Origin of the sequence: Arthrobacter sp. ISL-5, from assembly GCF_018613835.1 — a bacterium.
In the GTDB taxonomy this organism is placed as follows: domain Bacteria; phylum Actinomycetota; class Actinomycetes; order Actinomycetales; family Micrococcaceae; genus Arthrobacter.
Map to the genome: position 1 here is coordinate 112,040 of NZ_JAGGPM010000025.1, position 44,420 is coordinate 156,459.

The 44,420-nt window shown below is 66.8% G+C and carries 43 protein-coding genes and 2 pseudogenes (1 of these 45 cut by a window edge); 20 read left to right on the forward strand and 25 right to left on the reverse strand.

What is annotated here, in order from left to right; translation table 11 throughout:
* Window positions 1–225: the end of a helix-turn-helix domain-containing protein gene (locus J7I89_RS13850; RefSeq protein ID WP_214971278.1), read on the forward strand. The gene continues 996 nt to the left of window position 1, outside the view; the window shows 225 of its 1,221 coding nt (coding positions 997–1,221); its start codon lies off the left edge, out of view; the stop codon is at window positions 223–225.
* 28 nt (window positions 226–253) lie between these two features.
* On the opposite strand, the gene J7I89_RS13855 is transcribed toward J7I89_RS13850, so the two are convergent.
* The 3 genes from J7I89_RS13855 to J7I89_RS13865 all read right to left on the reverse strand — a co-directional run bounded on the left by J7I89_RS13855 (window position 254) and on the right by J7I89_RS13865 (window position 2,568).
* Window positions 254–1,606, reverse strand: coding sequence for an FAD-binding protein (locus tag J7I89_RS13855; protein WP_214971281.1), 1,353 nt, complete (start codon window positions 1,604–1,606; stop codon window positions 254–256).
* A 132-nt stretch (window positions 1,607–1,738) separates the two neighbouring features.
* Window positions 1,739–1,966 carry a hypothetical protein gene (locus tag J7I89_RS13860; RefSeq protein ID WP_214971284.1) on the reverse strand — a complete coding sequence of 76 codons (228 nt, stop codon included), beginning with the start codon at window positions 1,964–1,966 and terminating at the stop codon, window positions 1,739–1,741.
* 182 nt (window positions 1,967–2,148) lie between these two features.
* Window positions 2,149–2,568 carry a helix-turn-helix domain-containing protein gene (locus tag J7I89_RS13865; RefSeq protein ID WP_214971287.1) on the reverse strand — a complete coding sequence of 140 codons (420 nt, stop codon included), beginning with the start codon at window positions 2,566–2,568 and terminating at the stop codon, window positions 2,149–2,151.
* Between the two features lie 189 nt (window positions 2,569–2,757).
* Between J7I89_RS13865 and J7I89_RS13870 the strand changes: the two genes are divergently transcribed.
* Window positions 2,758–3,612, forward strand: a complete 855-nt coding sequence (locus J7I89_RS13870; RefSeq protein WP_214971290.1) for an alpha/beta fold hydrolase — start codon at window positions 2,758–2,760, stop codon at window positions 3,610–3,612.
* Window positions 3,613–3,728: 116 nt separating this feature from the next.
* Here J7I89_RS13870 and ptsP read toward each other — a convergent pair whose 3' ends face one another.
* A complete protein-coding gene (gene ptsP, locus J7I89_RS13875; protein WP_214971292.1) occupies window positions 3,729–5,414 on the reverse strand; it encodes a phosphoenolpyruvate--protein phosphotransferase in 1,686 nt (561 codons plus the stop codon).
* A 162-nt stretch (window positions 5,415–5,576) separates the two neighbouring features.
* On the opposite strand from ptsP, the gene J7I89_RS13880 reads away from it, so the two are divergent.
* The 6 genes from J7I89_RS13880 (at window position 5,577) to J7I89_RS13905 (ending at window position 11,614) form a co-directional block, all read left to right on the forward strand.
* Entirely contained in the window at window positions 5,577–6,305 is a 729-nt protein-coding gene (locus J7I89_RS13880; RefSeq protein ID WP_214971296.1) for a TetR/AcrR family transcriptional regulator, read from the forward strand.
* A gap of 57 nt (window positions 6,306–6,362) precedes the next feature.
* The gene (locus J7I89_RS13885) at window positions 6,363–8,360 is read left to right on the forward strand and encodes a PTS mannitol transporter subunit IICBA (protein WP_214971299.1); all 1,998 of its coding nucleotides are present in this window, start codon (window positions 6,363–6,365) and stop codon (window positions 8,358–8,360) included.
* Window positions 8,360–9,523 carry a mannitol-1-phosphate 5-dehydrogenase gene (locus tag J7I89_RS13890; RefSeq protein WP_214971303.1) on the forward strand — a complete coding sequence of 388 codons (1,164 nt, stop codon included), beginning with the start codon at window positions 8,360–8,362 and terminating at the stop codon, window positions 9,521–9,523. The genes J7I89_RS13885 and J7I89_RS13890 overlap by 1 nt, the downstream gene beginning before the upstream one ends.
* Before the next feature lie 84 nt (window positions 9,524–9,607).
* Complete coding sequence (locus J7I89_RS13895; protein ID WP_214971419.1) at window positions 9,608–10,036, forward strand: alpha/beta fold hydrolase; 429 nt, start codon at window positions 9,608–9,610, stop codon at window positions 10,034–10,036.
* Between the two features lie 13 nt (window positions 10,037–10,049).
* Entirely contained in the window at window positions 10,050–10,673 is a 624-nt protein-coding gene (locus J7I89_RS13900; protein WP_251045313.1) for an alpha/beta hydrolase, read from the forward strand.
* 35 nt (window positions 10,674–10,708) lie between these two features.
* Window positions 10,709–11,614 carry an LssY C-terminal domain-containing protein gene (locus tag J7I89_RS13905; RefSeq protein WP_308159914.1) on the forward strand — a complete coding sequence of 302 codons (906 nt, stop codon included), beginning with the start codon at window positions 10,709–10,711 and terminating at the stop codon, window positions 11,612–11,614.
* Between the two features lie 23 nt (window positions 11,615–11,637).
* Here the strand turns inward: J7I89_RS13905 and J7I89_RS13910 are convergent, their stop codons facing one another.
* From J7I89_RS13910 to J7I89_RS13940, 7 genes are all read right to left on the reverse strand, one after another.
* Entirely contained in the window at window positions 11,638–11,880 is a 243-nt protein-coding gene (locus J7I89_RS13910) for a CDGSH iron-sulfur domain-containing protein (RefSeq protein WP_214971309.1), read from the reverse strand.
* Window positions 11,877–12,923, reverse strand: a complete 1,047-nt coding sequence (locus tag J7I89_RS13915; protein ID WP_214971311.1) for a glycosyltransferase family 2 protein — start codon at window positions 12,921–12,923, stop codon at window positions 11,877–11,879. Before J7I89_RS13915 ends, J7I89_RS13910 begins: the two co-directional genes overlap by 4 nt.
* Window positions 12,920–13,978, reverse strand: a complete 1,059-nt coding sequence (locus J7I89_RS13920; protein WP_214971314.1) for an iron-containing redox enzyme family protein — start codon at window positions 13,976–13,978, stop codon at window positions 12,920–12,922. The genes J7I89_RS13915 and J7I89_RS13920 overlap by 4 nt, the downstream gene beginning before the upstream one ends.
* Window positions 13,979–14,049: 71 nt before the next feature.
* Window positions 14,050–14,508 carry a DUF4383 domain-containing protein gene (locus tag J7I89_RS13925; RefSeq protein ID WP_214971317.1) on the reverse strand — a complete coding sequence of 153 codons (459 nt, stop codon included), beginning with the start codon at window positions 14,506–14,508 and terminating at the stop codon, window positions 14,050–14,052.
* A gap of 75 nt (window positions 14,509–14,583) precedes the next feature.
* The gene (locus tag J7I89_RS13930) at window positions 14,584–14,919 is read right to left on the reverse strand and encodes a LuxR family transcriptional regulator (protein ID WP_214971320.1); all 336 of its coding nucleotides are present in this window, start codon (window positions 14,917–14,919) and stop codon (window positions 14,584–14,586) included.
* A gap of 262 nt (window positions 14,920–15,181) precedes the next feature.
* Complete coding sequence (locus J7I89_RS13935) at window positions 15,182–16,225, reverse strand: NAD(P)-dependent alcohol dehydrogenase (RefSeq protein ID WP_214971323.1); 1,044 nt, start codon at window positions 16,223–16,225, stop codon at window positions 15,182–15,184.
* 85 nt (window positions 16,226–16,310) lie between these two features.
* Entirely contained in the window at window positions 16,311–16,448 is a 138-nt protein-coding gene (locus J7I89_RS13940) for a hypothetical protein (protein WP_214971327.1), read from the reverse strand.
* 253 nt (window positions 16,449–16,701) lie between these two features.
* On the opposite strand from J7I89_RS13940, the gene J7I89_RS13945 reads away from it, so the two are divergent.
* Together J7I89_RS13945 and J7I89_RS13950 are read left to right on the forward strand one after the other, a co-directional pair.
* Window positions 16,702–17,637 (forward strand): helix-turn-helix transcriptional regulator, encoded by a 936-nt coding sequence (locus J7I89_RS13945; RefSeq protein WP_214971329.1) that lies wholly within the window; start codon window positions 16,702–16,704, stop codon window positions 17,635–17,637.
* 41 nt (window positions 17,638–17,678) lie between these two features.
* Window positions 17,679–18,083, forward strand: coding sequence for a cupin domain-containing protein (locus tag J7I89_RS13950; RefSeq protein ID WP_214971330.1), 405 nt, complete (start codon window positions 17,679–17,681; stop codon window positions 18,081–18,083).
* 124 nt (window positions 18,084–18,207) lie between these two features.
* On the opposite strand, the gene J7I89_RS13955 is transcribed toward J7I89_RS13950, so the two are convergent.
* The 4 genes from J7I89_RS13955 to J7I89_RS13970 all read right to left on the reverse strand — a co-directional run bounded on the left by J7I89_RS13955 (window position 18,208) and on the right by J7I89_RS13970 (window position 23,452).
* On the reverse strand, window positions 18,208–19,647 hold the full coding sequence (locus tag J7I89_RS13955; RefSeq protein ID WP_214971332.1) for a sugar porter family MFS transporter: 1,440 nt from the start codon (window positions 19,645–19,647) through the stop codon (window positions 18,208–18,210).
* A 312-nt stretch (window positions 19,648–19,959) separates the two neighbouring features.
* Window positions 19,960–21,612, reverse strand: coding sequence for an MDR family MFS transporter (locus J7I89_RS13960; RefSeq protein WP_214971335.1), 1,653 nt, complete (start codon window positions 21,610–21,612; stop codon window positions 19,960–19,962).
* A gap of 207 nt (window positions 21,613–21,819) precedes the next feature.
* On the reverse strand, window positions 21,820–22,341 hold the full coding sequence (gene rraA, locus J7I89_RS13965; protein ID WP_214971337.1) for a ribonuclease E activity regulator RraA: 522 nt from the start codon (window positions 22,339–22,341) through the stop codon (window positions 21,820–21,822).
* A 46-nt stretch (window positions 22,342–22,387) separates the two neighbouring features.
* A complete protein-coding gene (locus tag J7I89_RS13970; protein WP_214971339.1) occupies window positions 22,388–23,452 on the reverse strand; it encodes a thermonuclease family protein in 1,065 nt (354 codons plus the stop codon).
* A gap of 163 nt (window positions 23,453–23,615) precedes the next feature.
* On the opposite strand from J7I89_RS13970, the gene J7I89_RS13975 reads away from it, so the two are divergent.
* From J7I89_RS13975 to J7I89_RS14000, 6 genes are all read left to right on the forward strand, one after another.
* Window positions 23,616–24,917 carry an MFS transporter gene (locus J7I89_RS13975; protein WP_214971342.1) on the forward strand — a complete coding sequence of 434 codons (1,302 nt, stop codon included), beginning with the start codon at window positions 23,616–23,618 and terminating at the stop codon, window positions 24,915–24,917.
* A 155-nt stretch (window positions 24,918–25,072) separates the two neighbouring features.
* A complete protein-coding gene (locus J7I89_RS13980) occupies window positions 25,073–25,672 on the forward strand; it encodes a TetR/AcrR family transcriptional regulator (protein ID WP_214971423.1) in 600 nt (199 codons plus the stop codon).
* A 288-nt stretch (window positions 25,673–25,960) separates the two neighbouring features.
* Window positions 25,961–27,166 carry an NADP-dependent malic enzyme gene (locus J7I89_RS13985; RefSeq protein ID WP_214971345.1) on the forward strand — a complete coding sequence of 402 codons (1,206 nt, stop codon included), beginning with the start codon at window positions 25,961–25,963 and terminating at the stop codon, window positions 27,164–27,166.
* Between the two features lie 197 nt (window positions 27,167–27,363).
* The gene (locus J7I89_RS13990; protein WP_214971347.1) at window positions 27,364–27,867 is read left to right on the forward strand and encodes a DUF456 domain-containing protein; all 504 of its coding nucleotides are present in this window, start codon (window positions 27,364–27,366) and stop codon (window positions 27,865–27,867) included.
* Between the two features lie 26 nt (window positions 27,868–27,893).
* A complete protein-coding gene (locus J7I89_RS13995; RefSeq protein WP_214971349.1) occupies window positions 27,894–28,856 on the forward strand; it encodes a lipopolysaccharide assembly protein LapB in 963 nt (320 codons plus the stop codon).
* Window positions 28,857–28,944: 88 nt separating this feature from the next.
* A complete protein-coding gene (locus tag J7I89_RS14000) occupies window positions 28,945–29,304 on the forward strand; it encodes a nuclear transport factor 2 family protein (protein WP_214971352.1) in 360 nt (119 codons plus the stop codon).
* Between the two features lie 11 nt (window positions 29,305–29,315).
* On the opposite strand, the pseudogene J7I89_RS14005 reads toward J7I89_RS14000, so the two are convergent.
* Window positions 29,316–29,582, reverse strand: a pseudogene (locus J7I89_RS14005) (LysE family translocator); the annotation flags it as partial.
* A 14-nt stretch (window positions 29,583–29,596) separates the two neighbouring features.
* On the opposite strand from J7I89_RS14005, the gene J7I89_RS14010 reads away from it, so the two are divergent.
* Window positions 29,597–29,914 carry an Lrp/AsnC family transcriptional regulator gene (locus tag J7I89_RS14010; RefSeq protein WP_308159915.1) on the forward strand — a complete coding sequence of 106 codons (318 nt, stop codon included), beginning with the start codon at window positions 29,597–29,599 and terminating at the stop codon, window positions 29,912–29,914.
* A 131-nt stretch (window positions 29,915–30,045) separates the two neighbouring features.
* Here the strand turns inward: J7I89_RS14010 and J7I89_RS14015 are convergent, their stop codons facing one another.
* A complete protein-coding gene (locus J7I89_RS14015) occupies window positions 30,046–32,763 on the reverse strand; it encodes an FG-GAP-like repeat-containing protein (protein ID WP_214971355.1) in 2,718 nt (905 codons plus the stop codon).
* A gap of 187 nt (window positions 32,764–32,950) precedes the next feature.
* Window positions 32,951–33,409, reverse strand: a complete 459-nt coding sequence (locus J7I89_RS14020; RefSeq protein WP_214971424.1) for an Lrp/AsnC family transcriptional regulator — start codon at window positions 33,407–33,409, stop codon at window positions 32,951–32,953.
* A 388-nt stretch (window positions 33,410–33,797) separates the two neighbouring features.
* Here J7I89_RS14020 and gluQRS point away from each other — a divergent pair, with 388 nt between their 5' ends.
* The 3 genes from gluQRS to J7I89_RS14035 are packed head-to-tail and all read left to right on the forward strand — an operon-like array spanning window position 33,798 to window position 36,370.
* Window positions 33,798–34,679 carry a tRNA glutamyl-Q(34) synthetase GluQRS gene (gene gluQRS / locus J7I89_RS14025; RefSeq protein WP_214971358.1) on the forward strand — a complete coding sequence of 294 codons (882 nt, stop codon included), beginning with the start codon at window positions 33,798–33,800 and terminating at the stop codon, window positions 34,677–34,679.
* Between the two features lie 26 nt (window positions 34,680–34,705).
* Window positions 34,706–35,350 carry a phosphohydrolase gene (locus J7I89_RS14030; protein ID WP_214971361.1) on the forward strand — a complete coding sequence of 215 codons (645 nt, stop codon included), beginning with the start codon at window positions 34,706–34,708 and terminating at the stop codon, window positions 35,348–35,350.
* Between the two features lie 3 nt (window positions 35,351–35,353).
* Complete coding sequence (locus J7I89_RS14035) at window positions 35,354–36,370, forward strand: NADP-dependent oxidoreductase (RefSeq protein ID WP_214971364.1); 1,017 nt, start codon at window positions 35,354–35,356, stop codon at window positions 36,368–36,370.
* Here J7I89_RS14035 and J7I89_RS14040 read toward each other — a convergent pair.
* The 7 genes and pseudogenes from J7I89_RS14040 to J7I89_RS14070 all read right to left on the reverse strand — a co-directional run.
* A complete protein-coding gene (locus tag J7I89_RS14040; protein ID WP_214971368.1) occupies window positions 36,345–37,607 on the reverse strand; it encodes a low temperature requirement protein A in 1,263 nt (420 codons plus the stop codon). The two genes, J7I89_RS14035 and J7I89_RS14040, sit on opposite strands and share 26 nt — an antisense overlap.
* 54 nt (window positions 37,608–37,661) lie before the next feature.
* Window positions 37,662–38,297, reverse strand: a complete 636-nt coding sequence (locus tag J7I89_RS14045) for a hypothetical protein (RefSeq protein ID WP_214971371.1) — start codon at window positions 38,295–38,297, stop codon at window positions 37,662–37,664.
* A gap of 100 nt (window positions 38,298–38,397) precedes the next feature.
* Window positions 38,398–39,714: an ATP-binding protein gene (locus tag J7I89_RS14050; RefSeq protein ID WP_214971374.1), complete on the reverse strand. Its 1,317-nt coding sequence runs from the start codon at window positions 39,712–39,714 to the stop codon at window positions 38,398–38,400.
* 123 nt (window positions 39,715–39,837) lie between these two features.
* A complete protein-coding gene (locus J7I89_RS14055; protein WP_214971378.1) occupies window positions 39,838–40,329 on the reverse strand; it encodes a universal stress protein in 492 nt (163 codons plus the stop codon).
* Between the two features lie 40 nt (window positions 40,330–40,369).
* Window positions 40,370–41,740 (reverse strand): rhodanese-like domain-containing protein, encoded by a 1,371-nt coding sequence (locus J7I89_RS14060; protein WP_214971381.1) that lies wholly within the window; start codon window positions 41,738–41,740, stop codon window positions 40,370–40,372.
* Window positions 41,741–41,982: 242 nt separating this feature from the next.
* The gene (locus J7I89_RS14065) at window positions 41,983–43,359 is read right to left on the reverse strand and encodes an FAD-binding oxidoreductase (protein ID WP_214971385.1); all 1,377 of its coding nucleotides are present in this window, start codon (window positions 43,357–43,359) and stop codon (window positions 41,983–41,985) included.
* Between the two features lie 471 nt (window positions 43,360–43,830).
* Window positions 43,831–44,420: pseudogene (locus tag J7I89_RS14070) on the reverse strand (amino acid permease); the annotation flags it as partial.

Sequence of the window (44,420 nt, forward strand, 5' to 3'; positions counted from 1 at the left end):
CATGACCGGAACGGGGAACTGCTGCCGGTGCTGGAGCTGCTCTACGACAACGACGGCTCGGTCCAGGACGTCGCCGAAAAACTACACCTGCACCGCAGCAGCATCTACAACCGGTTGGGCCGGATCCGGCAACTGCTGGGCGTGGACCCGCTGAAGGGCATGGTCCGGCTGGAGCTGCACGGCGCGCTCAAAGCGCGGCGCTGGGCCGGGCGCCCGCGAATCTAGCCGGACACCCTGCTTTAGCCGGAAACCTTTAGCCGAAGACTTTGCGTTCCAGGAACTCGTTCCGGAACTTGCCCTCCGGGTCCATTCCCTCCGCCAGCTTGCGGAAGTCGGCAAAGCGCGGATAGAGCGGCGCCAGGGCCGCGGCGTCGGCCGTGAACAGCTTGGCCCAGTGCGGGCGCGCGCCCAGCGGGGCGAGTCCCTCTTCAATGAGCGGCAGCACCCTCTCCACCGCCTCCTGGTCCGGCTTCCAGGTGAAGTGCAGCCCCACGGAGGCCTGGCCGTACGCCGGGCTGAGCCAGAGGCGGTCATGGGCCACCGTCCTGATTTCGGCCACCTGCAGCAGCGGAGTCACCGCCTCCGACAGCCCGCGCATGATGCCGATGGCCGCCACGGCGTGTTCCCGCGGCACGAAATATTCGCTCTGCAACTCTTCGCCGCTGCTGGGGGTGAATGCCATGCGGAAGTGCGCCAGCCGCTCCGCCCAGGTGCCGGCGACGCCGAGCTGTTCGGTGCAGTTTTCCGCGGAAACGCCCGGCAGGGGGTGGCGCGCCGACGGAGCGGCGGTGCCGCCGAAGAACGTGCGGGACGCCGGGTCCGGGCCGCCTGCCCCGCCCGGGCTGTCAAAGAAGCCCGTTCGGACGGCGGCATGGGCGCCCGTGGAGGTTCCGCCGTCGGGAATCCTGCTTTTGAGCCAGGCCTGCGCAACGGTGCCGCCGCTCCAGTCAGTGAACAGACTGACGCTGTACGCGCTGGAGGTGACGGCGTCGAAGTTCGCCAGGACCGTGCCCCACGGCAGCTGTTCGAAGACGTCCTGGCGCACCTCAAAGTGCGGTTCGATGTCCAGGGTCACCCGCGTGACGATGCCCAGGGCGCCCAGGCCCACCACGGCGCCGTCGAATCCCGGGGAACTCCCGCGGCTCAGGGTGCGCACGGTGCCGTCCGCGCAGACGAGCTCCAGGGCCGCCACCGATGTGGCCAGGTTCCCGTTGGTGTCGCCCGATCCGTGGGTTGCGGTGGCGATGGCGCCGGCTACGGAAATGTGCGGCAGGGAAGCGAGGTTGGCGAGTGCGAACCCGTGCCGGCCCAGTTCCGCGGCGAGCGTTCCGTAGCGGGTTCCGCCGGAGACTGAGACGGTGAGGGCGGCGGCGTCGATGCTAATGTCCGGCTCCAGGTCCTCCAGGGAGATCAGGATGCCGGACGAGTCGGCGATGGAGTTGAACGAGTGCCGCGACCCTACGGCCCGCACCTTCGGCGCAGCGGACACCAGTGCCCGGACTACATCGACGGTGCGCGGGCGGTGGATGGCTGTGGCGCCGTAACGGTAGTTTCCGGCCCAGTTGAGTTCGCCAGTGCCGCCCAGTTGTGTCGTTGCAGTGCGCATGATCCCCCTTCATGCCGGAGGCGTTCCGGCAAAATATTACCGCTAACAATAGTTCCGGGGACCGCCGGATCCTGTCAATGCCGACGCTTCCGCCTTGGCAGCGCCGGCCGGGCCGGCGCTATGCCGCCCTGGTCAGGCGGCGTTCCCCTCCTGCCTGGGAATCTGGTCAGGGGTGCGGTCCAGCGGCCCGGGGTCCGTAATCTGCGGCTGCAGCTGGACCGGACCGGGGCTCTTGCTGCGGCGCCGCGAGAGCCAGCTTTCCGCCCACATGGAAACGGCCACGTAGGCCACGCAGCTGGATGTGAAGACGGCGGTGTTGTTCAGCCCCATGACGCTTCCGAGGACAGCAGTAACACCCATGGCGACGATACCCGCCACAATGTGCAATCCCCTGAATCTCACCACGAATAAAGAGTAACCCCGCCCGCAGGCCGGAAACCCTGCCTTCGCGGGATCGTTGCTTGATCCTTATCACGCCGTCATCCAGTGCCGGCGGCCTGTCATTTTGGCCTGCCGGTATTTACAAGCTGCCGCCTGCGGACTTACCGCCTGCGGTCTTCGCCGGAGGCGTCGCCGGCCGGTTCCGCAGCGGCCTGCTTCTTCTTCTGCCCCTCCAGCCACGCCATGATTGCGGCCAGCCGGATCCGCCGGTGCGTTCCCCGGTATTCCACCGGGATCTCGCCGCGGTCCGTCATGTTCCGGAGGTAGGTGTGGGAGATTCCGGCGAGCTCCGCAGCCTGGGATGTGGTGAGCATTTCCTCCACGCTGCTCACCGTCACGGCTTCGCCGCGGCCGAATCTAGCCAGGAGGTCGACGACGGCGTCCCTCGCCTGGGGCGGCAGCCGGTGGACGGTGCCGTCCACGAACACGGTGATGTCGTTGCCGCCGTCCAGCGCGCGCCGGAGGTTCAGTGCGTCCTCGGCCGGAAGGGCGGGGGTCACCCTGGGAGCTATCAGTGCCATGGCAGAAGCCTAGCGGCTGCGCTTCCCCGTGACCGGCCCTCCCCCCACGACCGGCCCTCCCCCGCACCACCGGCCCGGACCAAGGCCGGTCCTGCGGGGCTCGGCCGGTCATGCGGTGCGAGGCGGGTCATGCGGTGCGGGTCGGGCCCCACCCCTCCGGATCACGCCAAGGGCGGGTATGCTCGGCGGATGAAACTCGGTGGCGGAGCAGTTGTGACGGCGAACGGCCTGACGGGCCGTCTGTACGCCGCTGAAGCTGGTCCGGGCCAGGCGCACGGGCCGTCCAAGCACGGGACTCCCCAGCCCCGGACGCCCAAGAAAGACCGGCCGGTGTTTGTGCTGCTCCATGGAATCGGCGTCTCGCACCGCTACTTTGCCAGGCTGCACCTTGAACTGGCGCAGGGCAAGCAGGCGTCCGGGGCGGTGGTGTATTCCTTCGATCTGCCCGGCTTCGGCGGCACTCCCCGTCCCGGCCGCCAGGTGTCAGTGGGCGAATACGCCGCCTTCGTAGCTGCCGTGCTCGCGGAAGCGGGGGTGCGATCCTGCGTGGTGGTGGGCCATTCCATGGGGGCGCAGTTCGCGGTGGAACTGGCCCTCCAGCAGCCGGCCCTGGTGAGTGGCGTGGTGCTCATGGGTCCGGTGGTGGACCCATCCCGGAGGAGCGCCGCCTGGCACGCGCTCGGCCTGACCCGGGATGCACTGTTATGCGAAGCGCCCTCCACCAATGCCGTGGTGTTCACCGACTATTTCCGGACCGGGCTTCGGTGGTACGCCACGGAGCTGCCCGTGATGCTGGGCTTTCCGCTGGAAACGCGGGTGCGCGGCGTGGAACAGCCCGTGCTGGTGCTCCGCGGCGGCAGGGACCCCATTGCCCGCCGCCCGTGGTGTGAGTTCCTCGCAGCGCAGGCACCGCACGGCACGTTCGCCGAAGTGCCCGCCTGCGGACACGTGGTTCAGGACACGGCACCCTCATCCGTGGCACACGCCATTGCCCGCTGGGCCGGAGCAACCGCGGACGGCGTCCGCGGCAGCCTCCCGGGCTAACGGCCGGCAGCTGGGCTAGCGGCCGGCAGCTGGGCCGGCGCGCTTTAAACGCCGGAAGCGGGCACCCTGCAAGGCATGGCGCCCGCCTTTCCGCTCGGACTTCCCGTGTGGAAGCGTTACAGCCCCAGCTCCTCCAGGACAGGCAGCTTCTCCCGGACCCAGGCGCGGGCCTCGGTGGCGCTCGGTGCGGAGAGCGCCAGCTTGGCGAGCTCCTGCGCCTCGGCCAGCGTGACGGTCTTGAGCACTGCGGCTACGGCGGCCAACGAACGGGCGGTCATGGACAGCGTGGTGACGCCGAGCCCGGTCAGTACGACGGCGAGGGCCGGGTCCGCCGCGGCCTCACCGCAGACGCCCACGGGCTTGTTGTGGCCTTCGGTCGCCGAGCCTTCCACGGTCAGGCCGACAAGGCGCAGGACGGCCGGCTGCCACGGCGTGTTCAGGCCCGCCAGCGGGCCGAGCTGGCGGTCGGCGGCCATGGCGTACTGCGTGAGGTCGTTGGTGCCCAGGCTTGCGAAGGCGACCTCACGAAGGATGGTGTCGGCGGTCAGTGCCGCGGACGGGACCTCCACCATGACGCCCGGCGTCTTGATTCCTGCCTCGGCACACATGGTGGCGAACCGGGCGGCCTCCTCCGCCGTCGAAATCATGGGGGCCATCACCCACACGTCCGCTGCGGATTCCTTCTCGGCGCGGGCGATTGCCTCCAGCTGGCGCTCCAGGACGCCGGGCGTGGTGAAATCGGTGCGGTAGCCGCGGACGCCCAAGGCCGGGTTGGGCTCGGTGGAGTCGGTGAGGAAGGGGAGCGGCTTGTCGGCGCCGGCATCCAGGGTCCGGAGCACCACCTTCTTGCCGGGGAAGGCATCGAACACGCCCTTGTACGCGGCGGCCTGCTCATCGACGCTGGGTTCGGTGTCGCGCTCCAGGAAACAGAACTCGGTGCGGAAGAGGCCCACGCCCTGCGCTCCGAGCTTGGCTGCGGCTTCGGCATCCTTGGCGCCGCCCACGTTGGCAAGGAGCGGGACCAGGTGGCCGTCCGCCGTCGTGCCCGTCCCGCTGAACTCGGCGAGGAGGGAGGCTGTGGCCGCCCAAGCCTCCGCAGCGGCACGCAAAGAATCGTCCGGTTCGGCAGTGATAGCGCCCGCGGCGCCGTCAACGTAGACCTCGATGCCGTCCGGCAGCTCGTCCACACCCACGGCGGCGACCACGGCCGGCAGGCCCAGCGAGCGGGCGATGATGGCGGTGTGCGACTGCGGTCCGCCGCCGGCCGTCACCAGCGCCAGGACCTTGTTCGGGTCCAGGGTCGCGGTGTCGGCGGGTGCGAGGTCTTCCGCCACGAGGATGAAGGGGGTCTCGGAGGAGGGAATGCCGGGAGCGGGCACGCCGCGGAGCTCGGCCACGATGCGGGCCCGGACGTCCAGGATGTCGGTGGCGCGCTCCGCCATGTAGCCGCCCAGGTTGTGCAGCATCTCCGAAACCGAGGAGCCGGACTCCCAGATGGCGCGCTGGCCGGACATGCCGCGGGCAATGAGCTTGGCCGCACCCTTGATCAGCATGGTGTCCTTGGCCATCAGCGCCGTGGCTTCCAGGACGGCCTTGCCGTCACCGGTGGCGTGGCTGGCACGCGCCTTGAGGTCATCGTGGACGGCGCTCGCCGCTGCCTTCAGCGCCGCCGTCGCATCTTCGGGGGACGTGCCGGCCGCCAGCTGCTCGCCGACGGGAGGTTCGCTGATGGGCTTTGGCATCTGCCGGACGGTGCCGATGATGCGGCCGGGGCTGACGCCAACTCCTGTGAAGTTCTGCACTGAAGGTCCTCATTCTCTGCCGGTAGCCAGGCCCGCCGGTCTCTGCCCGGACAGTGGTCCGGGCGGTCCGAACAGCTACGTCCGATGGTTTTTTGCGGTGCCTGAAAAAAGTGTATGTGATGCAGTTCATATAGCGTTGCTATAGGTGCTAGGGTAGCGGTTATGAGTTTCGATGGCCAGCTACCGCCCAAGATGAGGCTGCTGCGTGCGGCAGCAGAGTTGCTGGCCAAGTCCGCGGGAGCACCCGTCTCCACCCGTCAGATCACCCAGCTGGCGGGGGTGACTGCGCCCACCCTGTACCACCACTTTGGTGACAAGGAAGGCCTGTTTGACGCTGTTGTATCCGCGGGTTTTGAAGAATATGTGGCGGGCGAACGGGACTTCGCCCCGTCCGGGCAACCGCTGGAAGATATCCGGCGGATGTGGGACAACCACGTGCAGTTCGGGCTGAACCAGCCGGAACTTTATCTGGTCATGTTCGGTAACATCCGCCCCGAGAGCCGCCCGTCCATCGTTGCCGATGCCGAGGCCCTCATGGAGGAGATGCTGAACAAGGCCGCGGCGGCCGGGCAGCTGAACGTCCAGCCGCGGGAAGCTGCCAGAAGCATCCTGGCTGCCAACGTGGGCGTCACGCTCATGCTGATTGCGGAGCCGGCCACGGAGCGGAACCTCGAACTCTCCACCATGACAAGGGACGCCATGATCTTCGCGGTGTCCACCGACCAAGCAAAGGCTGCGTCACCGGATGACGCCGGCAAATCATCGGTGGTGGTGGCGGCCATCGCCCTGAATGCGGCGCTGCAGGCCTCGCACTCGGACCAGCTGTCCAGCTCGGAACTCAAGCTCTTTCTCGAATGGCTCCACAGGATCTCCAACAGTTCCACCAACTAGTCGTCGAAAATATCGGACCATCCTGCGGTGCAGCAGGAATCACGGTTAGGAAATCACATGGCAACAGAGACAGTTGCAAAACCCCGCACCAGCGTGCGGGTTCACGTCCAGAAGTTCGGGACGTTCCTGTCCGGCATGATCATGCCCAACATCGGGGCGTTCATCGCCTGGGGCATCATCACGGCTCTCTTCATCGAGAAGGGATGGATCCCCGTCCCTGCACTCGGCGGCTTCGGCACCAACGCCGCAGGTGCGCCGAATGTGGGCCTCGTCGGCCCCATGATCACCTACCTTTTGCCTCTCCTGATTGCCTACACCGGCGGCAAGATGGTCTACGACGTCCGCGGCGGCGTCGTTGGCGCCATCGGCACCATGGGCGTCATCGTCGGCGCCGGCATCCCGATGTTCATCGGCGCCATGATCATGGGCCCCCTCGGCGGCTGGACCATGAAGAAGCTCGACGCAATTTGGCACGGGAAGATCCGCCCCGGCTTTGAGATGCTGGTCAACAACTTCTCCGCCGGCATCTGGGGCGCCCTCCTGGCAATGCTTGGCTTCTACGGCATCTCCCCGTTGGTTACGGCCTTCAGTACGGCCGCGGGCAATTTCGTCCAGTTCCTGGTGAACAACGGCCTGCTGCCCCTTACCTCCATTTTCATCGAGCCTGCCAAAGTCCTCTTCCTCAACAACGCCATCAACCACGGCGTGCTCACGCCGCTTGGCGTCCAGCAGTCGCTTCAGCAGGGCAAGTCCATCCTGTTCCTGCTTGAGGCTAATCCCGGCCCGGGCTTCGGCATCCTGCTCGCCTACATGTTCTTTGGCCGTGGCGCGGCAAAGGCCTCAGCTCCCGGCGCCGCGATCATTCAATTCCTCGGCGGTATCCACGAGATTTACTTCCCGTACGTCCTCATGCGCCCGCTGCTGATCCTTGCAGCGATCGCCGGCGGCATGACGGGCATCGCGACACTCGCCGTCACCAACTCCGGCCTCGTCGCTCCGGCGGCTCCGGGATCCATCTTCGCGGTGATCGCCCAGACCTCCCGCGACAGCTACGTCGGAGTGATCCTCTCCGTGCTGCTCGCGACGACGGTTTCCTTCCTCGTGGCGTCGCTGATCCTGCGCACCACCCGCCACAGCGACGAGGGCGATCTCAGCGCCGCTACCAGCCGCATGGAGGACATGAAGGGCAAGAAGAGCTCCGTCGCCTCGGCCCTCACGGGTGCGGGCGCCGGCGGCACGGCGGTCCTGACCCGTCCCATCGAGAACATCGTGTTCGCGTGCGACGCCGGCATGGGTTCCAGCGCCATGGGCGCCTCGGTGCTGCGGAACAAGATCAAGGCGGCGGGTTTCCCGGACGTCAAGGTCACCAACGCGTCCATCGCGAACCTCACGGACACCTACGACGTCGTGATCACGCACCAGGACCTCACCGAGCGGGCGAAGCCCGCCACGGCCAGTGCCGTCCACTACTCCGTAGACAACTTCATGAACAGCCCGCGCTATGACGAGATCGTGGAACTGGTCAAGAGCAGCAACACCCAAGGAACCGCCGACGCCGGTGGCGCAGCTGCTCCCGCAGCCGCCGCTCCCGCAGCAGGGGCAGCGGAAGCCGGCGCCCCGCCGTCGGGCATCCTGGTGGCTGACAGTGTGGTCCTCAACGGCTCCGCCACAACCCGGGACGCCGCGATCGACGAGGCCGGCCAGCTGCTGCTGGCGCGCGGAGCCGTGGATAACGACTACATCCTCGCAATGCACGAGCGGGAGGAATCCGTGTCCACCTACATGGGCAGCTTCCTGGCTATCCCGCACGGCACCAACGCCGCCAAGGACCACATCATGAAATCCGCCGTGTCCGTGATCCGCTACCCGAACGGCATCGACTGGAACGGCAAGGAGGTCAAGTTCGTGGTGGGCGTGGCCGGTATCAACAATGAACACCTCCACATCCTCTCCTCGATCGCGAAGGTCTTCACGAACAAGGCGCAGGTGGCACAGCTTGAGGCCGCAACCTCCGTCGAGGAAGTGCTGGAGCTGTTTGGAAAGGTCAACGCATAGTGAAGGCTGTACATTTTGGCGCCGGAAACATCGGCCGCGGATTCGTCGGGCTGCTGCTGCACGAGGCCGGGTATGAGGTGGTGTTCGCGGACGTTGCGGACGCCCTCATATCCCAGCTTGCCGCGGCGGACAGCTATGCCGTCCACGAGGTGGGGGAGAACCCCACCGTGCGCACCGTGGACAACTTCCGGGCGGTCAACTCCGGCACCCAGGAGGCGCGGCTGATCGAAGAGATCGCGACGGCGGACATCGTCACCACCGCCGTGGGGCCGCACATCCTCAAGTTCGTGGCTCCCGCGATTGCGAAGGGAATTGCCGCCCGGGCCGCAGGAAAGGCGCCGCTTCAGGTAATGGCCTGCGAGAACGCCATCAACGCCACGGACATCCTGCGTGAGGCGATCGTGCAGTCCTGGGATGACGCCGCCGGGCCGCTGGACGAGGCGGCGGTGTTTGCCAACACTGCCGTGGACCGGATCGTGCCCAACCAGGAACCCGGCCAGGGGCTGGACGTCACGGTGGAGACGTTCTACGAATGGGTCATCGACCGCACGCCATTTGGCGGCGCCGCGCCCGTCATTCCGGGCGCCACGTTCGTGGACCGGCTGGGGCCCTACATCGAGCGGAAGCTGTTCACGGTTAATACGGGCCACGCGTCGGCCGCGTACTTCGGGTACGAGGCCGGAGTGGAAAAGATCTCCGAGGCCATGGCGGACCAGGACGTGGCGGCGGACGTGCGGGCCGTGCTCGACGAAACCAAGCAGCTGCTCGTGTCCAAGCACGGCTTCAACCACGACGAGCAGGAAGCCTACGTCCAGAAGATCCTGGGCCGGTTCTCCAACCCGCACCTGCCCGACACCGTGCACCGCGTGGGGCGGGCGCCGCTGCGCAAGCTCAGCCGGCATGAACGGTTCATCGGCCCGGCGGCGGAGCTGGCGGAGCGGGGGATCGTGCCCGAGGCCCTCCTCGGGGCGATCGCCGCCGCCCTGCGCTTCAACGATCCTGCCGACGCCGAGGCCGTGGAGCTCGGGCAGATCCTGTCCGCCTCCTCGCCCGCCGAAGCAACCGAGCGGATCACGGGACTGACGGCGGACCACCCGCTGTTCGCGGCCGTCTGCGGCCTCGTCGAGGAACGCAAGGCAGAGGGCGTCACCGCTCCGGCCTGACCCCTCCCGCAACGCAACCCCAAACGAACGACGCCGGACCCAAGAAGGTGAGTTCCGGCGTCGTTCGTTTTTGGCCACCGTTACCTGCACCGGCTGCACAGGCTACTGGCTGAGACCGCCGACACCTATTCGGTTGACCTTCCCGGCTTCGGAAGTACGCCGAAACCGGACCGCCGGCTGTCGATGGCAGACTATGCCGGCTTCCTTCGGGCAGCCCTGGAGCAGGCAGGCGCAGGCTCCTGCGTGCTGATCGGGCACTCCATGGGGACGCAGTTCGCCGTCGAAGTGGCCAGGCAACAGCCGGGCAGGTTCACGCAGCTGGTTCTGATGGGACCGGTGGTCGATTCCAGACGCCGGACCGTGGCGCGTCAGGCCTTCGACCTGACCGTGGACTGCCTGCTCTTCGAAAGCCCGACTTCCAACCTGCTGGTCGTTACTGACTATTTCCGGTGCGGGCCCCGATGGTCACACCGGCGACCGCAGGCCCATCGTCGTGATTCCGGGGGTGTATGAAAGCCGGCAGTTCATGCTGCCCCTGATTACCGCCCTGCACGGCGCAGGGCACCCCGTGCATGTAGTGACCCTGCTGCAGAGGAACCGGTTGGGCGTACCTGTCGCGGCCCGGTTCGTAGCAGAACACATCGCCGCGGCCGGCCTGAACGATGCGGTGATCGTCGCCCACAGCAAGGGCGGCCTGATCGGGAAGTACATCATGCTTGCCCTGGACCCGGACCAGCGCATCGACCGAATGATCGCCATCTGCACGCCGTTCTCCGGATCGCGCTATGCCCGGTACCTGCTCATCCCGAGTCTTCGCGTTTTCTCACCCCGTAACGCCCTGACCCTGCAGATGGCCCGGGAGGAAGCCATCAACCACCGCATCAGCTCCGTTTACGGCGTCTTTGACCCGCACGTCACCGAAGGCAGCGTCCTGCCGGGAGCCAGGAACATCCGGCTCCCGGCGGCCGGCCATTTCCGGATCCTGGGCGATGCGGGGACTGTTCGAGCCATATTAGAGCAGATAGAGGCGGACTTACCGCCTCCGGCCAGCACGAGTCCCGCGCATAACAACCAGCCCCGGATCCGACAATTTGACAGGCAGACAGGACAGCAGCTCTGGTTGAGGACGGAGCGCATCGGCGGCGCCTGACGCCGAACGCCCTGAGCATGGAAGGAGAACCGCTAGTGCCGCGGGGTAAGGATGACGAGGCTCTTCCTGTAGAGCCGGCTGTTGCGCCGGACCGTGAACGGCCTGACAGTCGTCGGGACCGGAGGCAGAGCCGCTGGGCAACAGTGCTGTCCGTGGGGCAGCGGGTTCTCTATGCAGCAGTCACAGCCGTTGTCGGCTGGGCGGTCTACTACTTCCTGCTCTCCCGCCTGGCACGGGGGCCTGAGCAGGTTTGGGTGTTCCTGCCGGTCTGGCTCATCCTCGCCTACGCCCTGTTGCCGCGCGTGCACAGGATGCTGACCAGTCTTTACATCCCCGACTACTTCATCGGCCGCGCGCGGACCGGCGACGGAGTGCTCGGGGATCCGGTGAATCTAGGGGTCGTCGGGCCTGAGGAGGAGCTGCGGCAGGCAATGCTGGCCGCCGGGTGGACCGAGGCTGACCCCCTGACCGCCGCCACTGCTTGGCGAACCCTTACTTCCACTGTCCTCCGGCGCAGCTATCCTGCTGCGCCGGTCAGTTGGCTGTACGTCTTCGGGCACAAGCAGAATATGGCATTCCAACGTGAGATTGAAGGAAACCCGCGCAAAAGGCACCACGTCCGGTTCTGGAAATGCCCTGAGGGATGGATGCTGCCCGGTGGAATAGCGGTGGATTGGGTGGGCGCCGGAACGTACGACAGAAGCGTCGGCCTGTCCCTCTTCACCTTCCAGATCACTCACAAGATCGCCGACCGCACTGACGAGGAACGCGATTTCATAATCCGGACCCTTCAGGCCTCCAACGCAGTCGAATCAGTGCACATCATCAGGAACTTTTCCTCCGGATATCACCACCGCAATGGTGGCGGCGACTCCATTCGCACTGATGGCCATCTGCCGATCATCGACCTGAACCCTCCGGACCGCCACGGAAGGCCGTAACTGCAATGTTCCCTCAATCCGCGTCAGGGTTGGGACTTGGTGCCTTGAGCGGAATCAATAGGATACTCGGTGCGGAAACCAATCAATTTGTGGGTTCCGTCGCAGTACGGCTTGATCGCCGACGCCCCGCAGCGGCACAGCGCCACGGTTTTCCGCTGCCTCGGCAAGAGATCCCCGGAAGGGGTGACAATTTCAAAGTCTCCGCGGACAATCAGAGGTCCGTCGGGGCAGACCACGATCGAGCCGTCGGCGGGTTCCTGGTTCATGTATGCTCCCTGGTCTGGCTGTCGAATGGGCTGGCGGATGGATTGGGGTGGAGCTTGCCTTCGTGCCGGCGCCGCAGTTCGGTAGGGGAGTGCGCGGCAGTCCTGAGCCGGGTTCCTGAGTAGGGGATGCCGCCGCTCACCCTGAGAAATAGCGCGATCCAGATGCAAAGGGCCCTTTCCATGACCCAAAGCGGGGCGAACCAGCTCGTCCGGGCCGGAAAGGCGCTCCGCCCGTTATGGCGTCTTCTGCCGATCTCGGCAAGAGCCAAGGCGGCGCCTGCGAGGCCGAAAACGGCGGGGGCCCGCCGGTGATGCGGGAGCGCTGCCAAGCCCGCAACAGCAGGCAGCAGGGCAAGTTCCGCGATGAGGCGTCCAGGCTGGGCGAAGTCGTCGTACGCCTGCCGGATGCGCTGGCGGAAGAAGTGCCGGGATGTGGGGGGCCTGCGCGCAACAAACAGGTCCGGCAGCAGTTTTTCGCGCCCTCCGGCGGCCTTGACGGTACGGATCAGTTCGAGGTTCTCAAACAGCACAGCGCTGTAGCCCTCCGTGGCCTGAAGCGCCGCGCGTCGTACGGCTAGAGTGCCTGGGAAATCGCTGGACAAGGCCCGGTTGATGAGCGTCCGTGATGTATCCCAACATGCATGCCACGGCAAGGACGTGAAGTAGTTCTGCGGCCTGGCGACATCGGCGTCGTCAAGGTGATTCACGATGGCGGCGAGCGACTCGGCCGTGTACCGCACGTCGTCGTCGGCAATCACCAGCCTTTCGGCGCCGCTGAGGCGCGCGGCGGTCATCACTGCGGTGACTTTACCGTTGCCGGTTCCCGGAGCAGGCCTGATATGGCGTACGGCCGCCGGGAACAGCGCCCGGTGGCGGGCGAAGAGAGCGGCATCGGAACCGTCTACTACCGTCACCGGGATCCATGCGCAAAGCTCCTCGAGATAGTGAACGAACTCGTCAAGCCCCGAGTCCTCCGCCCAGCGCACCGGCAGGATGTACTCGCCCCGCGGCTCAGCCGTGCCGTGTGCGGCTCCGCCGGTCATGCCGCTGTGGGGAGGCCGGTGCGCAGTGAGGACCTGCCGTTTTCCCAGGCATCCATAATGTGTACGGTGAGCCTGGCGTCAATGGCAAGGACCGCCGTCGCGCCGAATAGGACGTCGGCGAGGAGGCCCGGTTCTGTCTCCACTAGGCCGCCGGCGAGGTCCCTCCCGGCTATCTGCTCGTGGACGGCGTCCGCCTCAACATGCTCATCGAAATAGCCGGTCACATGGGCATCGAAGCCGTGACGCCGGAAACCGCTGCCGTAGAGCTGGTTGGGCCGGGACGACGTCATCTCGTAGATTGCCAGATGTCCCGCGATGGCACCCCGGAGTCTCCGGTTCAGCCCGAACAGGGACATCATGTTCACGCTTGCCAGGGAGATTGCGGGCACCGTGTCCACATAGCAGCCGTAGCGGTCATCCAGCCCGAGTCCCCTCATGGTCCGGGCGAACAGTGCGCTGTGCATACGATCCGGGCGGCCGCCGCCGTACTCGTCAGCCTGAATTTCCACGAGCGCTGCCTTGGCCCGCCCAGCCAGCCGCGGAATGGCCCAAGTGTGGGGGTCGGCTTCCTTCAGCTGATAGATGGACTTATGAATCAGGAATTCACCGAGCTGCTCGAGCGTGGCCTTCTTGGCAACGTAGCGCGACAGGCTCGGCCCGTTGTCGGCCTGCGCCAGTCCGAACAGGAGGGCCGCAACCCCGTCGCTGTCGGGAGCCGCGGCGGACGGAACCCGGTCGGACTCCGGGACTGCCAGTTCAGCTGAGGCTCGCAGGGCATGCTCGAAGGGTTCCTCCAGCAGCTGGCGGATCCTGATCAGTCCTGGATTCCATTCCCAGCGATCATCCACCCCGTCCAGGCCGCCGTAGTGCAGTTCGTAGAGGCACAACAGCGCCAGCTGGACGTCGCCGTCGTCGACGATGTCTTCGACGAGGGGCAACTGCCCCGTGACCAGCTGCTCCAGGCTGGTCTGGGCCACAGGGTCGCCCCCGGGCTCCCCGGCGAGGATGCCGAGCAGCCCGGCGCTGATGGGTCCCCGCGGTTCAGGGATCTTCATGATTCTCCTATGGTCGCGTCAGCTGTGACGGCTACGGAAAGGGACGGCAGTGGTGTTAGAGCGAGGAGGTCTCAGCGTCTGGCGGACGTCCCGCGTGCGGTGTCGCGGGACAGCATCACTGCCAGGGCGATCATGCCGAGGCCGAGGAGAAGGTGCAGCCAGTTGTCCGCGTTGTTGACGGGCACGAAGTTCGCGGGAGTGTCGTGCCCGATCAGGAGGCCGTAGAGCCACAGGACTAGATAGACGACCCCGCCATACAGGAGGAAGTTCCGGGCCTGCGTATGCGTGCGAGCCATGAGGATCCCCGCCACTCCGAAGAGCAGGTGGACGATGTTGTGCAGGACGGAGACCTGGAAGATTCCCAGTAGCAGGGCCTCCGAGCCATGCCCGGCGAAGCCGAGGGAACTGTAGTTGCTGGTGATGCCGGGAATGAATCCCAAGATGCCCACCAACAGGAAGACGGCACCCACTGCCTGGGACGCTTTCTGCAGGTTACTCTTGTGGCCTGTCGTGCGGTTCGTGGTCGCCATGGCGCCTACTCCTTATTTGTTGACTGACTTGATTGGGTGTTTACAGTTCGGCTTCCTTCTTGCACTGCGTAAACCTCAGACCACCGTCTTGTTTCCCCGCCTGCGCCACCAGAACAAGGCCAAGACGAGGGTGATCACAACGACTGCGCCGATGACGTAGGGGGCGTAGTTTGTCCTGTTGGCCTCTGATTCGGCCGGTTCGCCGGTGCCGGGGTTGACCGGGTTGTCCGAGGGTGCGACGGAAGGCGACGGGGTGCTGGCTGCGGGGGTCGAGGTCTGGACAGATGATAAAATATCCGCCGAATACACCGTGCCGGCCCTGGCCGGAGCAGCCGTCGACGGGGCGGCGAATGAAAGAGTGCCGGCGGCGACGATCAGCCCGAGCGTAATCGCGGCGAGAATTCTGCGCATTGATCCTCCTACTCGATTCTTGCTGACAACAGCGAGACCATTTGCTCCCGCAGGAACTGGCACCCGCCACCCGGACATGCGCCGGGAAAATATAGTAAGCATGATTAGCATTAAACACTAAGTAGCCTTGCTTTCCGGCATGTTGATGTCTCGCGGGGTTCCGCACAGCGACCCAGCCGCATAAATACGGCCGCATGCGGGGAATGACGGAAGCGGCCCGCCAGCTGGTGCTGACGGGCCGCTTCCTCTGAAGACTGTGCGGTTAGCTCAGGGTTGCTGTGTCGATGACGAAGCGGTAGCGCACGTCGGAGGCTAGGACGCGTTCGTAGGCTTCGTTGATCTTGTCAGCCGGGATGACCTCGATCTCTGCGCCCAGCTGGTGCTCGGCGCAGAAATCGAGCATTTCCTGGGTCTCGCGGATGCCGCCGATCGCCGATCCGGCGAAGGACCGGCGTCCCATGATGAGTGCGAACGCGTTGACCGGGAGCGGTTCGGCCGGGGCGCCCACGTTCACCAGTGCGCCGTCGAGGGCCAGCAGCTGCAGGTAGGCGCTGATGTCGATCGGGGCGCTGACGGTGTTGATGATCAGGTCGAAGGTGCCGGCGAGGGCTTCGAACGTGGCGGGGTCGCTCGTGGCGAAGTAGGCGTCCGCGCCGAGGCGCAGGCCGTCCTCCATCTTCTTCAGTGACTGGGACAGGACCGTGACGTCGGCGCCCATGGCGTGGGCCTGCTTGACTGCCATGTGTCCGAGTCCGCCAAGGCCGACCACCGCCACCTTCTTGCCGGGACCGGCGCCCCAGTGGCGCAGCGGCGAGTAGGTGGTGATGCCGGCGCAGAGCAGCGGCGCGGCGACGTCGAGGTCGAGGCTGTCCGGGATCCGTACGACGAAGTCCTCGGTCACCACGACGTGCGTGGTGTATCCGCCCTGGGTGATGGTCCCATCGCGGTCGACGGCGCCGTAGGTGCCCGTCATGCCCGCGAGGCAGTACTGCTCCTCGCCCTTCTTGCAGTTGGCGCATTCGCGGCAGGAGTTCACCATGCAGCCGACGCCGACACGGTCGCCAACCTTGTGCTTGGTGACTTCGGCGCCGACTTCGGTGACGATACCGGCGATTTCGTGTCCGGGGGCCAGCGGGTACTGCTGGGGACCCCAGTCGCCGCGGACGGTGTGGATGTCGGAGTGGCAGATTCCGGCGTACTTGATTTCGATCAGCACATCCCGCGGGCCGACGTCGCGGCGTTCGATGGTGGTGGGGACGAGGTCGCCGGTGGCGGACGGTGCGGCGTAGGCGTTAACGGTAAGCATGTTTCTCCTGTGTTGGGGGAGGGATTCGTTTGGTCGGGTGGATGTTGGTCGGGTGAACGGCGTGGGGCCGGACTGCCCGGCAGTCTTAGTGGCGGATGAGCACTTTGAGTGCTTCGCGGTGGGCCACGGCGCGGTAGCCGTCGGGGACGCCGTTAAGGCCCACAGTCCGGTTCAACACTTTGCCGGGCCAGATTGTTCCATTGAGGATGACGACATCCGGCATTGGTTCTGTCCTCTCAATATGTCTCTTATTCAAGAAAACAGGAGTCAGACCCGGTGCGGGAGTCCCTGCTGATCCGGGTACTGGCAGTACCCCCTTGGCCCACCGCCGCTATTGCTGCGCGGGTAGCGCCGTGGTCGATTGTCCTTGGCTGCCCAGCCAGCAAACCGTGCCCCGTAATTGCGTGGAAGGTCCTGCTGATACAGGTAGTGACAGGGCCTCCCTGCGGCTGCGGAAGGCTCCTATGGTGGAAGGCGTGGACAACCGGAATGAGATTCGCCAGTTCTTGGCCTCCAGGCGCGCCAGGATCACCCCCGGCCAGGCCGGGCTGCCCAACTACGGCGGCAGTCGCCGCGTGCCCGGCCTTCGCCGTGAGGAGGTGGCCATGCTCGCAGGGGTGAGCATCGATTACTACATCCGCCTGGAACGGGGAAACCTGAGCGGCGTTTCCGAAAGCGTGCTGGATTCCCTGGTCCGGGCCCTGCAGTTGGACGAGGCCGAACATGCCCACTTGTTCGACCTGGCCCGGGCTGCAGCAGCGTCACCGCGGCCGCGCCGCACGCCCAGGAAGCAGCAGATCAGGCCAAGCATCCAGTTCGCCCTCGATGCGATCACCGGTGCCCCGGCATTCGTGCGCAACGGGCTCTTGGACGTCCTTGGGGCGAACAGGCTCGGCCGCGCCCTGTACTCGGAGATGTACAGCGATCCGGCCAGGCCGGTGAACCACGCCCGGTTCATTTTTCTCAACCCGCGCTCGCACGGTTTCTACCCGGATTGGAAGCGGGCGGCGAACGACACAGTCGCAATTCTGCGCACGGAATCGGGCCGCGACCCGTTCGACCGGGCCCTGTCGGACCTGGTGGGAGAACTCTCCATGCGCAGCGAGGAGTTCCGCACCCTATGGGCGGCGCACAATGTACGCCAGCACTACACCGGGCTCAAGCACTTCCACCACCCCGCCGTCGGGGACCTCCACCTGATGTACGACGCGATGGACCTTTCCGCCGACGCCGGATTGTCGTTGCTGGTCTACACCGCCGAGCCCGGCTCTGCCTCCGAGGACGCGCTGCGGCTTCTGGCGAGTTGGGCTGCGACGCTTGAGCAGGCTGAACAGGCTGAGCAGGCTGAGCAGGCTGCAGCTGAGGTGGCACCGCGCGCCCCAGCCGGCGGTGCCAACAAAGACCAGGCGTGACGCCTCCGCGGCACGCCCTGAACTATCACTAAGGAGAAACATTGGAGATCCAGCCGAAGAAGCCAAGCAACAAGGGACCGGCGGAGATGTTCACCGGCGGCGTCTGGTTCGACGTCATAGCCAAGGGCGACGAGCCCTCACAGCTCCGCGTCAACATGGTCCGCTTCGCCCCGGGCGCCCATACTGCATGGCACTCGCACGCGAACGGCCAGACCCTGCACGTCACCGAAGGCCGCGGCCTGGTCCAGTCCCGCGGCGGCGAGGTCACTGAGATACGCCCCGGCGACACGATCTACACGCCGCCGGGGGAATGGCACTGGCACGGCGCCGCCCCGGAGCACTTCATGGGCCACCTGGCCATGTGGGAAGGCTTGGGCGACGGGCAGGAGGGCCCGGAAACCACGTGGGGTGACCATCTCACCGATGAGGAATACGGCAGCAACTAGGAAGCCCGCACCTGGCGCCCGACGTCGTCTGCCCCCGCAACACAGAAGACGCAAAGCAGAAGACGCCCAGGTTCCTCGGGAACCTGGGCGTCTTCCTTTTCATGCCGGGGGAGCCAAGTGCCGGTCAGACCTTGGCGGACCCCTTGGGAACAAACAGGGTTTCGGCCTGTTCCAGCGACATGCCGTTCGTCTCCGGCACCTTGTACATGACGAAGAAGAACGATGCTGCCGCAAAGAGTGCGTACATGGCGTACGTCAGCGGCAGCGAACCTGCGGCCATCATGGGGAAGCTCAGGGTGATGGCAAAGTTGGCGATCCACTGGGCTGCTGCGGCCAGGCCCAGGGCGCGTGCACGGATCCGGGACGGGAAGATCTCGCCGAGGAGCACCCACACGAGCGGTCCCCAGGATGCGCCGAAGCTGACCACGAAGATGTTGGCGGCCACGAGGGCAACGGGGCCCCAGGCACCGGGAAGGGAGATCTCGGAGCCGGTGCCCGTGGCGGAAGCGAAGGCCAGGGCCATGACGCCGAGGGAAACGGCCATTCCGATCGAGCCGGCCAGCAGGATGGGGCGCCGGCCGATCCGGTCCACGAGGGCGATGGCCACGAGGGTCACCAGGATGTTGGTGACGGACGTTGCCACGGAAATGGTGAGCGAATCCTTCTCCTGGAAGCCCACTGCCTTCCACAGGGTGGTGGAGTAGTAGAAGATCACGTTGATGCCCACGAACTGCTGCAGCACGGAGAGCGTGATGCCGATCCACACCACGGCCTGCAGCCCGAACGTCTTGCCGCGCAGCGAGCCCTTCTTGCCGGCCAGCTGGTCCTCTTCGATGGCCTCACGGATCTCGCGGAGGTGGCGGTCCGTATCCTCGTCCGGCGCGATGGAATCGAAGACCTTGCGGGCTTCGTCTTCCTTGCCCTGGAACACCAGGAAGCGCGGGGACTCGGGGAGGGTGTAGGAGATCAGGCCGTAGACGACGGCGGGCACCGCAGCGGCCAGGAACATCCAGCGCCAGGCCTCGATGCCCAGCCAGAGGGCTTGGTCGGCACCGCCGGCGGCCGTTGCGAACAGCGCATCGGAGAGCAACGCGGCGAAAATACCGCTGGTGATGGCCAGCTGCTGCAGCGAGGCGAGCCGGCCGCGGACGTGGCGCGGTGAGATCTCGGAGATGTAGGCCGGTGCGATCACTGACGCCAGCCCGATGCCAAGGCCGCCCACGAGCCGCCAGAAGACCAGGTCCCAGACGCTGAACGCGAAGCCCGTGCCGATGGCGCTGATCAGGAACAGCAGCGCCCCGAGCTTCATGGCGGGAATGCGGCCGTAGCGGTCGGCCACCTTGCCGGCCATGTACGCGCCGGCGGCGCAGCCGAGTAGCGCTACGGCCACGGCGAATCCGGTGACGCCCTCGCTGAGTGCGAATTCGTCCTTCATGGCGTCGACCGCGCCGTTGACCACGGACGAGTCGAAGCCGAACAGGAAGCCGCCCACGGCGCCGGCAAGCGCCAGCCAAATGACCCGCTGGGGGATCTTGGCGGTTGGTTGCTCGGTGACGGTGGACATGGATCTCCCTGGGGTTTGGGTGTGGGTGGATGCGGTGCGGACGTCGTCGGCTGCGGTACCGGCCCAGACGGCCGGCGCACACGCGCCTAACAGTGTGCCACGTCACCGATCGAGGTTCCACTTGGGGACGGAAGACGACGACGGCGGGACGTCCCGCCGTCGTCCGTCTCCCGGCCTGGCTCCGGGCCGTCACGCAGCGCAGGCTTTTGCCGGCCGAGGCGGCGGTGCGTCCTGGAATTCCGCGGAAACGAAACGGCAGGCAGCCCGAAAGGCTGCCCGCCGTGACGTGTGCGTGGCGCTCGCCGGAGATTCCTAGTGGGCGGCGACTGTCTCCTTGGCAACTGCCTTGGGGTCCGTCAGCTTCTTGTTCGGCAGCGCGAAGCTGATCACGAAGGCGATCCCGGTGAGCACGGCCGCGGTGAGCATGACTGCGTCGATCGACTGGGCGAATCCCTCGGTGATGGGCCGGGTGAGCACGGGGTTGGCCGAGTGCAGCCAGCTGGTGTCGTTGAGGGAGTCGTTGGTGGCGCCGTTCTGGAAGAACTCGTAGAGCTTGGCGTTCGCGGGATCGGCGGCCACGGCGGGATCCTTGAGGACCTTGAGGTAGTCGGCGTTCTGCATGGCGTCCTTCATGCCGTTGGCGATCTTGTCCGCCGCCAGGCTGAACAGCATGGAAATGAACACGGCGGTTCCCACGGCGCCGCCCATGGAGCGGAAGAACGCGGCCGAAGAGGTGCCCACGCCCATGTCCTTCGGCGGCACGGAGACCTGCATGGCGAGGGTGAGCGGCTGCATGCAGAAGCCCAGGCCCAGGCCGAAGAACACCGCGATCAGGCCGGGAACCCAGAGCCCGGTGTCCACACCCAGCGAGAAGCCCATCACGACGGCGGCGGCGGTCAGGACCGCCGTGCCCACGATGGGGAAGATCCGGTAGGTGCCGGACGACGAGATGGTCCGGCCAGCGGTGATGGAGCCGGTGAGGATGCCCACGGTGAAGGTGATCATCATCAGGCCGGCCTCGGTGGGGGTCAGGCCCTTCACCAGCTGGAGGTACATCGGGAGCATGGCGATGGCTCCGAACATGCCGATGCCGATGATGAAGTTCAGCAGCGACGACAGGCCGAAGGTGAGGTTGCGGAAGAGCCGGAGCGGGATGAGGGCGTAGTCGCCTGCGCGCTTCTCGGCCAGCAGGAACGCGATGATGCCCACGATGCCCAGGCCGAAGCACAGGAGGGACGCCGCGGAGGTCCAGCCCCAGCTGCGGCCCTGCTCGGCCACCAGGAGCAACGGCACGATGGCCAGTGTGATGGCGGCGGCACCCCAGTAGTCGATCTTCTGTTTCACGTGCTTGGCGGGCAGGTGCAGGTACAGGAACACGACGGCCAGCGCGGCCAGGCCGATGGGCAGGTTGATGAAGAACACCCAGCGCCAGCCGTCGAAGCCCAGGATGTTCGCGGAGCCGGCGAAGGCGCCGCCCACCACGGGGCCCAGGACGGAGGAAATGCCGAAGACGGACATGAAATAGCCCTGGAACTTGGCCCGGTCCTTCAGGGCAACGATGTCGCCGATGATGGTCAGGGCAAGGGCCAGCAGGCCGCCGGCGCCCATGCCCTGGATGCCGCGGGCGATGGCCAGTTCGGTCATCGAGTGCACCGATCCCGCGTACAGGGAGCCCGCCAGGAAGATCACGATCGCGGCCAGGTACAGCGGGCGGCGGCCGAAGATGTCACTGAGTTTGCCATAGAGCGGGGTGCTCACCGTGGACGTGATGAGGTACGCGGTGGTGGCCCAGGCCTGGAGGGAAAGGCCGTCGAGGTCGTTGGCGATGGTGTAGATGGACGTGGACACGATGGTCTGGTCCAGTGATGACAGGAACATGCCGAGCATGAGACCCACCATCACTGTGATGGTCTGACGCTTCGTCAGGACGTCCCCGGCTGCGGGCCCGGCGGCGGTTTTGGACATGACTGCTCCATTACGAAGAAAAGGGGATCAAGCTTGATAGTTGCTTTCAGTAACTATCTTACGTCCCGCTTTGTTCCCCGGGGCAACAAAAACTTGGAACTTCGGCCGAATTCGGGGCCGGGGTTGCGGCTCGCCACTTCGAGGGGTGAGATCTCGGCGCTTAGCACTTTCCTAAGCGCCGAGATCTAACGCCTCACTGCCCGCTGATCAGTGCTCCACCAGGATGCCGTCGGGATCGCACCAGATGGTGGCACCCGAGCGGATGGTCACGCCGTCGATCAGCAGGTCCACGTCCGTCTCCCCGGCGCCGGCCTTCGCGCTTTTGCGCGGATTGCTGCCGAGCGCCTTGACCCCGAGCGGCAGTTCCGCGATTGCCTCACGGTCGCGGATGGCACCGTTAATCACGACGCCGGCCCAGCCGTTTTCGACGGCGCTCGCCGCAATCATGTCCCCCATAAGGGCGGTGCGCAGCGAGCCGCTGCCGTCCACCACCAGCACGGCGCCGTTGCCGGGCGTGGCCAGCGTGGACTTGACCAGCGCGTTGTCCTCGAAGCAGCGGATGGTCCGGGCCGGACCGCTGAAGTGCGATCGGCCGCCCAGGGACTGGAACTGCAGGGCAATGGAGTTGAGTTCCTCGCCGCGCTCGTCGTAGAGATCGGCGGTGTTGACGGTGGCGGCTTGGGCAGCCGCCTGGTTAGCCGTGGAATTGCCGGCAGGGGAAACGGTCATGGGTTCTCCTTGTGACGGTGTGGTGCTTTGGTCGCGCAATCGAAGCCTATCCGCAAGGCCTCCACGTCTTGCCGCCCGGTGCATAACAACGTGGGCCGGTGTAGCCAGCGTACGGGTCAGTTATCGGTGCCGGAACTACCGGCGGCACGTATACCGGCGGTGCATCGACAGGAGGTGCCGGCGGAACATAGACCGGAGGAAGGTTCCTGATTCTTTCGGCCTCCGCGGCGGCTGCGGCGGCAGCTTCGACTTTCGCCCGGGCAGCCTTGGCTGCGGCAGCATCTGCCACGCTTTTCTTCTTGCTCTTGATGGCTGCCTGACGTGCGGCTGCCTCTGAGGCTGATGAGTCCAGCCGCGAGACGAGCGCCGCCAGCGTGGCAGGCGCATAAGCGGCCCAATGGATCTTGTTTTTCGCCGCAGCTGCTGCCTTGAGCGCCGCTATCGTCGCGAGGGCGGCAACAAGGCTCGCATTGGATTTGTCGAGCATGGGCGTTGAGTCCGTGAGTGGAAGCGCGACAATCGTCTCCACGGTTTCGACAGCCTTCTCAACCTGCTGCGTGGGCAGACAGGCGATCTCCGTCGAGTTCAGTCCAACGGCCCGGGTTCGGGCCTCTTCGAAGGCCTCCTCAACCGCTGGATAAAACTTGCGGTTGGGCTCAATAAGCATCGGAATGCCCAGGCCGAGGCGGGCGACCTCCGCGTTGATCAACGTCCCCGATGAATTGAATACGCCGGCCAGCGTGCGTCCATATTTATCCGTTGGCTCTTCGTCCAGTTCCAGCCGGACCACCGACCCCACGGGGAGGAGTCGCTCCAGAGCGTCGGTGGCCTCGGGGCCGAGGCACTCAACCGGGTTGTTAGGGTCCTTAGTTTCCGGCGTGTCTACGTTCAGCAGCCGGACGGTCTTCTCCCCGGCGCTGGTCAATGCAACAAAGGTGTCTCCGTCAACGACGCGGCTGACCGTGGCCTCGTTTGGGGCCACGTCTTGGTCTGCCGCGGAGGAGGCCTGTTGGGAGTTGTTGGTAGTGCATGCTGTGAGTGCCAGGGTGGCGGCGACCGCCACCGAGGCGGATTTGAGGAGGGCTCGATGGCCGGGGTTTTGTGATGGCAAGATGCGTTCCCCCATGGAATGAGTGATGAGTGCCTATGCAGGAGATACCCCGGTGGCAAGAGGTGCGCAGGCAAGGCATTCTATCGCCGCAAAGAACGCTGTTCTAGACGTCCTGCAGATAGTCTGATTTCACACGATCAAAACGTTCCAGGGGGAGCCTGCCATGAGTCTGTCCGACATTCCCGGTGCAGTTCCCGATCCCGCGCTGATGGGGACACGATCGGCCGCGGCGCTCGCCGAACCCACAGCCCGGGTGAGGCCGCTGTGGACCACGGGCGTGGTCCTGGTCAACCTCGGGATCAATGCGGCGTTTTTCGGTCCCATCCAGGTGCTGCTCGGCCAGCAGGCTGAACATTTCGACGCCGGCCAGAAGGAAGCCATCCTGGCGCTCGTGACCGGTGCAGGGGCGGCCGTCTCCCTCGTGGCCAACCCCCTGTTCGGCGCCTTCAGCGACCGCACCACGTCCCGCTTCGGCCGGCGCGTGCCGTGGGTCGTGGTGGGGGCGGTCCTGGGGGCGGCCGCGCTGATCGGCCTCGCCGGTGCGCCCAATGTGGCGGTCATGACGCTGCTCTGGTGCCTCGTGCAGGCCGGCTGCAACGGGGCCTACGCTGCCATCACCGCTGCCATTCCTGACCGGGTTCCCGTGCCGCAGCGGGCCACGGTAGGCGGCCTCGCGGCGATGGGCCAAACGGTGGGCATCCTCATCGGCGCGGTGATCGCCGCCGTCGTCAGCGGAAACTTCGCCCTGGGGTACATCATTTGCGCAGCCGCCCTGCTGGCCGGCGTGGTGATGTACCTGTTCCAAAGTGACGACGTGCCGCTCCCCGCCGGCGACAGGCCCCCGCTGAACTGGACCGATTTCCTGCTCGGCTTCGTCCGACCGCTGCGGCACCCGGACTTCGCCTGGGCCTGGATCACCCGCCTGCTCGTGAATATCGGCAACCACATGGTCACCCTGTACCTGCTGTTCTTCCTCGCGGACGCTGTGCACCTGAAGCAGACCACCGGGATGGAGCCGGCCTTCGGGGTGCTGGTGCTGACCGGGCTGTACGCCGTGTTTGTCATCATCACCAGCGTGATCGGCGGCCGGCTCAGCGACCGCATGGGCAAGCGCAAGCCCCTCGTCATAGCCTCCTCGGTGATCATCGCGCTTGCTTCACTGATCCTGGCGTTCGCGCCGACGTGGATCGGGGGCATCGTGGGCGCCAGCGTCCTGGGGATCGGCTTCGGCGCCTACCTCGCGGTGGACTTTGCGCTCATCACCCAGGTGCTGCCGCACGCCGTCGACCGGGGCAAGGACCTCGGCGTCATCAACATCGCCAACTCACTGCCGCAGGTCATCGCCCCGGCGCTGGCCTGGCCCTTCGTGACGCTCTGGGGAGGCTACGTTTCGCTTTATGTCGCCGCCGCGGTGATCGGCCTGCTGGGTGCCGTGTTCGTGGTGAAGATCAAGGGCGTGGACTGACAGCAGGCTTCCCGGCCAGCTGTACGGCTGGCAGGAGGAGCGCAATGGACCGGCAGCGCAGATGGCCGGTGGCGTATAGTTGACTCCGAATTGCGGGCGGGATCGGGATGGGGACTCTCCTGGCTGCCGCAGGAATCTCAACCTCCGGACTGATGATGCTTGAATTTAATCCAGATCTTCCGCCCATGGCCGCCCCGCCGTCCCTGCCCCGACAACAGCTCCGCTACGCCCGCATCCTGGACGTCGCAGCCGGGTTTGCGCGCAAGGGCCTCAAGTCCGTAACCCTGTCCGAGGTGGCCGCGAAGGCCGACGTCCCCCTCGGCACCCTGTACCGCTACTTCCCCTCCGCCACGCACCTGATGCTGGCCCTCTACCGGCACCAGCTGAGTGACCTCAAGGTGGGCAGCTGGCCGGGTGCGGGCACGGTCCGGATCCATGCGCTGTCCGGCGTGGTGATGGAAATCTTCCACATGCGGGTGATGCAGCCCGCCGTCGAACACTGCCTCAACCAGGGCGTGTACCTCAAGGACAGGGACACCACGGCGCTGCTGCGGGAGATCGACACCCTGGCCGAGCGTGCCGTCACCGCCGCGAGTGGCGACGCCGCCATCTCCCGGGTGCTACTGCTGACCGTCACCGGTCTAGTCCACTCGGTCCGCTGCCGCCGCTTATCGCTGTTCGAAGCGGAAGAGGACCTGAAGAAAGCCTGCTCCCTGCTGGTGCCGCGTCCCCGGTCGATGCGCCACACAGCGTAACCGGTCTAGACCGCTGCCCGTTTTGAGGCGCCAAATTCGGTGAAATAGGCCACAGGAACACCCAAAAAAGCGCTGCAGCGCCCCAAACGGCGTCCAACTGGCCAAACAGGCGGCTCCACAGTGTTTACCATTGCAGGACCGGAGCGGCTAGCAACCCGTACCAGCGGGCTTCCGGACGGACCCCGCCACCCTTTGGGCCGTCAGCGAAGCGCGCACCTGACCATCTTGAGCCTCCAATGCTTGAGCCCACTGTGCCGTGCGCCCACGGCTAGCCCAGGAGACAACGACGTGTCCACTGAAACGATTGCCCCCACCGATAACACCGCAGCCGAAGCGCTGACGGAACAGGAAATCTTCGCGGCCCACGAGGGCGGCAAGCTCTCCATCGCCAGCACCGTCCCGCTCGCCAACAAGCGCGACCTCTCCATCGCGTACACACCGGGCGTTGCACAGGTCAGCCGCGCCATCCACGCCGACCCGAAGCTCGCCAAGACGCACACCTGGGCGCAGCGCCTGGTGGCGGTTGTCAGCGACGGCACCGCCGTTCTGGGCCTCGGAAACATCGGCCCCAGCGCCTCCCTCCCGGTCATGGAGGGCAAGTCCGCCCTGTTCAAGGCCTTCGGCGAACTGGACTCCATCCCGCTGGTCCTCAACACCACGGATGTGGACGAGATCGTGGAAACCCTCGTCCGGCTGCGTCCCAGCTTCGGTGCCGTCAACCTAGAGGACATCTCGGCCCCGCGCTGCTTCGAGCTGGAGGAGAAGCTCATCGAGGCCCTGGACTGCCCCGTCATGCACGATGACCAGCACGGCACCGCCGTCGTGGTCCTCGCCGCCCTGACCGGCGCCGCCAAGGTCACCGGCCGCGAGCTCGAAGGCCTGCGCGTCGTTGTCTCGGGCGCCGGAGCCGCCGGCATCGCCGTCGCCGAAATCCTGCTCACCGCGGGCATCAGCGACGTCGTGCTGCTGGACTCCCGCGGCGTGATCAACGCCGAACGCCCGGACATCGCCGCCGACCCCGCCAGCAAGAAGGCCCAGATGGCGCAGCGCAGCAACCCCCGCGGCATCGCGGGCGGCCCGGCCGAGGCCCTGCTCGGCGCGGACGTGTTCGTCGGCGTCTCCTCCTCGAAGCTGGCCGAGGAACACCTGAAGCTGATGAACCACAGCTCCATCGTGTTCGCGCTGTCCAACCCGGACCCCGAAGTGCTCCCCGAGGTGGCCGCCAAGTACGCTGCCGTGGTTGCCACGGGCCGCAGCGACTTCCCGAACCAGATCAACAACGTCCTGGCCTTCCCGGGCATCTTCCGCGGCGCGCTCGACGCCGGTGCACGCCGGATCACGCCCGCCATGAAGCTCGCCGCAGCGCGCGCCATCGCCGCCCTGGCCGAGGAGAATCTGTCCGCGGACTACATCGTGCCCAGCCCGCTGGATCCGCGGGTGGCGCCGGCCGTCACGGCCGCCGTGGCCGCCGCGGCAGCGGAAGACGGAGTCTGAGGTCCGCAGCCCAGGCCGCTGACCCGTACAGCCGCTGACCCGTACGGCCGCTGAGTTCGGCTGACTGAAGGCCCGACGGCGGTGCCTCCCGTGCTGGGGAGGCACCGCCGTCGTCGTTCTCCGAACGGGCGGCCGGCGGCGCCGGGCTGCGTTTCGGTGATCCCGCGGAACCCTGGACCGGAACCTAGACTGGGGGAATGAACGCCCAGACCGTAGTGACCGTCCTGTGCGGCCTGGCCATAGTCGTTGGCGTGGCCGGCACCGTCATCCCGGTGCTGCCGGGCAGCTTCCTGATCGGCCTGAGCCTGCTGGCGTGGGCCATCTGGGGCGGCGAGGGCACCACCGGCTGGGTGGTTTTCACCATCGGCATGGTGTTCGTGCTGGCCGGCATGGCGGCCAGCGCGGTGCTCGCCGGCCGCAAGCTCAGGCAGCACAGGATTCCCAACCGGAGCGTCGCGGCAGGCATCGTGCTGGGCATCGCGGGCATGTTCGTCATTCCCGTGGTGGGCCTGTTCGTGGGGTTCGCCGCCGGGCTTCTGCTCAGCGAAATCCACCGCACGCGCGACTTCCGCACCGCCCTGACCACCAGCTGGGCGGCCCTCAAGGCCACCGGCCTGGGCATCCTCGCCGAGTTCGGCCTGGCCTGCCTTGCCGCCAGCACCTGGGTGATCGGCGTGTGGGTGGCCGCCGCTTCGGGCTAGCTTCGCCGGGCCACTAGCATGGAGGAATGACCGCGGGGCAGATTCCAGGACCGATCTACCGCGACACCCGCGACCTCACGCCGTTCGGCGGCGGCCAGGTCCGGACCCCGGTGAAGGAAATTGCCGAGGGCGTCGGCGGGCTGATCCACGGCGTGCTTGGCGGCAGGGGCTCCGCCCGGATCAGCGTGGACGGCAGCGTCCCCCGGCTCAGGCTCCTCCCCGGCAAAGCCGCCAAGGCCGTCTACGACGCCATCTTCGCCAGCACCGACCCCAACCGGCTGATTGCCGCCGCCCGCGAATACCCCGGCTGGGCGGGCCTGTGCTACGTGATGGCCGGGCTTCTCGCCCACAAGCAGGGCGGATACCTGCGGGCCGTGGAGCTGCTGCAGCGGGGCCTGAGCATCAGGAACGACGACGACGCGAACCAGTTCGCGGCCAGCTACCTCACGCGTGTGGTCACCCGGGTGGAAGTCGCCGAACGCATCGAAGTCCCGGTGCTGTTCAGCGAGGAGTCGGTGTTCCTGGCCCTGTCGCACTCCCTGCGCGAAACAGGCCAGACGGAAGCGGCGTTGGAAGCGCTCTCCATGCTGCCGCCGTCGTTGCCCACCGCCCTCGCGAAGTGCGCGCTGGCCTACACCCTCGGGCGGGACCAGGAGGTTGTGGTCTGGACGGAAGGGCTGCTCAACGCGGATGACCTCTCCGCCGCCCTGCTGCTGGTCCGGGCGCGTTCGCTGCGCCGGCTCGGCGCCCATGAGCCCGCCCAGCGGGCCCTGAAGGAGGTCCTGCGGCGGCGCAAGACCAGCATGGCGCTGCGCAATGACGCCCTGACGGACCGGGCCCTGCTGGTGCTGGAGAATGGCCGCAAGTCCCTGAACCCGCGGGACTGGCGGCGCCGGCGGGCCGAGCTCGAGACGTTCGAAGTCATCCGCAAGGACGTCGAGGAGCGCCGGCTCTGGGAGCAGGAGTGGAAGGAACTGGACGGGGACTGAGGCCGCCGCCGAGGCGGCGGCCTCCGGTGGACTCTTGGAGAAGCCTGCGCCTCTTGTGGGCGGCTCGCCGCCGGGGTACAACGGACAAATGACCGACCCAATCAGGCAGTGGATGGAAAAGTACATCGCGGCGTGGGCCACCAACGAGCCCGACGACATCCGGGCGCTGTTCACCGAGGAGGCCGTCTACGCCACCCGCCCGTATGACCCGGATGCCTGGCGCGGTCGCGAGCAGATCGTGGAAAAGTGGATCGCCTCCGCAGACGAGCCCGAGGACTGGAGGTTTGAGTGGTCCGTCCTCGGAACCGACGGCGACCTCGCCTTCGTGCAGGGACGCACCACCTATCTCAATGACAGGCCCAGCTACGAAAACCTCTGGGTGATCCGGCTTGGCCCGGACGGACGGGCAAGCGCCTTCACCGAGTGGTTCATGGAGCGCAAGACCTGAGGAGGCCAGGGCTACGCCAGGCCCGCGATGAGGGGGAGCAGCTGCTCTGACAGCAGTACCGCGCCGAGGCACACCATGATGATCCCGCTGGCCAGTGTCACCTTGCGGGCGGCGCCGGGCCGGGACTGCAGAAGCTTCCGCGACAGCAAAGCCACGCACGTGTAGACGATGGCTGCCAGCAGCACAAACGTCAGGCCGAGCAGTCCCGACTGCACCGGCACGGGCAGCGGTGCCTCGGCGCTGACGAACTGTGGCACGAGCGCCACGTAGAAGAGCAGGCAAGTCGTCCGGCGTGATCCGCGGCTACAAAGCGGACATCGACCCGGCCGCCGTCGGGCTCGGTTTTGAGGCGATCGTTTTCGTGACCCTGCGGCAGGTGGACCGGCCCACCATGGAGATCTTCGAGAACCGCGTTGCGGGCAATCCCAACATTGTCGAGGCCCAGCGGCTGTTCGGCTCCCCGGACTACCTGCTGAAGGTGATTGCCGCGGACCTGCCGTCGTACCAGCGCTTCTACGACAGCGAACTGACGTCCCTTCCGGGTGTGGAACGGCTGACCTCGACGCTGGTGATGAAGAACCTGAAGTCGAACGCCGGCCCGCCGGTCTGAGCACGGCCCTGGGCAAGGCCTGGGCGCGGCCCCGGCTGAACACGGCCCTGGGCTAATCGGGTACCTGCCTTAAATGCGGCCGGCCGCGGAAGGTGATTTCCGCGGCCGGCCTGTTGTTGTCAGACCCGTGCTCAGCGGGGATTCAGGACAACGTTTTGGAAGGAGCCCGTTCCCGTGCCCGCGTGGAGCCAGAGCGTCCCGTCGGCCGATGTGGTGAGGACGTTCGGGTTGGCTGTTCCGGCGAACCGGCCCACGCTGACAAGGGACTGGAAGGCGTCCCAGCCGGTGCCGAGGTGCTTGCGGGCGAGGAAGCCGGAGGCTCCGTTGCCGGGGTAGAGCCAGAGGTTGCCGTCTGCGGTACGGGCCATGATGTCGGCTTTGCGGTCACCGTTGAAATCGTTCGCCGCAATCACCTGGTCAAAGATGCCCCAGCCGGAGCCGATCTCCTTGCGTGCCAGGAAGCCGCCGGTCCCGTTACCCGGATACAGCCAGAGCTTGCCGTCCGCGGACTGGCCGATGACGTCGCTGCGCCCGTCGCCGGAGAAATCGCCCGGGGCCAGCATCCGCGTGAAAATGTTCCAGCCGCTGCCGATCCTCTTGGGGGTCAGGAACGTTCCTTTCCCGTCGGTCGGGTAGAGCCAGAGCGAGCCGTCCGCCTTCCGAGCCACCAGGTCCGGGCCGCCTGCGCCATTGAAGTTGCCGGCGGAAAGCACCTGGTCGAAGACCTGCCAGCCGCCGCCGACCTGGCGGGCGGCACGGAATCCGCCGGAACCGTTTCCGGAGTAAAGCTTCAACGCGCCTTCGGCGGAGCGGGCCAGGACATCCGGCCTGCCGTCGCCATCGAAGTCGCCGGCCTCCCAAACCTGGCTGAACACGTTCCAGCCGGAGCCGATCTTCAGCTTGGCCGCGAAGCCGCCGCCCCCGTTTCCGGGATGGGCCGTCATGGCGCCGGTATTGCTGGCAACGAGAACGTCCGTGAGGCCGTCGGCAGTGAAGTCGTGGCCGCCCATCAGGTCGGCCGCGGCGGTCCAGCCGGTCGCCAGGGTGGTACGGGGCAGGAACCCGCCCGTCCCGGTGCCCGGGTACAGGTAGACGGTGCCGTCGCTGGTCCGTGCAAGAAGGCCGGGGGCGCCGTCGGCGAGTCCGCCGGCCGCTGCGATGGCAGTAAATCCCTGCCAGCCGGCCCCCACCTGCTTGGCCGGAAGGAAGCCGCCGGTCCCGTTGCCCGGGTAGAGCCACAATGATCCGTCGGTGCGCATGCCGAGCAGGTCGCGGCGCATGTCGCCGTCGAAATCCCCGGCTGCAATGATGCGCTTGAAGATGGTCCAGCCGGACCCGATCTGCTTCCGTGCCTGGAAACCGCCGGTTCCGTTGCCGGGATACAGCCACAGGGCGCCGTCGGATGACCGTGCAATGAGGTCAGCCCGGCCGTCGCCGTTGAAGTCGCCGTCTCCCAGGACCGTGTTGAAGATGTTCCACCCGGTGCCGATCCTGACCGGCGCGCCCAGCTTGTTTCCCGACTGGCCCGCAAGCAGAAGGAGCGAACCGTCAGCTTCCCGGGAGATCGCGTCCGCGCGGCCGTCGCCGTTGAAGTCACCGGCGGAGAACTGGATCTTGGTGCGCAGCGCCAGGTCCGCGTTGATGGTTACCGTGGCCGAAGTGGCCGAGACGGCGTTGATGGTCACGAGCGTCCCGGCGTGGGTCGTGAACGTGCGGCCAGCCTGCCAGGTGTGGTTGGAGCTGTAGTAGCCGTTGAACGGAATGGTGGACGGCATGAGGGTCAGCGAGGACGCCGCTGTTGCCCCGCCGCGCTGGACGATCTTGACGCCACGGTTGCCGGCTGATCCCGACGCTAGGTAGGAGTCGTACCCGGCCGGCTGCCTCAGTTCAAGGTAATAGACCTCCCTGCTGACCGGATCGGTGAACTTGACCGCGCGGCCGGCGCCGGTTCCGCCCCATGGTTTCAGGGTGTAGCTTTTCACGCCGGCAGCGACACCGAGATCCCGGATTTCGGTGCCGAGGCCGAGGCCCCGCCAGTCCCAGAAGGGGGAGCTGATCACCGGCATGCTCGGGTGCGATGCGCCCATGAGGTCGGTCGTGTCGCCGTATTCACGGATGTAGCAGGAGGAATCGGTGAACTGTCCGGTGCTGGTGGTGCCGACGTCGGCGGCGCCGCTGCTGCACTGCAGAGCGTCGGCATGCATGGACCCCAGAACGTGGCCGAACTCGTGGGCGATCACACTGTTGGTGTAGCTGCCGATCTGGGGCATCAGGACACGTCCGCTGTTGCCGTTGCTGCTGTAGCCGGCACCCAGGGCCCCGTCGGAGAGCGTGGCAGTCGGAACGAAGATGACCAATGCCCTGTTGGTGCCGTAGGTCCACTTCAGCTCATTGGTGATCTTGTTGATCATGGAGTAGTACGAGTCTGTGGACTTTGCCGTGGGCGAATTCCAGGTGGCGCGTTCAGTGACAGCCATGGAGATGCGGCCGTTGGACATCGCCTTCCAATAGTTGCTGGATGCAGCCACTGCACGTTCGGCGGCGGCCATGTCAACCTTGGATCGGTTGTCAACTAACGTGGCGATGACGAGCTTGACGCTCATTGCCGCCGCGGCCAGCGTCCCGGCTTCCGTCTGGAGCGCCGTACCAGTGGGAAGACCGTCCATGGGTACGCCGGGGGCGGACTCGAACATGTGGTCCCCGTGCGGCGTCCCCTCGACAAACTGCGCGGCGGGGCCGTCCACCGCCGGATCGGCCGCCGCGAGCGACGGGCTGGCCGGGAGGGCGATGAGCCCGGCGGCGAGAAGCAGTCCGGTGGCAGAGGCGACTGAACGGGAGAATAAGCGCATGGAGTTCCTTATTGAGACCGAACCCTGGCGGAGACCCTGGGATGGAGGATGCAGCGTCTGACTGCGACGGGCTCTGCAACTGATGCAGGATCAGGCTACAGCCGGCACCGCAGGACGGCCGGCAGAATATCCGCAGTTTTCTCCAATGATTTGCGCAAGATCGGAGTGGCGCCCGGAGGATCGCCCGTTAGTCGCCTAAAAGGCCCGTGGTCCGGTAGGGGATCACTTCGCGCAGGAACATGCTCGTGGACGTCCGCACAATCCCCGGGCACAGCCGGATCTCCTCGGAAACCCGGTACAGGTCATCCGGGCTGGTGGCCACCACGCGGATCAGGAGATCGGTGTCCCCGGCAGGGGCATGGCACTCCAGCACTTCCGGGATCTCGCGGAGTGCCGCAATGGCCTCGTTGAGGTGGCTTTGGTCCAGTTCAGCGCTCACCGCGGCCGCCACGCCGCGGCCAAGGGCGGCGGGGAGCACCCGGCTGCTGTTGGGACGGAGTGCGCCCGACGCCGTCATCCGCTCCAGGCGCGACTGAACGGTTCCACGGGCCAGGCCGAGGCGCTGGGCCAGCACCATGATGGGCAGCCGCGGATCGTCGTCGAGGGCGGCGAGGATCCGCCGGTCGGTGGCGTCGAGCTGCTGCAATCTGATCACTTCCTGGGTATTGAACCTGCTGGAGTTGGTCAGATTGACCACCCGAGGCAATGTCCGTTGCGCCAACTGTATGACTTCTGCTCAGATAGTGGCAACAACGGCAGCGGCCACCGCCAACGCCCGCAGGCTACAGGACCCCGGCACACCACCCGGCCCCCTGGACCACGCTTCCCGCAAGGAGGCCGCCGCTGATTGACACTTGTTCACGCATCGTCATTCCGCAAGCAGTGCCATGCTTCGAGGGATGGAGCTCCGAGGTACGGAGTTCCGAAGCCCGGAGCCGGCACGGCAAGAGCCCCTGAGCCACCGACCCCCGGATATCCGCCGGGGTGCGCGGTAGCTGAGGGGCTCTTGTGTTGTTCGGCATAGGCTGGAGGGCATGACCAGCGCTGGCCGTTTCGCCCCCAGCCCGTCCGGTGAGCTGCACGTCGGCAACCTCCGGACGGCCATCCTTGCGTGGCTCTTCGCCCGTTCCACCGGCCGGCGGTTCCTGCTCCGCGTGGAAGACCTGGACCGCGCCCGCGCCGGAGCGGAGGCTGAGCAGCTCCGCGATCTGGCGGCCGTCGGCGTGACCTGGGACGGCGCCGTCGTGCGCCAGACCGACCGTGAACCGCTCTACAAGGCGGCCATCAGCGAACTCGCGGCCGCGGGGCTGACGTACGAGTGCTTCTGCACGCGCCGGGAGATCCAGGAGGCTCCGTCCGCGCCGCATGCGCCGCAGGGCGCCTACCCGGGGACCTGCCGGAGGCTGTCGACGGCGGAACTCGAGTTCAGGCGGTCCACCCGTCCCGCTGCCGTCCGGCTGCGTTCCTCGGTTGCGGAATGGGCGGTGGAGGACATTCTTCACGGCGCCTACACGGGGGTGGTTGACGACTTCGTGCTGCGCCGCAACGACGGGGTGACGGCGTACAACCTGGCCGTGGTGGTGGACGATGCCGATCAGGGCATCGACCAGGTGGTCCGCGGGGACGACCTCCTGCCGTCCACGCCCCGGCAGGCATATCTTGCCTCGCTCCTGCATATGCCGGTTCCGGAATATGCCCACGTTCCGCTGGTGGTGAACTCCGACGGCGCCCGGCTGGCGAAGCGCGACGGCGCAGTGACGCTCGCCGACCTGGCCGCCGCCGGGATAGCCGCTGACGCCGTCCGCCGGACGATCCTGGAATCGCTGGGGCTGCCCGGCGAGTCCTTGGAGTCGGCACTCGACGCGTTCGATCCCGCGGCCCTGCCGCGCGAGCCGTGGGTGTGGCCGGGCGTGTAGTTGGCGGCGGTGGGTACGCTGAATGCATGCCAGAACAAGGATTGCCGGAAGCACGCTTCACCGTAGAGACCGCCAAGGTCCTTGCCGAGGTGGCGCACAACCGCCAGAAGGACAAGCTCAAGCGTCCGTACCGCGAGCACGTTATGGCGGTCGGTGATGCGCTCGCCGATTTCGACGACGACATCCGGATCGCCGGCTACCTCCACGACATCGCCGAGGACACGCCCATGACACGGCAGGCGCTGCTGGACATGGGCGTCTCGGAACGGGCGGTGGGCATCATCGAACGGGTCACCAAGCGGCTGCACGATAACCCCGACGACTACCAGGCCGGCATCCGTTTCATCGCCGAGGACCATGACGCCACCCTGGTGAAAATCGCCGACAACGCGCACAATTCGCTGCCCGAACGGGTGCAGGCCCTGGCCGAAAAGTGGCCGGAGAGGCCGCCGGTGACACGCTATGCCGACGCCCGTCCGGTGCTGTACGCCGCCGTTCCCGATGAGGAGATCCGGAAGATCCTGGCGAGGGTGAACCCTTGGCTGCTCGAGGAACTGGACGACCGCCTGGACGAAGCGGATGACACCGACTACGAGAATCTCGCCTACGAAGATGCCCCGCTGGTCGAGACCGACGAGACCCCCGAGCCGGACGGCGCACGCAAGGACTAGCCATTGCTCGCCTACGTCCTCACCCGGTATGGAGCGGCAGACGCCATGGAGTTCCGGGACGTCCCCGAACCGCGTCCCGGACCCGGCGAAGTGCGGATCCGGGTGGCTGCCGCCGGGCTCAATCCGGTCGACTACAAGCTGCGCCAGGGAAAGCTGCGGGCCATCAGCGGACACCGGCTTCCCATCATTGCCGGCTGCGAGGTGGCCGGAACGGTGGACGCCGTGGGCCCCGGAACCAGCGGGTTCGAACTCGGGGACCGCGTGTATGCGCGCGTGGACGAGGCCACCCTCGGCGCTTTTGCGGAGCTTGTGTGCGTGCAGCAGGGGCACGTCGCCGCCATGCCGGTGTCGCTGGGGTTCGCCGAAGCGGCGGGACTGCCGCTGGCCGGTCTTACGGCGCTTCAGGCCCTGCGCGACGAACTCTCCGTCCGGGAAGGCACCAGGCTCTTCATCTCCGGTGGCGCGGGCGGCGTCGGAACGCTGGCGATCCAGCTGGCTAAGCACTTCGGTGCTGAGGTGACCACCACGGCGTCCCCCCGCGGCGACGAACTGGTGCGGAGACTGGGCGCGGACCGGGTGATCGACTACACCCGGAATCGCATTGCCGACGAACTCCAGGACTACGACGCCGTGCTGGACCTGGTGGGCGGCGAAACGCTGAAGCAGTCTTTCCGGATCCTCAAGCCCGGAGGCATGGTGGTATCGATCGCCGGAGTCCCCGAGCCGCTGACCGCGCGGAAGGACCTGGCCGCCCCCGGCTGGGTCGTGGCGCTCTTCTGGGCGATCAGCCTTCCGGTCCGGTTGCGGGCAAGGCGGGCGCGCGCACGCTACCGTTACCTTTTCATGCATCCCAGCGCGGATGACCTGCGCTTCCTCGCCACGCTGGTGGATGAGGGCGCGCTTCAGCCTGTCGTTGACAGCGAGTATCCGTTCGGCAGCATCGCCGACGCCTTCGCCGCCCTGGAGCAGGGCCATGCCAAGGGCAAAATCGTGGTCACTCTGCCGGCCGCGCCCCGGTAGCCCCGCGCTCCAGGTCCTCCAATGCGGCAGCCAGCCGCTCAGTGCCGCGGCGCTCATCAATGACGATTGATGCGGCAAGAGCCAGGACAATCACCATCAGGCAGACGGGCACGGAAACCCCGGCTTCGGCGAGGGCAACGGTGCCGGCCAGCACCACCACCACTCCGGCGGCGACGGCGATGACGGTGCGGTCCGCGCAGATCATGACGCTGAACAGCCAAGTCAGGGAGAGTTTGAACAGCGCCACGGGTACGGCAATGCTGGCCACCGCCACGGCGGCGCTGATGTGCGCCTCATGGTCGATGTAGTAGGCCACGACGTGAAGCCCGGCGCCCGTCGCGGCGATGGCAGCGAAGATCGGGATGTGCCCGTAGCCGAAGAAGAATGCGCGGTGCCGCTGGAGGTGCAGGGCCTGGCCGGCGGGCAGGATGAAGTAGAGCCACCACATGCCGAAGGCCAGCGCCGTCCCGCCGAACCCCACCAGCGCCGCATCGACGCTCCAGCCATGGTTGGCCACGATGGCGCGGAGGGTTTCGATCGCGCCGATCAGGCATTCGCCGAGGGCGATGATGGCGAGCAGCCCGTAGCGTTCGGCGATGTGGTGCGCGTGCCACGGGGTCCGCATGGAGCGCTCGGCGACGTAGGGCGTAGCCATTTCCAGCACGTAGAGGGGGACGGTCATCAGGATGGTCGTCAGCAGGTCGGCCTGAATGATCAGCACCGCGATCCAGCCGAGCTGCACCACGCCAAGGTAGGTTGCGTAGCGCCGGCAGGTCTGCCGGCGGGCTGGGTCCTGCTGCCCCGCGCGCAGCCACTGGAATACGAGGGCAAGGCGCATGATCACGTAGCCGCCCACGATCACGGCGTTGTCCACATGGTCGCCCTGCACCAACGAGTGGAACAGCGGCTCGATCCCCATGGCCAGAATGAGCACGCCAAGCAGCTGGATCAGGGTGACCACCCGGAAGACCCAGTCGTCGGTGTCGTAGGCGCTGGCGAACCAGGTGAAGTTGATCCAGGCCCAGATGACGGCGAACATCGCGTAGGAGAAGCCCAGCAGCCCGGCACCGAAGTGGGCTTCCGCGATCTCGTGGGCGAACTGGCTTCCGGCCACTCCGAAGGCAATGACAAACGTCAGGTCGAAGAACAGCTCCAGCGGCGTGGCGGCACGGTGCTGCTCATGAGGGTCGCGGCCGCCCATGCGGGCCATGGCATGCCGGAGGGGATTGTTGGACATGGCTCATAGAGTACCGCCGGGGAGACGGATCGCTCCAGCGCCGCCCGGAGCAGGTCAGGAGGAGACAGGACCCCTGACGGCCGAGGCAGCCCGTGCCCGCCACAGCAGGCCGATGTAGGCCAGATCCAAGGCGCTGCAGAGCGCGCCGACGCCAAGGATCAGGGGCGAATTCCCGTACCAGCCGAAAACCACGGTGGGAGCGAGGGTGCCGATCCACTTCGCCACGGCAATGACGAGCGACTGGCCCCGGCCGCCGCCGCGGGCCACGAACATCGCGATGAAGAGGCCGGACATCAGCAGGTTCTGCAGGAACGCGGCATACCGTGCGGCGTCGTCCCAGCCGAACTCCACCACGAACAGCAGCTGCACGGCGGAGGCCATGGCGCCAAGCAGCAGCGCCCAGCCGATGAAGAGCCGCCGCGTGACCCAGGACGGCAGCTCGGCCCTCCCGAACCTGAGGAACGTGTACACGATGAGGACGTCGGCCAGCCCCCACACAATGTTGAAGACGCCCTGGGCGGTAATCCCGGTGGCCACAGAATGCGAAGCGTGGACCACCTCCCAGGCGAAGTTCAGGCCCAGGGCCGCGGCCGGAATGGCATAGGTGCGGTCCCGGAAGCCAAGCCGGATGGCTTCGGCGTACACCACCGTCCAGGCCAGCCCGCTCACAACGGTCAGGAACAGGATCACGGCTCTCCCCTCCCGTGGCCATTTCGATGGAAGCGTGCCCAGCTAGACGCTAGCCCACGTCTAGCTGGCAGGGAACCGTCGAAATGGCGGCGGGGCAGGCTTACACCCGGCCGAGCGCCTCGATGTCCTCGAGGAAGATCTGGTGCACCTCGTCGCTGACGGTGGTCCGTGTGTCCGCGATGGCGTCGAGGTAGTCCTCCGTGGCGGGGCCCTTCCGGACTGCCTCGCGGACGGCCACGGTGCCACCGGAAGCCAGCCCGCCGTCGTCGTACACCGCTTTCTCCAGCGCGCGCTGGGAGGCGCTGCGGGCGGCGTACTCGATGTCCGCGGGGGAGAAGCCTTCGGTGCGGTCCACCAAAAGCTCCACGTCGACGTCGTCCACCACGGCGGCGGGGATGAAGCGCTGCCACATGGCCTCGCGGGCCTGCCGGTCGGGGAGGCCGATGGGGATGACGTAGTCGAACCGGCCGTGGCGCAGGAACGCGGAGTCCAGGGCGCGGATGAAGTTGGTGGCGCAGACCAGGAGGCGGCCGGGCTGTTCACGGAAGGCCGGGATGATCTTGAGGAGCTCGTTGGTGACGCCCTGCAGCGGCGACGGCGGCTCGCCCGAGCGCTGCGAGGCGATCTCCTCCACCTCGTCGATGAACACCACGGCGTGCTCCAGCTCGGCGATCTCGAGGAACGTCTCGCGCAGCGCGCCGGCCAGGCCCTTGGGGTCGGAGGCCAGCCGGGAGGGGAAGACCTCCACGAACGGCCACTCCAGCCTGGACGCAATCGCCTTGGCGAATGTCGTCTTGCCGGTGCCGGGCGGGCCGAACAACACCACCGCGCGCGGCGGCACCACGCCGAACTCGTCCGCGAGATCCGCCTCGGCGAGGGGCAGCACCAGCCGCCGTTCCAGCAGTTCCTTCTCGCGGCGCATGCCTGCCACGTTCTCCCACAGGTCCCGGGCCAAGATGCGGCCGCCGAGCAGGCCCAGGGGCTCAAGCTCCTGGCGCTGGACCGGGATGGTGCGCTCAAAGTAGCGCAGGTTCTTCTTGAGCATGAACCCCCGGCTCAGGAAGGCCTCCACGCGGGTTTCCGACTCCGGCATGAGCGCGGACAGCTTGTTCAGCCCGTGCGGCGCCATCCGGTTTTCGACGGCGGCCAGCAGGGAGGTTCCGATCCCGCGGCCGCGGTACTCCGGCAGCGTGGCCAGGAAGACGATCCAGCCCTGGTCGTGCGCGGCGCGTCCGACGGCGGCACCCACCACCTGATCGCCCAGCACCGCCACGACGGCATGGTCCTTTTCGCAGGACGCCAGCACTTCGGAGAGCGCGTAGACGGGTTCGACATTCGTGGCCTTCAACGACTCCCAGAGGTGCAGGATGCCGTCCAGGTCCGCTGAGTGGAAATCCCTGATCCGCCAGTTGGTCATGAAGTGTCTCCCGGATGGTTCGTCGCTGAGCCAGTTGAGCCTGTCTGCTGAGCATATGCGAACCGGCCGGTCAGGGGGTTGCGGTGGCGTTGCGTTACGCGGGCCCGGCGTTACGCGGGCCAGTCAGGGTTTGGCGGTGCCGTCGCTTTTGGCCTTGGAGCCCCTCCAGAGGTGGTGTTGGCGGTGGCTTTCCTTCTCATGCATTACCAGGACGGGGCAGTCGGCATGCGCCACGCAGGCCGAGCTAACCGACCCCAGGTGCAGGCCCAGGAATCCGCCGTGGCCCCTGCGTCCAACCACCAGCATTCGCGCCCCGGCGCCGGCCTCCACCAGCTTCTCCGGTGCAGGGCCGCGCACCAGTTCCGTGGTCAGGCCCTCGGGAGCGTCCGACCCAAAGGCCTTGTCGATGGCTTCCGCCAGTATTTTGGCGGCGGAGGCCTCGAACGCGTCGAAGTCCGGGGGCACATACCCGGCGTACATCTCGGGGAAATGCCAGCACGCCACGGCATGAACCCGGGCGTCCAGGGCGGGCGCCACCCGCGCCGCGAAGCGCAGCGCCTCTATGGAGGACTCTGAGCCGTCAACGCCCACAACCACTTTGCCTTCAGCATCCATCACCGTTCTCCTTTGAAATGCGGATCCTCTGATAAGCCGCTTAGAGTCGCTGCGCCGGTTGCAGGTGCATCGGAATTCCCGCCGCGGCGGCGTCCCGGAACCGGGCGTCGATGTGCACCACGTCCCGCCCCGCCCGCTGCAGCAGGCTGGCCGCCACGCCGGCCCGGTATCCGGACGTGCAGTGCACCCAGATCCTGCCCGCCGGCAGCTCGTCCAGGCGTCCCAGCAGTTCGTGCAGCGGCACGTTGACCGCATCCGCCACGTGGGAGGCGGCAAACTCCTCCGTGCGCCGGACGTCCAGCACCGCTTCGCCGGCGGGCTTGTCTGCGACGACGGCGGCCCACCCGGCGCGGGGATAGGAGGCGACCGGGGTCCCCGGCGCGAGTACGTGGGGCTCGGTGCCGAACGCGGCGTCCGGGCGGTCGATGCCGATGCGGGAGAGGTCCCGGATGGCGTTCCGCAGGTCCTTGCGGTCGCCCACGAGCGTCAGCTTCTCTCCCCACGGAAGGACCCAGCCGAGGTACGAACTGAAGCTGGACCCGGACCCGTATTCAAAGCTCACAGTGCCCTGCAGGTGGCTGCTCGCGAACAGCACCCGGCGGCGGAGATCCACCACCCATTCGCCCCTGGCCAGCCGACTGGTGAGTTCAGCGGCATCCAAGGATTCCGGCAGGCTCAGGTCCGCGGGCTCTGGGCCGGTCATGTTGATGGGGGCCATGTGTGCGTAATACGACGGGTAGGCAGAAAGGTTGGCCATCAGTTCGGCCACGAAATGCTCGGGGTCCGGGTCGGTCAGGGCGTGGTTGGTGGCGCGTTGCTCCCGGATGGTGGACGCCGCCGCGCCCGACGCCGGGCCGGTGGAGCAGAAGGACCCGAAGCCGTGGGTCGGGAACAGGGCGGCATCGGGACCGGCCTCGTCAGCCAGCCGGTGCACCGACGCGTACTGGTCCCGGGCCAGCCCGGCAGTGTCAGCGGGGCCGAGGAGGTCCGTGCGGCCCACCGAACCGTAGAGCAGGCTGCCCCCGGAAAAGACCGCCTGGGTGCTCCCGTCCGTGACCACATAGGACAGGTGGGTGTGCGTGTGGCCGGGGGTGGCCACGGCCCTGAGGGAGAACCCGCCGATCTGCACGGACTGTCCGTCGGTGATGGGCTCGCGCTCGAACGCCACGGAATCGGCGGCGTTGACCAGGTACTTTGCGCCGTGCGCTCGGGCCAGGATCAGCCCGCCGGTGAGGTAGTCGTTGTGGACGTGGGTCTCGGCGACGTGGGTGATGTCCACGCCTGCCTGCCGCGCGGCTTCCTCGACGCGGTCCGTGTCCCGCTGGGCGTCGATGACCAGCCCCACGCGGCCGTCATGGACCAGGTAGCTGCGGTCCCCCAGCTGCGGGGTCTCGATGACAACAACGTCCATTGGTCCCGGTCCTTCGACGTTCCGGGGCTCGCACGGCTTCGCACGCCCCCGGATTCCTCCATGGTAGGCCGGTTGGCGGCAGAAGCGGCCGGTCGTGCAGGAAACTCTGGCATTTCTGCACCACTTTGCCGTGCCGCCCGGGTGCAGCGGCCCGGAACCACAGCGCGGGTGCGCCCTGGGCCGTCCGGGAGCGGGCTAAAGCGGTGCAGAAATGCCGGAGTGCACGCCGCCAGGGACAGGAATCAGGCGGCTGGTTTGATGTTCTGGTTCACGTGGAACAGGTTGTCCGGATCGTACTTGGCCTTGACCTGGGCGAGCCGGGCATAGTTGCCCGCGTAATTGTCCTCGATGTTTGGCTGGTCATCGGCGTCGAGGAAATTGACGTAGCCTGCGCCGGCTCCATGCGGATGAAGCTCTGCGTAGTAGTCCCGCACCCACTTGGTGTTCGCCTCGTTGTCGGCGGGATCCTCCCACATGCCGGCAATGGCCACGGCGAAGTTGACGTCCCGGTATGGAAACGCGGTCTCGTCCTGTCCGACCCGGTGGACGGCGCCGTTGATGGGGTAGTAGTGGTTTGCGGTCTGAAGGCTCGGGATGTCTTCCCCGAATTTCTGCGCGACCCTGATGACGTCATCACTCAGCCGGGGCAGGAACTCGGCCTTCCAGTAGGCCTGGAGGCCTTTCGGCAGCATGGGGTCGAAGAGCGTGTTCAGCACCGTGTACGGGAGTGGGCCGACGAACGATCCGGCAACGGGTGCAACATCCAGGAACTGCTGCCACTGCCGCTCGCCCTCGTCGTGAGGGCCCGCCCAGCCACCCACTAGCACTACTACCGGCTTCCCGTGATACTCCTCGGGCAGGAACGGGACCGGCGGGCCCTGGTGGAACCCCAGGAAGAGGCCCATTTCTTCCGGGGCAGTGGCGATGTAGTCCCGGTACAGCTGGGCGACGGCGTCGGCGTGTTCCAGCAGATAGATGACCACGCCGCCGTAGACCACATCAACAGGGTGCAGGTTGAACTCCATCGAGGTCACCACGCCGAAGTTGCCGGTGCCTCCGCGCAGGGCCCAGAAGAGGTCGTCGTTCTCCGTGGGGCTGGTCACGAGGAACTTCCCGTCCGCCGTGACCACGTCAGCGGACTTTAGGTTGTCGCAAGACAGCCCATACTTCCGGGCGAGGTAGCCGATGCCCCCGCCAAGCGTCAGCCCGGCGACGCCCGTCGAACCGATGATGCCGCCCGTGGTGGCGAGTCCGAACACGCTGGTGGCGTGGTTGAAGTCGGCCCACGTGGTTCCGGCTTCGGCCCGAGCCGTGGCGCTGGCCGGATCCACCCGCACGCCGCGGCAGTCCGCAAAGTCGACCACGAGGCCGCCGTCGCAGGTGCCGAATCCCGGCGCGCTGTGGCCACCACCGCGGAGCGCCAGGTCGAGGCCCTCGTCTCGGGCAAAATTCACTGCCGCGATGACGTCCGCCACCTGCGAAACGCGCAGTATGGCTGCCGGACGTTTGTCGATCATGCCGTTGTACACGGCCCGGGCGGCGTTGTAATCAGCGTGGTCGGAACTGATGACCTGGCCCCGCACTTTGTCCTGCAGGGCCTGGAACGAGCCGTTGTCCATGGTGAACTCCAATGCGCACTGATCATGCCTGCATGATCAGGTCAGGGCGCGGCAACTCTCGGCGGCCGTGCCGGACGTTGATTGTGCCTCCGCTGCAGTACCGGATGAGTCGGCGACAGATCCGTGGAGGGGACGTTTCTGTAGTGGCGGAGATCGGATGCACCGGAGCGCCGCGCATGTCCTGGCGCACAACTGCCCCGGCGTGATTGTTTAAACGGTTGCCCGCCGAGCTGCCGGCGGGTGAGACGCCGGTGTCAGCACGCCATTAGGCTGATCGGCTAGACGTAAGCTACGCCCGCGCCTGCCCGGGGTCAAGAAGCAAAACGCCGACGGCGGCGCCTCGGGTTCCGTTGCAAGGGAACCCGAGGCGCCGCCGAGGTGGTTCAGGAAGCTTGGGCTTAAGCGCGAACGGACACTTGGGGCCCTTGGATCCGGGGCCTCAAGTGTCCGTTCGCGCTCAATCGAGGTGGGCTAGATGCGGTTGCTACCGCCTGGGCCCGGGCGGTTTGCGACCACGGGGGACATGCCGGTGAAGCCGTCGCGGGTTTCGGCGATGTCGTGGATTCGTTTGCGGCAGGCGTACCAGCCGGCGACCATGAGGGCGCAGGCCACGAGGGTGACGAGCAGGGTCAGGGGTGAGTCGATGAAGACCATGATGAGCACGCCGACGAGGAAGAGCAGGGAGAGGTAGCCGGTGTAGGGGGCGCCGAACATCCGGAAGGAGGGGCGTTTGAGCCAGCCCTTGTCGGCCCAGCGTTTGAGCTGCATCTGGCACAGGACGATGGTGGCCCAGGTGACGATGATGCCGACGGAGGCGACGTTGAGGACGATTTCGAAGGCCTGGGACGGGACGAGGTAGTTCAGCGGGACGCCGAGGAGGGAGACGCCGGCGGTGATGGCGATGCCGCCGTAGGGGACGCCGGCTTTGTTCATGCGCTGGGCGAATTTGGGGGCGGAGCCGGCGACGGACATGGAGCGCAGGATCCGGCCGGTGGAGTAGAGCCCGGCGTTGAGGGAGGACAGGGCGGCGGTGAGGACAACGAGGTTCATGATGACGTCCA

What these genes read in the sequence shown, in the direction of transcription:
- J7I89_RS13995 (WP_214971349.1), top strand. Translation starts at nt 27,894, where the DNA reads ATGACCGCGGGGCAGATTCCAGGACCGATCTACCGCGACACCCGCGAC.
- J7I89_RS13900 (WP_251045313.1), top strand. Translation starts at nt 10,050, where the DNA reads ATGCTGCCCCTGATTACCGCCCTGCACGGCGCAGGGCACCCCGTGCAT.
- J7I89_RS13930 (WP_214971320.1), bottom strand. Translation starts at nt 14,919, where the DNA reads ATGCGCAGAATTCTCGCCGCGATTACGCTCGGGCTGATCGTCGCCGCC.
- J7I89_RS13940 (WP_214971327.1), bottom strand. Translation starts at nt 16,448, where the DNA reads ATGCCGGATGTCGTCATCCTCAATGGAACAATCTGGCCCGGCAAAGTG.
- J7I89_RS14040 (WP_214971368.1), bottom strand. Translation starts at nt 37,607, where the DNA reads ATGTCCAACAATCCCCTCCGGCATGCCATGGCCCGCATGGGCGGCCGC.
- J7I89_RS14000 (WP_214971352.1), top strand. Translation starts at nt 28,945, where the DNA reads ATGACCGACCCAATCAGGCAGTGGATGGAAAAGTACATCGCGGCGTGG.
- J7I89_RS14065 (WP_214971385.1), bottom strand. Translation starts at nt 43,359, where the DNA reads ATGGACAACGGCTCGTTCCAGGCCCTGCAGGACAAAGTGCGGGGCCAG.
- J7I89_RS13910 (WP_214971309.1), bottom strand. Translation starts at nt 11,880, where the DNA reads ATGAACCAGGAACCCGCCGACGGCTCGATCGTGGTCTGCCCCGACGGA.
- J7I89_RS13920 (WP_214971314.1), bottom strand. Translation starts at nt 13,978, where the DNA reads ATGAAGATCCCTGAACCGCGGGGACCCATCAGCGCCGGGCTGCTCGGC.
- J7I89_RS13865 (WP_214971287.1), bottom strand. Translation starts at nt 2,568, where the DNA reads ATGGCACTGATAGCTCCCAGGGTGACCCCCGCCCTTCCGGCCGAGGAC.
- gluQRS (WP_214971358.1), top strand. Translation starts at nt 33,798, where the DNA reads ATGACCAGCGCTGGCCGTTTCGCCCCCAGCCCGTCCGGTGAGCTGCAC.
- J7I89_RS13955 (WP_214971332.1), bottom strand. Translation starts at nt 19,647, where the DNA reads ATGTCCACCGTCACCGAGCAACCAACCGCCAAGATCCCCCAGCGGGTC.
- J7I89_RS14050 (WP_214971374.1), bottom strand. Translation starts at nt 39,714, where the DNA reads ATGACCAACTGGCGGATCAGGGATTTCCACTCAGCGGACCTGGACGGC.
- J7I89_RS13885 (WP_214971299.1), top strand. Translation starts at nt 6,363, where the DNA reads ATGGCAACAGAGACAGTTGCAAAACCCCGCACCAGCGTGCGGGTTCAC.
- J7I89_RS13870 (WP_214971290.1), top strand. Translation starts at nt 2,758, where the DNA reads ATGAAACTCGGTGGCGGAGCAGTTGTGACGGCGAACGGCCTGACGGGC.
- J7I89_RS13990 (WP_214971347.1), top strand. Translation starts at nt 27,364, where the DNA reads ATGAACGCCCAGACCGTAGTGACCGTCCTGTGCGGCCTGGCCATAGTC.
- J7I89_RS14015 (WP_214971355.1), bottom strand. Translation starts at nt 32,763, where the DNA reads ATGCGCTTATTCTCCCGTTCAGTCGCCTCTGCCACCGGACTGCTTCTC.
- J7I89_RS13860 (WP_214971284.1), bottom strand. Translation starts at nt 1,966, where the DNA reads ATGGGTGTTACTGCTGTCCTCGGAAGCGTCATGGGGCTGAACAACACC.
- J7I89_RS14055 (WP_214971378.1), bottom strand. Translation starts at nt 40,329, where the DNA reads ATGGATGCTGAAGGCAAAGTGGTTGTGGGCGTTGACGGCTCAGAGTCC.
- J7I89_RS13960 (WP_214971335.1), bottom strand. Translation starts at nt 21,612, where the DNA reads ATGTCCAAAACCGCCGCCGGGCCCGCAGCCGGGGACGTCCTGACGAAG.
- J7I89_RS13855 (WP_214971281.1), bottom strand. Translation starts at nt 1,606, where the DNA reads ATGCGCACTGCAACGACACAACTGGGCGGCACTGGCGAACTCAACTGG.
- J7I89_RS13980 (WP_214971423.1), top strand. Translation starts at nt 25,073, where the DNA reads ATGCTTGAATTTAATCCAGATCTTCCGCCCATGGCCGCCCCGCCGTCC.
- J7I89_RS13975 (WP_214971342.1), top strand. Translation starts at nt 23,616, where the DNA reads ATGAGTCTGTCCGACATTCCCGGTGCAGTTCCCGATCCCGCGCTGATG.
- J7I89_RS13925 (WP_214971317.1), bottom strand. Translation starts at nt 14,508, where the DNA reads ATGGCGACCACGAACCGCACGACAGGCCACAAGAGTAACCTGCAGAAA.
- J7I89_RS13935 (WP_214971323.1), bottom strand. Translation starts at nt 16,225, where the DNA reads ATGCTTACCGTTAACGCCTACGCCGCACCGTCCGCCACCGGCGACCTC.
- J7I89_RS13915 (WP_214971311.1), bottom strand. Translation starts at nt 12,923, where the DNA reads ATGACCGGCGGAGCCGCACACGGCACGGCTGAGCCGCGGGGCGAGTAC.
- J7I89_RS13880 (WP_214971296.1), top strand. Translation starts at nt 5,577, where the DNA reads ATGAGTTTCGATGGCCAGCTACCGCCCAAGATGAGGCTGCTGCGTGCG.
- rraA (WP_214971337.1), bottom strand. Translation starts at nt 22,341, where the DNA reads ATGACCGTTTCCCCTGCCGGCAATTCCACGGCTAACCAGGCGGCTGCC.
- J7I89_RS14060 (WP_214971381.1), bottom strand. Translation starts at nt 41,740, where the DNA reads ATGGACGTTGTTGTCATCGAGACCCCGCAGCTGGGGGACCGCAGCTAC.
- J7I89_RS14030 (WP_214971361.1), top strand. Translation starts at nt 34,706, where the DNA reads ATGCCAGAACAAGGATTGCCGGAAGCACGCTTCACCGTAGAGACCGCC.